Origin of the sequence: Cryobacterium sp. Y82 (assembly GCF_002929495.1) — a bacterium.
Classification (GTDB): Bacteria; Actinomycetota; Actinomycetes; order Actinomycetales; family Microbacteriaceae; genus Cryobacterium; species Cryobacterium serini.
The window spans coordinates 170,140-227,810 of sequence record NZ_PJJJ01000034.1; the positions used below are offsets into that span (position 1 = coordinate 170,140).

Here is a 57,671-nt window from a genome sequence, read left to right on the forward strand (position 1 = left end):
ATCCCGGGTGGGTATACCGATGCGCTCGGGTTTCTGCGCGGCCGCAGCGCGGCATCCGTGTCGGTGGAGACCAAGCGGGGACTGGTTACGCTCGCGATGGCCGACGTTGTGGCCGCTAAGGCAGTGCCGCCGGCGCCACAGCCACGACCGCGACGGACCTAGCTCGGGTCTTGGGGAGCGGCATCCCAGTCACTGCCGAGGTTGACGACGCAGAGGTGCGGGCCGACGAAGGGGCGCAGTTCTACCGCGCTGTCGTCGTGGCCGAGCGTGCGCGCCACCCGCTGGATGAGCCCGAGGTGTACGGCGCAGACCACGCCCGGGTTTTCTCGGGCGGCCTCGCGAAACGGACAGGCCGTGAGCGCGATCGATTGCTGGGCCGCATCGAGTTCGGGGGCGAATTCGAGCTGGTCGAGGAGCTCGACCAGCGGGGCGGGGCCCGCTCCAGTCGAAGCTGCGAGGCCACCGGTGAAGGCCTCCGACCACTTCTCGCCGGCCCGGATAGCCCGGGCCCGGCCGCCGTCGTCGTCCTCGGCGAGCACTCCGGCGAGGGCATGGCCGAGCTGATCGCGGGTGTCACCGCGAGCAGCCGTGACGGCGGTGAAGCGGATGCGTGGCCGACCGCGCTGGCCGGACCGTACGGGTTCTCGTTCGATGAGCCGCGCGGCCAGGAGCTGGTCGAGGTGGAACCGGGCAGTGGTGACGTGCAGATTCATCCGGTCGGCAACGGCAGCCGCATCAAGCGGTTCACTGGAAGCGGCCAGAAACTCGAGCACGCTGCGCCGGACCGGCGATGCCAGCGCGGCATGCCAGGCGGGGGTGCGTTCTTCGGAGTTCACCCTATGAGACTAACCCGGATTTGTGAGCAGTCGCATACTTTTAATCCCGCAGGGCGGGCAGGCTAGATGACGATGCGCAGCGGCTCTTCGAGCAGGGTGGTGAGATCGCGAAGGAACGCTGCGGCGACGGCACCGTCGAGTACTCGATGGTCAACGGTCAGGGTGATCTTCACCGTCGGCACCGTCACGAGAACGCCGTCCCGCACTGCGGGTACGTCGCTCGCCGCGCCGATTGCCAGGATACCGGCTTCTGGCGGGTTCAACACGGCGGTGAAGGAGTCGATGCCGAACATGCCGAGGTTGCTGATGGTGAAGGTTCCCCCCGACATCTGCGCGAGGGACAGACTGCCGGTGCGGGCGAGACCGGCCAGGGCGCGGGTTTCGGTGGCGATGGCGCCGAGCGACTTCTGGTCGGCATCGGTGACGACGGGAACAAGCAGACCGTCATCGGTCGCGACGGCGACGCCGACGTTGACATGGTTGTGGCGCAGGATGACGCCGTCGCCCCAGGACGCGTTGACTTCCGGGTGCGCGCGCAGCGCGACCGCACTGGCGCGCACGAACAGGTCGTTCAGGCTGACCTTGGTGCCGAGCGCGGCGAGCGACTCGTTGACGTCGGCGCGGAAAGCGACGAGGCGTTCAACGTTGACGACGCTGGTGAGGAAGAAGTGCGGAACGGCCTGGCTCTCGGTGAGCCGGCGGGCCGTGACGGCGCGAATGCGGCTGACGGGCACGGAGACGGAGTCGGTCGAAACGGCGGCCGGTGCGGGCTGGGCCGGCGCTGCGGCCCGAGGCGCTGTCGAGGCAGCGGATGCTGTGGCCTCCTGGGCTACGATTGCCCGGTCGACGTCGGTGCGGGTGATGCGGCCCTGCGGCCCGGTGCCGACGATGGCGTGCAGGTCGATACCGTGCTCGCGGCCGATTTTGCGGGCCAGCGGCGAGGTGCGCAGTTCACCCGTCTGGGTTGCCGTGGGCGTGGGGGCATCCGTCGGGGGTGTTGCTGTGGGAGTCGCTGCGGGAGTCGCTGCGGGTGTTGTTGGGACAGCCACAGGGGCCGCTGCCGGAGCTGCGCCTTCAGCGACGATGTTGCTGCCGTCTCCGATGCGCGCGACCGGTGCACCGATCGGTACGAGTTCCCCGGCCACGACGAGCAACTGCTCAAGAATGCCGTTGTCGAAGGCTTCGAGGTCCATCGTGGCCTTGTCGGTTTCGATTTCGGCGAGTACGTCGCCCTTGTGAATCTCGTCGCCGACCTGCTTCATCCAGCGACTGAGTTCGCCCTCCTCCATGGTGTCGGAGAGACGGGGCATAATGACGTCGGGCATGGCCGGCTCCTAGTTGTCGTTCGGGGTAGATGAAATATTGAGTACCTCGCGCACGACCTTGGCGAGGTCGGCGGCGCTGGGCAGGGCGGCCTTCTCGAGGGATTTTGCGTAGGGGAGCGGCACCTCGGCGGCGGCGACGCGACGCACCGGGGCGTCGAGAAAGTCGAAGACTCCCTCGCCGATGGTCGCCGAGATCTCGGCGCCGATGCCGTAGCTGAGCCAGTCATCTTCGAAGACGACAGCGTGGCCGGTCTTCTTCACCGAGGCGCAGATGGTGTCGCGGTCGAGCGGCCGCAGGCTGCGGAGGTCGACAACCTCGATCGACAGGCCCTCGGCTTCGAGCTGGCGAGCCACCTCGAGGGCGGTCGTGGTGCCGCGCGAGTAGCTCACGATGGTGAGGTCGGTGCCGGTCTTGACGACAGCGGCCTTGCCGATCTCGGCGATCTGCTCGCCGTCGGGAACTTCACCCTTGGCGCTATAGAGCGAAAGGTTCTCTAAGAAGATCACCGGGTCGTCGTCGCGAATGGCAGCGGTGAGGAGCGCCTTGGCGTCGGCCGGGGTCGACGGGGCGACCACCTTGAGTCCCGGAATGTGCGCGTACCAGACCTCGAGGTTCTGCGAGTGGGTCGCGGCAAGCTGCTGCCCACCGCCACCGGGCATGCGGATGACCAGTGGAATGGAGACCTGGCCGGCAAACATCGACCGCATCTTGGCCGCGTGGTTCACGATCTGGTCGATCGCGATGAGGCTGAAGTTGATGGTCATGATCTCGACCACTGGGCGCATGCCGAGCATCGCGGCCCCGAGGGCTGCGCCCACGAAACCTTCTTCGGCGATCGGGGCGTCGAGCACGCGATCGGGTCCAAAATCTTCGAGCAGTCCGGCAGTGATCTTATACGACCCCTCGAAAATGCCGATCTCTTCACCGATGAGGAAGACCTTGTCGTCACGTTCAAGCTCGGCGCGCAAAGTTTCGTTGAGCGCCTGGCGGTAGGTGATCGTGCGGGTGGTGGCTACTTCGGTGTTCACGATTTCAGTCATCACAGTGCGTCCATAACGGGTTCTCCGGGCAAAGCGGCGGGCATATTTGCCACCGCCGTCGCGTATACATATTTGAACAGGTCATCAACGTCGGGCTCTGGGCTCTCGTCGGCGAAAACGACCGCCTCGGAGACCCGCACGTCGGCGGCCTCGTCGATGGCGGCGGCATCCGTTTCGCTGAACACGCCGGCGGCGATCAGCTTGGCGCGAAAGCTCGGTACCGGGTCGGACTGCTGGGCGATGGTCGTGTCTTCGCTCGAGCGGTAGCGGGCCGGGTCGACCACGGAGTGGCCGCGTAACCGGTAGCACATGACCTCGAGCAGCACCGGCTGGCGCGACTCGCGGGCCTGCCGGAGTGCATCGCGGGCGGCGTCGCGCACGGCAAGAACGTCGTCGCCGTCGACCCGCACGCCGGGCATGCGGTACGACGCGGCGCGCTTGTACAGTTCCGGTTCAGCGGATGCTTTCTCGACGGTTGTTCCCATGCCGAGGCCGTTGTTGACGATCACGTAGACAATCGGAAGTTTCCACAGCCCGGCCAGGTTGAGCGATTCGTGGAACGCGCCAATGTTGGTGGTGCCGTCACCGAGCAGGCACATCACGGCCGCAGCGTCGGGGCCAGCCACTTCCTGATTTTTCAAAGCGAGCGCGGCGCCGGTCGCCGGGGGAATTTGCCCGCCGACGATGCCATAGCCGCCGAGCAGGCGCGTTTCAGCGTCGAACAGGTGCATCGAGCCGCCGCGTCCGCCCGAGACGCCGGTGACTTTACCGAACAGTTCGGCCATGACCCGATCGGGCGACAACCCGCGCAGCAGCGCATAGCCGTGGTCGCGATAGCCGGTGAACAGATAATCACGGGCCTCGATAGCGGCCATCAGGCCGACCACCGTGGCTTCTTCGCCAAGGTTCAAGTGGCAGTAGCCGCCGACCTTGGCCCGGGCATACATCTCGCTGGAGCGCAACTCGAAGGCTCGTACCAACGACATCTTTTCGTAATAGTCACGCAGAGTGTCGGCGGGTTCTCCGCCCGTGGACTCGACTGCTGACTCCGGTCGCGTGCGGGCTTTTGCCGCCATGTGATCCCACTTCCTGCGTGCTTCGTTTGACAAGACTAATACCGTGTGCTGAATATTTTCTTTTCTGACCGTGCAGCGGAAGGATCTGCGGGGAGAGAGCGAGAAACTGACCGATTCTGCTGCCGCTCAGCATGAGAGCCCATAATAGAGTCATGGCCGCCCAACCCCCGAGTTACAAAACGCTCGCCAGTCTGAGCCGCATGAACCTGCTCTACCAGTTGCAAAGCCGCGGAACGATGACCGTGAACGACCTCGCCGAAGCCGCCGGCCTGCACCACAACACGGCCCGCGAACACCTCGACCGCCTGATCAACGAAGGTTTCGTAACCTGCGCGCCCGAGACGCGCGACAGCAAGGGTCGTCCCAAGATGCTGTACAGCGCAGCGGACGGAGCCAGCACCGAGCTGGGGTCGATTCGCAGCCGAAAGATCGAGGCGGCACAGGAGCGTGCCGACCAGCTGCGACGGATGCTGCCGCTGCTGCCCGCCGGGCAGAGGCTGGCTGGCTGCTCCGGTTCGGCTGCGCAACGGCAGCTCGATGCGCTCGACGACCACCTCGACCAGGCCGGCTTCGACGCCAGCATCGCCGCGAACCGCGAACAACTCAACCTGCATGACTGCCCATACTCCGAGATGGTCAAGGAACACCCCGAGGTCTGCGGCGTGCACTATCGCTTGATTCAGGGAGTGCTCGAGCAGGCCGACGGCCCGCTACGAGCCGTGGGCCTGAACCTTATCGACGCCCCGCACCTGTGCGTGATCGACGTGGTAGCCATGTCCGCTCCAGCCGACGACGTGCCTGCTGGGCGCGCTCAGGGCATAACTCCTGCAATTTCTGCGGCATCGCGCGCTCAACCCCGGAATCGCGCGACACACTAACTGGCGGCTCGCGATTTGCAGGAGTTATGCGCCCGGGCAAAACATTATTAACGGCATTTCGCGGTTGTAGCCCTTTTGCCCAGCGGCAAAGCTTATTTCGAGGGTGAGTGCCGCAGCGGCACTCCCCGGCAGGTAAGGGACAGCCGTGAAAAAGCGCACAAACACCAGCACCAGCGTTTCAACCAGCGCCGCGACCAAGCCAGGCACCGACGGTCCGGTCGCCGACTCACTGATCAAGCTCGGCCGTTTTCTGCGCCGCGGTGAAACCAGCGAAGACCTGCGCAGCGTGTTCAAGAACGGCGGTCGCGCCGCTGACTCGTTCTACCGTGACCGCTGGACCCACGACAAAGAGGTGCGCAGCACCCACGGCGTGAACTGCACCGGCAGCTGCTCGTGGAAGGTGTACGTCAAAGACGGCATCATCACCTGGGAGACCCAGCAGACCGACTATCCCAGTGTCGGCCCGGACAGCCCCGAATACGAACCCCGCGGCTGCCCCCGCGGTGCAGCGTTCAGCTGGTACACCTACTCGCCCACTAGGGTGCGCTACCCCTACGTGCGCGGCGTACTGCTAAACCTCTTCCGCGAAGCGAAGGCCCGCCTGGGCGACCCCGTGCTGGCCTGGGCGGAGATCACCGGTAACCCCGAGACCGCACGGCAGTACAAGAGCGCCCGCGGCCAGGGCGGACTGGTGCGGGCAAGCTGGGATGAGGCCGCCGAAATCGTCGCTGCCGCCCACGTGCACACCATCAAAAAGTACGGCCCGGACCGGGTCGTGGGCTTCAGCCCGATTCCGGCCATGTCGATCGTGTCGCAGGGTGTCGGTAACCGCTTCATCTCGCTGCTCGGCGGCACCATGCTCTCGTTCTATGACTGGTATGCCGACCTGCCGGTGGCCAGCCCGCAGGTGTTCGGCGACCAAACCGACGTACCCGAATCGGCCGACTGGTGGAACTCGAGCTACCTCATCATGTGGGGCTCCAACGTTCCCGTCACCCGCACCCCCGACGCACACTTCATGGTCGAAGCCCGCTACCGCGGCCAGAAGGTCGTCACCGTTTCGCCCGACTACGCCGACAATTCCAAGTTCGCCGACGAATGGCTCGCCGCGCATCCAGGCACCGACGGCGCCCTCGCCCTCGCCATGGGCCACGTCGTGCTCAAGGAATTCCTGGTCGACCGCCGCACCCCGCGTTTCGTCGAGTACATGAAGAAATTCAGCGACTCGTCCTACCTGATCGCTCTCACCCCGCGCCAGGACGCCTGGGTCCCCGGCAAGTTTCTGACGGCCGACGCGCTGCCCGGCACCGACGCATCCGTGTCGAGCGCCGCCTTCAAGACCGTCATGCTCGACGAGAACGCCGAACCGTTCGTGCCGAACGGTTCGATCGGTCACCGGTTCAGCGAGGCCGACAAGGGCAAGTGGAACCTCGACCTCGAGGGCCGCGACCCGCTGCTCTCCATAGCGGATGCCCCCGACTACGACGGGCGCGCAGTGGCGATCGACCTGCCCCGCTTCGACATCACGCCCGACGCCGAGCACGATACTGCGGGTCAACAGCACGCTGGAGCGGCCGGAATCGTGCGCCGCGGCGTGCCCGTTCGCGTCGTCGCCGGTGTGCTGGTGACGACGGTATTCGACCTGCTGCTCGCGCAGTACGGTGTCGGCCGCGACGGACTTCCGGGTGAGTGGCCCACCGGTTATGATGACGCGTCGACGCCGGGCACCCCGGCCTGGCAGGAAGAGATCACCTCGGTGCCGTGGCAGGCCGCCGCGCGTATCGGTCGTGAATTTGCGCAGAACGCCGAGGACTCGCAGGGCCGGTCGATGATTCTGATGGGCGCGGGCACCAACCACTGGTTCCACTCCGACACCATCTACCGTGCGTTTCTCGCGCTCACCACCATGACCGGCTGCCAGGGCGTGAACGGCGGCGGCTGGGCCCACTATGTCGGCCAGGAGAAGGTGCGCCCGCTCACCGGCTACGGCCAGTATGCGTTCGGCCTGGACTGGGTGCGCCCGCCGCGCCAGATGATCGGCACCGGGTTCTTCTACCTCGCCACCGACCAGTGGCGCTATGACGGCCTCAGCGCCGACACCCTGGCGAGCCCGCTCGGCACCGGGATATTCAAGGGACGCACCACCGCGGACACCATGGTCGAATCGGCCAAACGCGGCTGGATGCCCAGCTATCCCACCTTCAACCGCAACTCGCTCGACCTGGTCGACGATGCGACCGCTGCGGGCGTCGAACCGGCCGAATACGTCGTTGATTCGCTCAGGGACGGTTCGCTCGAGTTCTCCTGCGAAGACCCCGACGCCCCCGAGAACTTTCCGCGCGTGCTCGTGGTGTGGCGGGCCAACGTGCTCGGCTCCTCGGGCAAGGGCAACGAGTATTTCCTCAAGCACCTGCTCGGGGCGCCCTCCGCGGTGCGCGCCGTCGAATCGATGCCGGCTCGCCGCCCGAAAACCATGAAATGGCATGAGAGCGCGCCGGAGGGCAAGCTCGACCTCATGGTCACGAGCGATTTCCGCATGACGTCGACGACTATTTACAGCGACGTGGTCTTGCCGCCGGCCACCTGGTATGAGAAGAACGATCTCTCGACAACGGACATGCATCCGTTTATTCACTCGTTCAACCCGGCCATCGCGCCGCCGTGGCAGTCGAAGACCGACTTCGACATCTTTCACGTGCTCGCCGCGAAGATCTCAGAGATGTCGGTGACTCACCTCGGTAAGCGTAAGGACCTGGTCGCTGCTCCCCTGCAGCACGACACCCCAGACGGCATGGCCACCCCGCACGGCACCGTGCTGAACGACCAGCCGCTCATTCCCGGGGTCACCATGCCGAAGCTCGTCGTCGTCGAACGGGATTATCCGGCTTTCGCCGCGCAGCTCGGCGCGCTCGGACCGCTCACCGAAAAACTCGGCATGGTCACCAAGGGCGTGAAATTTAACCCCGACGTAGAGGTCGCCTACCTCGGTAAGAAGAACGGCCTGGTGCCCAGTGGGCCGGCCGCTGGCCGCCCGCGCCTGTCGACGGCGATTCACGCCTGCGAAATGGTCCTTGCCCTCTCGGGCACCACCAACGGCCGCCTCGGCACCCAGGGCTTTCGGCAGCTCGAGGAACGCACCGGCGTCAAGCTGGCCCAACTGGCCAGCGACAACGAGGGTCGCCGATTCAGCTACCCGGATGTTCAGGGCGCGCCGGTTCCGGTGCTCACCTCCCCGGAATGGTCCGGCTCCGAGCATGGTGGTCGCCGCTACAGCGCCTTCACCATCAACGTCGAGCACCTGAAGCCCTGGCACACCCTCACCGGCCGTCAGCACTTCTACCTCGACCACGACTGGATGATCGAACTGGGCGAGCAGCTGCCCATTTTTCGGCCGCCGCTGGACATGCACCGGTTGTTCGACGACTCGATCGTCGGCGCCACGACCGCGACCGGGGCGACGGGCTCTGCCGGGCATGCCGAGGTCGCCGTGCGCTACCTGACCCCGCACTCGAAGTGGTCGATCCACTCCGAATATCAGGACAACCTGCTCATGCTCTCGCTCTCGCGTGGCGGGCCGACCATCTGGATGAGCCCGCAGGACGCCGACAAGATCGGCGTGCGCGACAACGAGTGGATCGAGTCGTACAACCGCAACGGCGTCGTCGTGGCGCGAGCAATCGTCTCGCACCGCATGCCGGAAGGCACCGTGTACATGTACCACGCGAAGGACCGCACCATCAACGTGCCGGTCGCTGAAACCAGCGGTATGCGCGGTGGCACCAACAACTCGCTCACCCGCATCCTCTTGAAACCGTCTCACCTGATCGGCGGCTACGCCCAGCTGTCCTTCGCCTTCAACTACCTCGGCCCGACCGGGAACCAACGCGACGAGGTCACCGTGATTCGTCGTCGCAGCCAGAAAGTGGACTACTAATGCGTGTTATGGCCCAGATGTCGATGATTATGAACCTCGACAAGTGCATCGGGTGTCACACCTGCTCCGTCACCTGCAAGCAGGTGTGGACCAACCGCACCGGTGTCGAGTACGCCTGGTTCAACAATGTGGAGACGCGGCCCGGCATCGGCTACCCGCGCGAATACGAAAACCAGGAGAAGTGGAAGGGCGGCTGGGTGCGTAACAAGCGCGGCCGCCTGCAGCTAAAGGCCGGCGGGCGGCTGAAGAAGCTCTCGCAGATCTTCAACAACCCCAACCTGCCGCAAATCGACGACTATTACGAGCCGTGGACCTACGACTACGACATGCTCACCACCGCCCCGGCCGGCACCCAAAGCCCGGTCGCACGCCCGAAGTCGCTCCTGACCGGCCACGATATGGACATCAAGTGGTCAGGCAACTGGGACGACAACCTCGGCGGCTCGCAGGAAACTGCCGCGCAGGACCCGATTCTCGCCACGATGAGCGAGCACGTGAAGATGGAGTTCGAAGAGACCTTCATGTTCTACCTGCCGCGTATCTGCGAGCACTGCCTCAACCCCGCCTGCGTCGCGGCCTGCCCGTCCGGTGCCATGTATAAGCGTGAAGAAGACGGCATCGTGCTCGTGGACGAAGACGGATGCCGCGGCTGGCGCATGTGCGTCTCCGCCTGCCCCTATAAGAAGGTGTACTTCAACCACAAAACAGGCAAGGCCGAGAAGTGCACGCTCTGCTACCCGTTGATCGAGCAGGGTAAGCCCACCATCTGCTCCGAAACCTGTGTCGGACGCCTGCGCTACCTGGGTCTCATGCTCTACGACGCCGACGCGGTGCTCGCTGCGGCCTCGATCGAAAATGATCAGGACCTGCAGGGCGCCCAGCGCGCCTGCTTTCTCGACCCGTTCGACCCCGAGGTCATCGCCGCAGCCAAGGCGGAGGGCATGGCCGATGACTGGATCGAAGCCGCCCAGAACAGCCCCATCTACAAGCTCATCTCCGAGTACGAGATCGCCCTGCCGCTGCACCCGGAATACCGCACCATGCCGATGGTCTGGTACATCCCCCCACTCTCCCCGGTGGTCGACGTCGTGAGCAACTCGGGTAGCGACGGGGAAGACGCCCGCACCCTGTTCGCCGCGATCGACAAGCTGCGCATCCCGGTGGAATACCTCGCCGGACTGTTCTCGGCCGGCGACGTCGTTCCGGTCGAGCTGTCGCTGCGCAAGCTCGCCGCGATGCGCGCCTATATGCGTGACATCAACCTCGGCAACGAGCCCGACGAGCGCATCCCGAACGCGGTCGGCATGACCGGTGAGACCATCCAGGCCATGTACCGGCTGCTGGCCATCGCCAAGTACGAAGACCGCTACGTCATTCCCAAGGCCCACGTCGAGACCGCACGGGAGCTCGAAGAGCTCGGCTGCTCGCTCGACACCGACGGCGGCCCCGGCATGGGCGGGCCAGGCTCTGCCGGGCACAGTGGCCCATACGGCAATACCGTCGGCATGCCGCTCGGCGCCACGGTCGACAACTACAACACGATGACCGGGCGCCCAAGTGCGACCGCGCCGACCACCCCGGGCCGGGTCAACCTGCTCAACTGGAACGGTAATGGAGCGCCCCAGGGTATGTTCCCGCCGATAGCGGATGCAGGGAGCCCCGCATGAGTGTCGGCACCCTCAACGCACGGATGAACTTCGGCTTTCGGGCGCCTAAGACGGCTCCGCGAGCAATCGCGGCCGTTCCGCTGACGCCCGAGCAGGGGGTGATCGCGCACATGGCGGCATCGATTCTGCTCGACTACCCCACGCCCGAGCGGCGGGCGCAGTTTTCGCTGGTGGAGGCATCCGTTGCGGATCTGCCCGGCGAGCTGCGCCGCAGCTTTGCAGCGTTCTTCACGGCGGTCAACCCGCTCAGCGAGCAACAGCTTGAAACGCACTTCACCGCGACCTTCGACCTGAAACGCAAGTGCTGCCCGTACCTCACCTATTACGCGGCCGGCGATACCCGCCGCCGCGGTATGGCACTGGTGCGGTTTGTCGAAGCTTACCGGGCGGCCGGCTGGCAGGTGGATGCCGACGAACTGCCCGACTACCTGCCGATGGTGCTGGAATTCTCGGCGCTGTCGGACTCCCCGATCGCGCAGGAACTGCTCGCCGCGCACCGGGACGGCATCGAGGTCTTGCGCACGGCGCTCGCCAAGTTCGACAGTCCCTACGCCCGCGTCGTGGAGGCGGTGTCGCTGTCGTTGCCCGTGATCGACGACGAGACCCGCGAACGCTACCTCAACCTCGTGAACGAGGGACCGCCGACCGAGACGGTCGGCATGACCTACCTCGGCAATCTGAAACCGTTTTCCGCGCACGAAAATGAGGAAGTACGCCGATGACCGCCTGGGATTATCTGCTCTGGGTCGCCTTTCCCTATGCCGCTTCTGGCGTGTTCGTGGTCGGCCACCTGCTGCGCTACCGCTACGACCAGTTCGGCTGGACCTCGCGGTCGAGCCAGACTTACGAGAACCGGCTGCTGCGGTGGGGGTCGCCCATGTTTCACTACGGCATCCTCATGGTGATCGGCGGGCATATCGTCGGCCTGTTCATTCCCAAGCCCTGGCTGGAATTCTTCGGCGTGACCGAGCACATGTACCACCTCGGCGCCACCTGGCTGGGCAGTTTCGCGGCCGTGCTCACCGTTGCCGGGCTCGCCATTCTGATCTACCGGCGTCGCCTGACCAAACGGGTGTTACTGGTCACGACGGTGATGGACAAGGTCATGTACGTGTTCCTGGCCAGTACGATCACCTTTGGTACGACGGCCACCGTGCTGTACCAAATCTTCGGTGGCGGCTACGACTACCGAGGGTCAATCTCACCCTGGATCCGCTCACTGTACAGCCTGCAGCCCGACCCGTCGCTCATGAGCGATGTGCCGTTCTTCTTTCAACTGCACGTGCTCACGGCGACCGCTCTGTTTCTGCTGTGGCCCTTCACCCGACTGGTGCACGTGTTCTCGGCGCCGCTCGGCTACCTCGTGCGCCCCTACGTGGTGTACCGTTCCCGCGACAACCCTCGTGGTGCCGGATCGCGCTCGCCACGCCGCGGCTGGGAGAAAAGCGAGCGCCCGCTGGAGCGTTCGAGAAAGTAGTCTTTTTTTATGGTGCGGATCAAGAGGGCGTATGAGGCGGCATCCGCTGACGATGGATGCCGGGTGCTGGTTGATCGACTCTGGCCGCGCGGTGTCTCGAAGGAGAGCGCCGAGCTCGATGAGTGGCTGAAAGAGGTCGCGCCGTCACCCAGGCTGCGCAGCTGGTGGAAGCACGACCCGAAGCGTATGGACGAGTTCGCCGTGCGGTACCGCGCCGAACTCGACGGCAATCCGGAGACCCAGGCGGCCGTCGTGCAGCTTCGGGCGCTTGCCGCGGCCGGCGTGACGACCTTGATCTATGGAGCCAAGGACCCACAGGTGAACCATGCTCGGGTGCTCGCTAAATTCCTGCAGGAGAAGTAGACGCACGCGGTCACATTCCGCTCGAAGGAATACTGTGCCCCCGTTGCGCCTTGGGGCTAGAGGCGCCTGCACGCGGCGGTGGAATCTCAAGGGGCTCCCGCCGCGCGGGTCAGGGGGCGTCGGCATGACTCACGAATGACAATAGAAAGTGTCGAACCAGTGACTTCAGTAATTCCCGTCAGTTCCCGCGGCAGCAGATTTCCCAAATGGGTGCGCTCGTTTGGCGTTCAGATCATCGCCGCGCTCATCATCGGTCTCGGTCTCGGACTCGTGGCCAAATACACCGGCAGTACCGAAGCAAATCCCAACGGTCTCGGTGCGACCCTGAAAATTATCGGGTCGAGCTACGTTTCGCTGCTGCAAGCTGCCGTCGTACCGCTTATCTTCACCGCAGTGGTCAGCTCCATCGCGAACCTGCGCGAAGTGTCGAACGCGGCGAAGCTGGCCTGGAACACCCTTCTCTGGTTTGCCATCACCGCGTTGATTGCCGTTCTGATCGGCATCGGACTGGGCGTGCTGGTGCGACCGGGAGCGGGAACGGGCATTACTGAGAACGCCGAATACACCGGCAAGACCGGCGACTGGTGGGCATTTCTGACCGGGCTCTTCCCGAAGAACTTCCTCGGCCTCGGCGCCAACACCTCCGTCGTTGATGGCATCGCGAGCACCACCGTCAGCTTTAACGTGTTGCAGATTCTCGTCATCGCCATCGTGGTGGGCATTGCCGCGTTGAAGGTGGGCAAAGCGGCCGAGCCATTCCTAAACCTCAACGCCTCGGCTCTCGCGGTCATTCAAAAGGTGCTCTGGTGGATTATTCGCGTCGCGCCGCTCGGCACGATCGGCCTGATCGGAAACGCGGTCGCGGTTTACGGCTGGGACACCATGGGGTCGCTGGGCAAGTTCGCCGTCACCATCTACATTGGCCTCATCCTGGTACTGTTCGTGGTCTACCCGGTGCTGATCAAGTCTCACGGTCTCTCCGTCAAGCAGTACTACTCCGGTGTCTGGCCGGCCGTTCAGCTGGGCTTCGTGTCACGCTCATCCATCGGCACCCTTCCGCTGACGCAGCGCGTCACGGAGCGCAGCCTGGGCGTACCGCGCGGATACGCATCCTTCGCTGTTCCCCTGGGAGCGACGACCAAGATGGACGGTTGCGCGGCGATCTACCCCGCCGTCGCCGCCATCTTTGTGGCTGAGTTCTTTGGAATTCAGCTGGACCTCACCCAGTACCTTCTTATCGTTTTGGTATCCGTGCTGGGTTCTGCAGCCACGGCCGGCACCACGGGCGCCGTCGTCATGCTGACGCTGACCCTGTCAACGCTGGGTCTGCCGCTGGCCGGGGTTGGCCTGCTGCTGGCCATCGATCCGCTCATCGACATGGGCCGCACCGCCGTGAATGTAGCGGGTCAGGCCCTCGTGCCCACGATCGTGGCCAAGCGCCAGGGCATCCTTGACGAGACGCTGTACAACGCCCCGCGAACCTCGCAGCCCTTTACCGACGATGTGGCGGAGCCTGCGCCCACTGAGCTGGTCGACCAGAAGGTCTAGCCGGCGGCTTAGACCTGGCCCAGGGGGATCGACTCGTTGGCGAGCCGGACCGGATCGACCGGTTCGGCCCGCCGGATGAGCGCCTGCACGGCGTCGTTGACGTCCCAGACATTGACGTTCATGCCGGCGACCACCCGGCCGGCGTTCTGCCAGAAGACGATGAATGCGCCGCTGACGGGGTCGCCGCGGTAGACCAGATCGGCGCCGCGAGTGAGCGGGCCGAAGCCGGAATACTCCATGCCGAGGTCGAACTGGTCGGTGTAGAAGTACGGAATGGCGTCGAAGGACACGTTCTGGCCAAGCATCGCCCGGGCGGCAGCGGGGCCACCGTTCACGGCATTGGCCCAGTGTTCGCTGCGCAGGTGCTGCGAAATAAGCGGATGCTCGGCGTTAGCCACATCGCCGGCTGCAAACACGTGCGGATCGCTCGTTTGCAGGCTCGCGTCGACCAGGATTCCATTGTCGACCCCGAGTTGCGCCTTCTCGGCCAGTTCCACGTTCGGAACCGCGCCGATACCCACCAGCACGAGGTCGGCGGGCACAGTTTCACCGCCGACGAGTATCACGCCGGTGACCTGACCGCTGCTTCCGATCAGGCTTTCAACGCTCACGGAGCGGCGAATGACCACGCCATTGTGCTCGTGCAGGGTCGCGAACAGGTTGCCCAGTTCGTCGCCGAGGGCCGCCGCGAGCGGCACCGCACCGCGCTCGAGAACGGTCACCTCATTGCCGAAGGTTCGAGCCGTCGCGGCGACCTCCAGGCCGATCCAACCGGACCCCACGACGACGAGACGTCTGCCGCCGGCGGCCAGCAGGGAATGCAGAAGCTCGGTGTCGTCGAGGGTGCGCAGGTAGTGCACCCCGCCGAGGGTCGCGCCGGGCACGGCCAGGCGTCGGGGCCGCGACCCTGTGGTCAGCAGCAGCCGATCGTAGCGCCTGGATTCGCCATCATCGGTCCTGACTCGGTGTGCCGCGAGGTCGAGGTCGACCGCTCGCGTGCCGGGGTGAAATTGCACGTCGCGGTCGGTGTACCAGCTCTTGCTTTCGACGAAGACCGACGCCCGGTCGGCGGTGCCGGCGAGATACTCCTTCGACAGCGGCGGTCGAATATAGGGAAGGTGTTCCTCGGCCCCGATCAGGTGAATCTCACCATCGAAGCCCTCATCGCGCAGCGCACCGGCTGCGCTCGCGCCTGCGAGCGACGCCCCGACGATGACAAAAGTCTGCTGACCGGCCATATCGTGGTCCTCCCTCGAAGCGTGCTCTGACTGTACTGCGTTTGGCGGCTTGGGCGAGGGCGGGCGGTTTGCGGGCGGTGGGGCGGGGTCTGTGCGGGAGGCCGGTGACCCGGATCCGCGGTGGGGCGGCATCCGCTTCAAGGGGTGCCCGACGGATGCCCCGCGCGGGTCGCACAGGCGGCTCAGCTCGGCGAGACCACCGTGTCGCAACGCCAACAGGTGGCCGGCAACTCACCGGCGACGTAGGCGCCGCACTCCGGGCAGACCTGTTCGAGCCAGCAGACCGGGTCGCCACCTGGCGGTTCTTCATAGCTGGTCATCGTTGACCTCCTCAGTTGAGTATGACCTGCGTGCTGGCAGAAAAAAACCCGAAGCCCCCCGCTGGAGGAGAAGGGGACTTCGGGTCGCTGGGGGAGCGTCAGCTCGGGTTGGGTGCGCCGGGACGCGCGTAATAGAACCAGGCCAGGCCGGTGCAGAGCACGCAGAACGCGGAGCAGCCGATGAAGAAGGTGGTCGGGGTCATGGCGGTCAGGGCCATGCCAACGATGAACGGTCCAAAGGCGGCGATCGCTGCGGTCCAGCCGATTGCTCCGCCGGCCTGCCGCTTGGGAAAGATCATCGGCATCTGCTTGAACGTTCCGGCATTGGCCAGGCCGGAGAAGAAGAAGATGATGATCATGCCGGTGAGAAAACCGGAGAACTCCTCCACGCTGGTCGGGGTGAGAAAGAACACGGTGACCAGGGTTCCCACGGCCATGCCGGCGCCGCCGATGAAGGTGAAGATGGCGCCGCCGAACCGGTCGCAGAGCGGCCCGGACGCTGCGCGTACGAGGGCGCCGACGACGGGGCCGATGAAGGCGAAGGCGAGCGGGTTGGGAGCATCCGGAAAGTCGCCGTAAACGTTGAGGATGATCAGGCCCATCTGCGCGGCCAGGCCGCTGAACGCGCCGAAGCTCATAAGGTAGATGGCGGTCATGATCCAGGTGTGCTTGACCTGGAAGATGTCGAGCTGCTGTTTGAAGTTGGCCTTGATCGGCACACGCTTGAGAAAGAGGAGGGCGAGGACGATCGCGAGGATCACCCAGGGAATGAGCACGAGTCCGCCGTTGTGCAGCCAGACCAGTTCACCATTGGAGTCGCTCTCCGGCGTGAGGGCGGCGGTGCCGAGCAGGCCGAAACCGACCACCCACGGGGTGAGCAGCTGAATGAGGCCGATGCCGAAGTTGCCGAGCCCCGCCTGCAGGCCCAGGGCGGTTCCGGCCAGGCGCTTGGGAAAGAAATAGCTCGTCGAGGCCATGAAGCCCGAGAAGCTGCCGCCGCCGATACCCGCGGCGAACGAGAGTGCCAAAAGCACCCAGTAGGGGGTGGAGACGTCGCGGGCGACGAGGGTCCAGCCGATCATCGGCAGCAGCAGCAGGGCGCTCGACAGGGCGACGAGTACGCGGGTGCCGAGAATCGGCGGCAAAAACATGAAGATGAGTCGCAACAGGCCGGCGGCGAGGCCTGGCAGCGCGACCAGCCAGTACAGCTGGCTGGTGCTGAGGTCGAAGCCGATGTCGTTCAGGCGCGGGGCGATTGCGCTAACCAGGTACCAGGCCGCGAAGCCGAGGGTCATGCTGAAAGTGGTGATCCACAGGGTGCGCCACGCGAGGCGTGAATCCCACGTTTCGTCGTGTTCCGGATCCCAGTTGGAGAGGTCCGGCTTCAGCGTGGACGTAACGCGTGGTGGTGAGACGGTTGACATGGGCTTCCTCGGCTGGATGTCGGGCATACGGCCCGCTTCGTGACCAGCCTGTTCTTTTGCCGTTCGGCGTGCACCGCACAAACACCGTGACAAATGATTTCGGCTCACAGCGGATGCCGGTAGCCGACTCACGCTGGCTGCGTCGCGGTACTGTAGAACGGTGAAAACTCAGCTCAAGCTTGGTGCCGAACTCGGGGCCGTCGTGATCACCGTGTCTGATCGCTCGTCGCGCGGGGAGCGCGAAGACCGGTCGGGACCGGCCACCGTCGATGCGCTCGCGGAGGTCGGCATTCCGTGCGGGCCACCGCGGGTGGTGCCCGACGGGATCGAGAGTGTGGCGGGAGCGATCCTGGCCGCGCTCGGCGATGGCGCCCGCCTCATCGTGACGACCGGAGGTACCGGCGTGTCGGCGCGCGATCTCACACCCGAGGGCACGGCGACCGTGCTGCACACGACTCTGCCGGGAATTTCCGAGCGGATGCGCGCCTTGAGCGCCGCGACGATCCCCACCGCGGTGCTGTCCCGCGGCATCGCCGGCATCGCCGATTCGGTCGGCAACAACGGTGCTTTGGTCGTGAACCTGCCCGGTTCGACCGGCGCGGTGCGCGATGGTGTGGCCATTCTTGCGCCGCTCGTACGGCACATCATCGACCAGCTTGACGGGGGTGACCACTGATGGCTGCTGGCTTCGCTCTGGTCACCGAGTCGCCGCTCGACGTGGGTGAGCACCTGTCGGCGGTGTCCGATGCGACCCACGGCGCAGTGGTGACGTTCATCGGGCAGGTGCGCGATCACGATCCGGATGCTACCGGCCGCGTCACGGGCCTCGACTACAGTGCGCATCCCGACGCGGGGCGCATCATCGGAGAGATCGCTGACCGGGTGCGGGGGAAGCATCCGCTCGTGGTGCTGGCGGTCAGTCACCGCATCGGACACCTCGAGGTCGGCGACCTCGCCCTCGTCGCGGTCGTTGCGAGCGCGCACCGCGGTGACGCTTTTGCTGCCTGCGAGAGCCTCGTCGAGGCCGTGAAGGCAGAAGTTCCAATCTGGAAGAAGCAGTACGAGGTCGACGGAACGCATTCCTGGGTCGGTTTGTAGGGTCGGACAGAACTGCGGCGATCTGCGCGAAAGAGACCGCGTCACCGCAGGCGCTCGGGGCCTTCTAGCCGCCAATCTCCGTTGGTGTGAACGAGGTCCAGGCTATTCAGCCGCCGGCGAAGGGTGGGAGCACGTCGACCGCGTCGGTGGGCGCGAGCCTGACCGCGTCATCGCCGGCGCGGGCGCCGTTCACGAGCAGGGAACACAATCCCAGCACGCGCACGAACTCGGTGCCGTAGGCCTCGCCGAGTTGGGCCCGCAGCTCGCCGATCGTGCCAGCCGAGAGCGTGGCCGTTTCGGTCTGGGCGGCTTCGGCTGCGCCGGCAAAGAATCGCAGGGTCGCCATCAGAGCTTCTCGGGGGCCCAGTCGAGGGCGAGTTCGCTCGCGGCGGCGCAGGCAGCTTCAATATCGGCGCCCGTCCCACCGTTTTTCGCGGCGGCGAGGCCGATCAGAAAGGTGCTGAGCGGAGCGGCCGGCCGGGCCACATTGTGGGCAATATCGCGGGCCGCATCGAGCAGGTCTCCCACCGGCACGTCGGCCGGGTCGAGCTGGAGCCGGTCGGCGAGAGCGGTGAGCCACTCATCGAGCGCTTCGGGAGGCAACGGTGTAGAGCTCATTGGGGGTCACTCCTCGGGTCGGACAGAATTGTCGGAGCACCGGCCAGGCGAGCGGTGCTGCTCTCAACATCTTCCCACGTGTCCACGTCAGCACCGGCTTCGGATTCGTCCAGCAGCCCCATGAGGTGTAGTCCCGCGAGCAGCTCACGCATGCTGGCACCATTGACGCCATTGCCGAGTCGGGCCACAGCGGCGCGCAGGGCGGGGCCCCGGTAGATCCCGGCAAGCCATTGGGCATGGCCGGTGTCGTCGGTGAGGTGCACGCCTTCGGTCTGGTCACCGACGGTCTGTTCACCGACGGTCTCAAGAGCGGATGCTGCCGCGACGAGCAGGCGCGCGGCATCCGCTCCCCAGGGCAGATCGCAGGCGAGTACGAGCACCCAATCGGCGTTCGCCGCAAGCGCTGTGAGGCCGGCCGCTATGCCGGCCACCGGGCCGCCGAATGGTGGATCTTCGAGGGCCCAGATCAGGGCATCGCTCACTCGCTCGCCGGCGGCGGGCCGAGCGGCGGGCGGTCCGACGACGACAGCGTGCCGGGCGACCGGGCGAGCGTCGAGAACCCGGGAGAGCAGGGTGCGACCGGCAACCTCGACCGCGGGCTTCAGCGCGCCGCCGAGTCGGCTGCCGCGTCCGCCGGCGAGCACGATCAAATCGACCGTGGCGCCTGCAGCCGACTTCACGCCGCTGGCCGGGGAGATGGGCGCGCCTGATTTCGGTGGGTGCTACGGTAACCGGCAACGCGGTTGCCGAATGTAGGCGCGCCCGTGGCGGTGCATCCGTTGTGCGCGGCGGATGTGCCGGAAGCTGGCCGGGTCAAGCGCGCAGCCAGTCGCCGCTCTTGCCGCCGCTCTTGGCGAGCAGGCGCACGTTCTCGATCGTGACGGATTTATCGAGGCCCTTGACCATGTCGACGACGGCCAGGGCAGCGACCGAGACGGCGGTGAACGCCTCCATTTCGACGCCGGTGCGGTCGGCGGTGCGCACGGTGGCGGTGATGCTGACGCCGTCATCGTCGACGACGAGGTCGACGACAGCGCCGTGCACGCCGATTACGTGGGCCAGTGGGAGCAGGTCGGCGGTCTTCTTGGCGCCCTGGATTCCGGCGATGCGGGCCACGGCGAGCACGTCGCCCTTGGGCGCGGTGCCATCACGGAGGGCGGCGATCACTGTCGCGCCACAGCGCACGAAGCCGGCGGCGGTGGCGCTGCGCACGGTCGGAATCTTGTTGGTCACGTCGACCATGCGAGCCTGTCCGGCCGAGTCGAGGTGGGTGAATAGCTGTGCGGGCATGGCCGCTCCGGTCGTGTCGGTGGTGTGCGTCATGATGTCAGCATGACAGTGATGAGGTCGCCGCCGCGAATGTGAGTCGTGTCTTCGGCGATGATGGCGAGTCCGTTGGCCTGCGCGAGGCCGGCGACGAGGTGTGAGCCCGAGCCGCCGCGGGAGGCCGGGCGTGCCTCCATGCTGTCTTCGGTGCCATCGGTACGGTGCGTGACGACGACGGGCATGTACTGGGCGCGTCCGGACGGGGAACGCCAGCCATCGACGACGGTAGCTGTGATCGTGCGCCGCTGCAGGCTCCCGTGCCCGAGCAGACGCAGCAGGGCGGGTCGCACGAACACCTCGAATGAGACGTAGGCGCTGACCGGGTTGCCGGGCAGGGCGAAGATGAGCGGTCCGGGCACATTATCGGTGGCGGGCCAGCGGCCGAAACCCTGCGGCTTACCGGGTTGCATCTTGACCGGTCCGAAATCGACGGTACCGAGCGGTTTCAGCACGGCTTTGACCACGTCGTACGCTCCGACGCTCACCCCGCCGGAGAGCACGATCACGTCGACCTTGCCGACCAGCTCGGTGAGCACCGCGCGCAGCACGTCGTCGTTGTCGGGTACGGCGCCGATGCGAACGGCAATACCGCCGGCCTCGGCGACGGCCGCCGAGAGCAGAAAGGAGTTCGAGTCGGGAATCTGGCCGCGACGCGTCGGGCTGCCGGGAGTGACGAGTTCGCTGCCGGTCGAGATCACGGCCACCCGAGGTGCGGGGTGCACGAGTACCGTGCTGGTTCCGGCGCTCGCCGCTGCGGCGACCCGGGTGGGCCAGAGCACGCTGCCCGCGCGCAGCACCCGGTCGCCGGCGTGGGCGTCTTCACCGGCCCGGCGGATGTGCGCTGCGGGCTCGGGTGCTCGAACGACGGTGACCTGGTCGGTGCCCTGGTCGGTGTCTTCGATCGGCACGACGGCATCCGCCCCGTCGGGAATCGGCGCTCCCGTCATGATGCGCGCGACCTGCCCGGATGCCAGAGCCGGGTTCTGATCCGTTCCGGCGGCGAGGTCGGCCACGACGGGCAGGGTGATCGGGTTGTGAGCGGATGCTTCGAGCAAATCGGCGCGGATAACGGCGTAGCCGTCCATCGCGGAGTTGTCGAAGGGAGGCGTATCGGTCACCGTGAGTACGTCTTCGGCCAGCACGAGCCCGCGGGCCTCGTCGAGCTCGACCCGCACGGGCGGCAGGGGATCGACACTGCCGAGCACGATCGCGAGTTGCTCGGCAACGCTTCGTGCGGTTGCGGCGGGCGCGCAGGCATCCGCCCGATCGGTGTGCGAGTGCCCGTGTGTGCGTTCGGTGTCAGTCACGGGCTAGACCTGGCTGTCGGACTGGTCGGCGTTGCCAGCGTCGCTCGCCGAGGCGTGCCGCCCGGCCGGGACGGGCTCTGGTTCGGTCCAGCGGCTGCCGACACCCGGGGCGCCCCCGGCGGTGACGAGGTCATCCCAGGCGAGGATCCCGCCACTGAGCACCGAGACATCGGTGAATCCCGCCTCGCGCAGTGCGTTCGCGGCGCGGGCGGCCCGGCCGCCGGCGTGGCAGTGCACGATCAGTGGGGTGTTTTGGGGCAGCGCGGCGCGGCCACTGTCCGAGACCACCCCATTGGTGAGAAGCTCACCGATGGGCAGGAGCTGGGCCGTCGGAATCGAGCTTTCGGCGAATTCATTCGGCTCGCGCACGTCCACGACGAGAAATTTGTCGGTGCCGGCGCTCTGGGCGGCGAGGCGGTGAACAAGTTCCACGCTCGAGACCTCGGGGGTGCTCGTCATGGCCGCCTGGGCGAGCTCGGCTGAACGCTCGGCGGCGATCTCGGCGGCGGTCGGCTCGGCGGCAATGCCGGTTCCGAGCAACGGAATCTCGCTGAACCGACCCGACAGCGCGTCAATCACGAGCACCCGACCGATCAGCGGCGTGCCGATCCCGGTGATGAGCTTGATGGTTTCGGTCGCCATGAGCGACCCGACCTGGCCGCACAGCGCGCCGAGCACACCGGCGTCGGCGCAGTTGGGCACTTCGCCCTCGGCCGGTGGCGTCGGAAACAGGTCGCGCAGGTGCACTCCGGTGACGCCGCTACCGACCGGCGGAGTGGCCCAGAACACCGAGAGCTGGGCGTCGAATCGCAAAACGGATGCCCACACCAGCGGCAGCCCGAGCCGCGCGCAGGTGTCGTTCACGAGGAACCGGGTCGGAAAGTTGTCGGTGCCGTCGATGACGATGTCGTAGCCGCCGATGATCTCGGCCGCGTTGCTCGCCACGAGACGCTCGGAGTGCCGGACGACCGTGGTTTCCGGAGCGATCTCGGCGATGCGCTCGGCCGCACTGTCGACCTTGGGGCGGCCGACATCCGCTTGCCCGTGAACGATCTGGCGCTGCAGGTTGCTCGGTTCCACGTCGTCACCGTCGACAATGCCGATGGTGCCAACGCCGGCCGCTGCGAGGTAGAGCAGGGCGGGGGAGCCGAGCCCACCGGCGCCGAGCACGAGCACTCGGGCGTTGGCGAGGCGGCGCTGACCGAGTTCATTGAGCTGCGGGAGGCGGCGTTGGCGGGCGGTGCGCACGGATTCTAAGGCGCTGAGCCGATCAACGGGCTCGACAAGGGGAGGAATAGCCATGGCTTAACGCTAGGCGCTGCGCGGCCCCTCGGCCACCAGCTGGGCGGGAGGCTGCCGCCCAACCGCCCTGCAGAGCGCATAACTCCTGCAATCTGTCGCCGCCGCCGTCACTCTGCCCCTATCTGAGCGGAACCTACCAGTCGAACTCAGCAATTTGCAGGAGTTATGCGCATGGCGCGGGTGAGACCGATGTACTTTCTGGAACAACACAGAGTGGTTCGCGGGCCAGCCCGACCTGGTTTCTAGGACGGCAAGGAGTGGTATCCGCGACAGCCGAGAGTGGTTTCCTAAACAACCGGACGGGTCAAAACCGCAGATGCGGTGCTATCGTGCCATTCATGACGCAATATCGGATCAGTGAGGCCGCCGAGCTGCTCGGCGTCAGCGACGACACCGTACGACGCTGGGTCGACGGTGGCCGTCTTGCAGCGGATGCCGACGCCTCCGGTCGCCTCGCCGTCGACGGAACCGCGCTTGCGGCCTTCGCGGTCGATCAGGCGAGCACCCCGACCGACCCGTCGAGCGTGGGCCGCAGCGCCCGCAATCGGTTCGTCGGCATCGTCACCGCCATCACCATGGACACGGTTATGGCCCAGGTCGAACTGCAGTGTGGCCCACACCGCGTGGTCTCGCTCATGTCGAGCGAGGCCGTGCGCGAACTCGGCCTCGAGATCGGTTCGCTCAGTGTTGCCGTGATCAAGGCCACCAACGTGATCGTCGAAACTCCAGGACGGATGCCGTGACCCGCCCGGCCCTCGCAGCCCTTGCCGTGCTCGCCTTGGCCCTCACCGGCTGTGCACCATCGAACGCCTCGGACACCGGTCGACCGAGCGCGAGTGGCCTTGCGCCCCAGACCCTCAGCGTCTACGCTGCAGCGTCCCTCACCGGTGCCTTCGACGAGCTCGCCACCCTGCTCGAAGATCAGAATCCGGCCGTCGACGTGCAGGTCACCTATGACGGATCCTCCACCCTCGCCACCCAGATCGCGGCCGGCGCCCCCGCCGATGTGTTTGCCAGTGCCGACCAGAAGAACCTGCAGCCGCTCGCCGACGACGCACTGGTCGGCCCCGCCACCGTGTTCGCCGGTAACACCCTCCGTATCGCGGTCGCCCCCGGCAACCCGCTCCAGATCGAGACCCTGCAAGATCTCGCCCGCCCCGGCGTGATCACCGTGCTGTGCGCGGCGCAGGTGCCGTGCGGCGCGGCATCCGCCAGCCTGCTCGCCAACGCGGGCGTCAGCCTCACACCCGCCAGCGAGGAACAGAATGTGACGGCCGTCGTCACTAAGATCGCCGGGGGTGAAGCGGACGCCGGCCTCGTCTACGCGACGGACGTCGCCGCCAACCCCGACCGTATCCAGGGCGTAACCCCGGCCGGAGCGGATGCGGTCGTCGGGCACTATCCGATCGCGGTCGTAGCCGACAGCGCGCACGCCGAGGCCGCCCAGGCTTTCGTCGACCTGGTACTCTCGCCGGCCGGTCAGGCCGTGCTCGCCGCCCACGGGTTTCTCGCCCCGTGACGGTTCTTTGCCGCCCGGGCCCGGGCCCGGAAACCGGGCCCACGATAGATCATGGGCCCACCGACCGGGCCCGGGCCCGGAACGAGACGCACAGTGCGCGGCACATCGCTATCGGCACAGGCGGGCCCGGAACGGCGAACGTCCCCGGATGCGGCATCGCGCGCCCGGGCCCACCTTATGCAACAGGGCCCACGATAGATCATGGGCCCACCGACCGGGCCCGGGCCCGGGAAGTCACGGCCAGAGGCGGCATCCACCGGTGTGCACGCCCGGCGCACCGGAAGCGGCGCGCATGATCCCCCGCCTGCTCTATCTGCCTGCGAGCATCGGCCTGGCCCTGCTCGTTCTGCCGCTCGCCGGTCTGCTGCTCCAGGTCGACTGGCCCGGCCTGCCCGCTTTGCTCCTCTCGCAAGAAGCCCTGCAGCCGCTGGGGTTATCGCTGGCGACAGCATCCGTTTCGACGGTGCTCTGCCTGCTGCTCGGCGTGCCGCTGGCCGTCGTCATCGCCCGGTCGCAGCCGCGCGTGGCCGGCCTGTTACGCGCGCTCGTGACCGTGCCGCTCGTGTTGCCGCCCCTCGTCGGAGGCATCGCGCTGCTCTCCCTGCTGGGACGCGGCGGCGTGCTCGGCAGCACCCTCGAACTTGCTGGGCTGCGCATTCCGTTCACGACGGCCGCGGTCGTTATCGCGCAAACCTTCGTTGCCCTGCCCTTCCTGGTGATCGCGGTCGAGGGCGCCCTGCGCACCGCCGGGGTGCGCTATGAACGCGTTGCTGCGACCCTCGGCGCCGGTCGCGGAACGGTCTTCGCCCGCATCACGCTGCCGCTGGTGGCCCCCGGCCTGCTCGCCGGAACCGTTTTGAGCTTTGCCCGCGCCCTCGGAGAGTTTGGCGCGACCGCCCTGTTCGCCGGCAATCAGGCCGGCGTCACCCGCACCATGCCCCTCGCCATCTACACCGCCTTCAACGGTTCTGGCGTGACGACCGACCAGGCCGTTGCCCTGTCGTTGCTGCTCATAGCGGTCGCCGTGATCATCCTCGTGCTGGTCGGAACCCGCCGAGCGAGCGTGCTCTCGTGAACCAGGTTCGAGCGGATATTTCGTGACCCCCGCCCTCTGGAAATCCGCCGCCAATGCCCTGCTCGAGGCGAACCTGCAGCTCACTCGCGGCTCGTTCACCCTCGACGTGCAGCTCACCCTCGCGCCCGGCGAGGTGCTCGCGCTCCTCGGCCCGAACGGCTCGGGCAAGTCAACCGTGCTCGACCTGCTCGCCGGCCTCGCCACCCCCGACGCTGGAACCGTCACGATCGACGGCGCCGTCCTGACCGCGCCGGGGCGTTTCGTGCCACCCGAACGACGGGCGATCGGCCTGCTTGGTCAAGACTCACTGCTTTTCCCGCACCTGAGTGCTCGCGCCAACGTGGCCTTTGCGCTCCGCGTCGGGGACGCTCAATTGAACGCCTCCGAGGCCCGAAAAGAGGCGGACCGCTGGCTCGACCGGGTCGGTCTGAAGGACTTCGGCGGCAGCTTGCCCCGGGCGCTCTCCGGCGGACAACAGCAACGCGTCGCGCTCGCCCGAGCGTTGGCGGCCGGTCCGCGCGTGCTTCTGCTCGACGAGCCGATGGCCGCCCTCGACGCGGAGACCGCCCCGTTCATGCGCCAGCTCATCCGCGAGCAGCTCGCCGAAACCGGAACGAGCGCCATCATCGTCACCCACGACATCGTCGACGCGGTCGTACTCGCAAATCGCGTTGCCGTGCTGCACGACGGCGCACTCATCGACGAAGGCACGACTGCCGAGGTGCTGGCCGCCCCGCGCAATCCGTTCGTCGCGGCGCTCGCCGGCGTCAACCTCATCGTCGGCACCGTGCAAAGCGGCGGCGTCGTCGCCCCCGATGGCCGCATGTTCTGGGTGCGTCCAGCGGATGCCGACGACCTCGATGCTACTGGACCCGGCGCGGCCGTCTTTCGCCCGGCATCCGTCGTCGTGCAAACGGAACAGCCCCGTCATGCGAGCCCCCGAAACGTCTGGTCGGCCCGGGTAACCGCTATCGAGCCGGGCAGTGGCGGGGTGCGTCTCCGCACGAGCGGTGACCCCGAGGTCATCGCGGAACTCACCCCCGCCGCGGTCGCCGACCTCGGCTTGCAGCTCGGCTCGACGGTCTGGCTCTCGGTCAAGGCCACCGAGGTCAGTGCCTACCGTCGGTAGCGTCGCCCATGCCAGCGCATAACAGCGCTGTTGCGGGCCAGCCCCGCCGGCAGGGCTGCTTGAGCGCCAACCGGGGTACGTTGAAAGAACGACCAAGGAGAGCCATGACCCCGACTGAACTGCTCATCGAAGAGTTTTCCCGTATCCAGGGCAGCGTTCGGGCGACCCTGAAAAATGCGACCGTCGCCACGCTCACGTACCGAGCGGGTGCCGACGACAATACGATTGCCTGGCTGATTTGGCACCTGTCCCGCCTGCAGGACGACCATATCGCCGACCTGGCGGGCACCGAGCAGGTATACACCGGGCAGGGGTGGGAGAAACGATTCGACCTGCCGTTTGGGCCGGAGAGGATCGGCTACGGCTTCACCTCCGCCGAGGTCGCCGCCGTTCGCTCCGATGCGCACCTGCTCGGCGGCTACTACGACGCCGTGCACACTGCGACCCTTGCCTACCTGACCGCCCTGATCGCGGCGGATTTGGACGGGGTCGTCGATGCGTCCTGGACCCCCGCCGTCACCGTCGGAGTGCGCCTCGCGAGTGTGCTCTCCGACGACCTGCAGCACGCTGGCCAGGCCGCCTTCGTGCGCGGCCAAGCCGACCGCGCCGACGTCTGACCCGTGCGTCACCCAACACGCTATGGGAGATTCGAACCCCGTAAGTGGGGCTGTGCGTCACCCAACACGCTGTACTGCTGGTTTGGCGGAGAATGGGGGATTCGAACCCCCGAGGGCTTTCACCCAACACGCTTTCCAAGCGTGCGCCATAGGCCACTAGGCGAATTCTCCTGGCCGCCGTTCCAGTAAAGCAACGGCACCAGAGAATCTTACCTGTTTCCAGCGGATGCTGCCGCCACCGGCCGAGAGCGCGCTCGGTCGGCCACGCCCCACGTCGTACCCTAAACTGAGGTTCGGCTCCTCGCGTGGCGCCACCTTGGCCAATTCCCCCAGGACGGAAACGTAGCAAGGGTAACCGGGCTCTGGCGGGTGCGCGGGGAGTCTTTTCTATACTGAGCACCGCGGGGGCAATCAGGACTGCGCCCGTGTGCCGAGGCGGCGGTGCCGGCTTTCTTGATTGAAAAGCAGCAGGTAGACAGCGGTGTCCGCGGTTGCTGTTTGACAGTTGCCCAGTGCGGGACCAGCCTAAAGCTATGGAATACACCCAACTGGGCCGGTCCGGGCTCAAGGTCTCTCGACTCCGCCTCCGCGCCACGAACTTCGGCCCGGAAACAGACCCGACTGAATCGTTCGCCATCATGGACGCCGCCCAAGCCGCGGGAATCAACGACGTCGACACCGCCAACGTCGCATGGTGACGCGCGGGCTCGACGTGTTGTTCATCGGCGGCACCGGCGTGATCAGCGCCGCCGCCGCCGCACGTGCGGTCGCGACCGGGCACCGCCTCACGGTGCTGAACCGGGCCACGACAACCCAGCGCCCGGTTCCGGTCGGTGTGGAGGTGCTCACCGCGGATGGGCGCAATCCGGCCTCGATCCGGGCTGCTGTGGGCAGGCGAACCTTCGATGTGGTCGTAGACTTCGTTGCCTTCACGGCCGAGCATGTGGCGGCCGATATCGAGCTGTTTACGGGGCGCACGGGCCAATTCGTGTTCATCAGTTCGGCGTCGGCCTACCAGAAGCCGCCGGCTCGACTCCCGATCCTGGAATCCACGCCGCTTCACAACCCGTACTCGCAGTATTCGAGAGACAAGATTGCCTCTGAAGACCTGTTGGTCGCGGCCTACCGCGAGCGGGGATTCCCGGTCACGATCGTGCGCCCGTCGCATACCTACGACCAGACTGCGATTCCGCTCACCGGCGGGTGGAGTGACATCGTCAGCATGCGGGCCGGCCGCCCCGTGCTGGTGCACGGCGACGGTACCTCGCTCTGGACCCTCACGCACAGCACGGACTTCGCCAAAGCCTTTGTTGGGCTGTTCGGCCTGCCGCAGGCCATCGGAGACACTTTCACCATCACCTCCGACGAATTTCTGCCGTGGAATATGATCTACGAGGTCTACGCGAAGGCGGCGGGCGCGCTCCTGCCCGAGCTGGTGCACGTGGCATCGGAGACCATCGCGGCCGCGGTGCCGCATCTGGGCCCGGCACTGCTCGGAGACAAGGCCCATTCCGTCATCTTCGACAACAGTAAGGTGAAGGCCCTCGTGCCCGATTTCGTCTGCACCACCCCGCTCGCGCTCGGCGCACGGGACAGCATCCGTTGGTTCGACGCACACCCCGACGCGCAGGTCAGAGATGAGCGCCTCGAGCTCAGCTTCGACGCGCTCATGGACGCGGCAAGGACGAGTACCACGATGAGTGTCTCGGCTCCGGCGGCAACGGCATAGACCTACGAAACCGTCGCCAACGGTTCGGCGGGACCTTTGGCACTTGAGGCACGACCAAGGCTGAATAGGATGGAAGAAGCGCGGCTGCGTGGCCGCGAGACGATGCGGAGGACCGATGATCCACGATTCCGGCACCATGACCTGGCCTGTGCGTGCACCCGCACCGCTTCGCCCAGAGGCCCTCGCGAGCATCGACGCCTGGTGGCGTGCCGCGAATTATCTCGCCGTCGGCCAGATTTACCTGCTCGGCAACGCCCTGCTGACAGAGCCCCTCACCCGCGACCACGTCAAGCCGCGCCTGCTCGGGCACTGGGGCACAACGCCCGGCCTCAACTTTCTCTACGCGCACCTCAACCGTGCTATTCAGGAACGCAGCCAGAGCACCATCTACATCACCGGCCCGGGCCACGGCGGCCCCGGAATGGTCGCGAACGCCTACCTCGACGGCACCTACACCGAGGTCTACGCCGACATCGAACAGAACGCTCACGGTGTGCAGAAACTGTTTCGCCAGTTCTCCTTTCCCGGCGGCATCCCCAGCCACGCTTCCCCCGAACTCCCCGGATCCATCCACGAGGGCGGCGAACTCGGCTACGCCCTCAGCCACGCCTACGGTGCCGCATTCGACAATCCCAACCTGCTCGTGGCCGCGGTGGTCGGTGACGGCGAGGCCGAAACCGGCCCGCTCGCCACCAGCTGGCACTCCAACAAGTTCATCGACCCGCTTCACGACGGCGTCGTGCTGCCCATTTTGCACCTCAACGGGTACAAGATCGCCAACCCCACCGTGCTCGCGCGCATTCCCGAAGACGAGCTGCTCGACCTCATGCGCGGCTATGGGCACACTCCGTATATCGTCTCCGGCGGTTTCGACGGTGAAGATCCGCTGCTCGTGCACGCCCGCATGGCCGAGACACTTGACCTGGTGCTCAACCAGATTGCCGAGATCAAGGCAGCCGCGGCTAAGGCCGAGAAAAACAACGAGGATTTTGCCCGCCCGCGCTGGCCGATGATCATCCTGCGCACCCCCAAAGGCTGGACCTGTCCCGCCATCATCGACGGCGTGCAGGTCGAGAACACCTGGCGGGCGCATCAGGTTCCGCTTGCCAACGCCCGGGACACCCCGGAGCACACGGCCCTGCTCGAAGAGTGGATGCTCTCCTACCGTCCCGCAGAGCTGTTCGACTCCAACGGTGCTCCCGTCGCACAAATCCGAGCTCTTGCCCCGGTCGGTCCCCTACGCATGAGCGCCAACCCGGTCGCCAACGGCGGACTCCTGCGCCGCGACCTGCACCTGCCAGACTTTCGCGATTTCGCCGTGGACGTGCCAGAGCCGGGTGCAACGCTGGACGAAGCGACGCGCGTGCTCGGCGGCTACCTGGCCGAGGTCATCCGCTTGAATCCCGATAACTTTCGCATCTTCGGGCCGGATGAAACCGCCTCAAACCGGCTGGCCCCGCCGGTCTACGAGGTGACCGATAAGCAGTGGAACGCCGAGCTCAAGCCCGGCGACACCAACCTCGCCCGCGCCGGCCGCGTCATGGAGGTGTTGAGTGAGCACCAGTGCCAGGGCTGGCTCGAAGGCTACCTGCTCACCGGGCGGCACGGGCTGTTCAACTGCTACGAAGCCTTCATCCACATCGTCGATTCCATGTTCAACCAGCACGCCAAGTGGCTCAAGGTGACCGCCGACATTCCGTGGCGGACGCCGATCGCGAGCCTGAACTACCTGCTCAGCTCGCACGTCTGGCGGCAGGATCACAACGGGTTCAGCCATCAGGACCCCGGATTCATCGACCACGTGGTCAATAAGAGCGCCGACGTGGTGCGGGTCTACCTGCCCTTCGACGCGAACACGCTGCTGAGCACCTACGACCACTGCCTGCGCAGCGTCAACTATGTCAACGTGGTCGTGGCCGGCAAGCAGCTCGCGCCTAACCTGCTCACCATGACCGAGGCCGTCGCCCACTGCACCAGGGGACTGGGCATCTTCGACTGGGCCGGCACCGAAATTGCCGGTCAGGAGCCCGATGTCGTGCTGGCCGCGGCCGGTGACGTTCCGACGCTCGAGGTACTCGCCGCCGCTGAGATTCTGCGTGAGAACCTGCCGGATCTCAAGCTGCGGGTCGTGAACGTCGTCGACCTGATGCGCCTGCAGTCCGAGGATGATCACCCGCACGGCCTGAGCGACAGCGCCTTCGATGCCGTCTTCACGCCGGACAAGCCCATCATTTTCGCCTATCACGGCTACCCGTGGCTCATTCATCGGCTCACCTACAAGCGTCACGGCCACGAGAACCTGCACGCCCGCGGCTACAAGGAGAACGGCACGACGACGACCCCGTTCGACATGGTCATGCTCAATGACCTTGACCGGTATCACCTCGTCATGGACGTCATCGATCGCACCCCCGGCCTCGCCGCCCGCGCCGGCCTGCTCCGGCAGCAGATGCAGGATGCCCGCCTGGCCGCGCGCCAATACACCCGGGACTTCGGCGAAGACCTGCCAGCCGTCACCGACTGGTCCTGGTCGAAAACGGATGCCGCGCCGCGCGCCGACCAAACCGGCAGCGACAACGTCTAGAACAAACTTCCACCTCACATACGCTTGAATGGACACCGTGGCTCGAAGCATCTATATCACCAGCGCCGAAGGTAATACCGGCAAATCTTCAATCGCTCTCGGCGTGCTCGACACGCTCACCCACCTTGTGGAGCGAGTCGGTGTGTTCCGACCCGTCGCCCGCACCGCGACCGAACCGGATTACGTCGTCGAGCTGCTGCTGCGACATCTCAAGGCCAACGCCGGCCCCGGCGCCTTGGCCGGGCAGACCTACGAGCAGAGCATCGGTGTCAGCTACGACGACGTCAACACCGACCCTGACGCAGCCCTCGCTCGCATCGTTGCGCGCTACAAAGCCATCGAAGCGATCTGCGACACGGTCGTCGTCATCGGCAGTGACTACACCGACGTCGGCAGCCCCACCGAACTCGCCTTCAATGCCCGCATCGCCGCGAACCTTGGCGCCCCTGTGCTGCTCGTGCTCGGCGGCCGTGTCGGCCCCGGTGAGGGCGAACGCCTCGGCCAGAGCGACGCCCGCTCGGCCGTGGATATCGGCCAGCAGACCGACGTAGCGCTGGCGGAATTGCGCGACGAACACGCATCCATTTTGGCGATTATCGTCAACCGCGCCGATGAAAACGCTCTGCCGCAGATTATCGACGTGGTGCGCGCCACGACCAACGCCCAGCCGGCGCGCTCGGGCGGAGCGTTCGGCGTGCCGATCTGGGCGATTCCCGAAGATCCCTACCTTGTGGCGCCGAGCATGCAGAGCATCATGGAGGCGACCGAAGGCACCCTGATCAAGGGCGATCCGGCCCTGCTGGCCCGCGAGGCGCTGGGGATCGTCGTGGCGGCGATGTCGATGGTCAACGTGCTGCCGCGCCTGATCGAGGGCGCTGTCGTCGTCGTTCCCGGTGACCGCGAGGATGTGCTGCTGGCTGTTCTGCTCGCCAACGCCTCCGCGACGTTCCCGTCGATCGCCGGCATCGTGCTCAACGGCGGTTTCGAACTGCCCGACGCGATCCAACGGCTGATGGAAGGCCTCGCGCCGTCGCTGCCGATCATTAGGTCGCCGCTCGGCTCCTACGACACGACCATGCGCATCACCCGCACCCGTGGGCGGCTCGCCGCTGACTCGCAGCGCAAGCACGACACCGCGCTGGCCCTGTTCGAAACGCACGTCGACGCATCCGCTTTGCTCGACCGGCTCGACGTCAGCCCGACCGAGGTCGTCACCCCGCTTATGTTCGAGTACGCGCTGCTCGAACGCGCGCGGCAAAACCGCCAGCACATCGTGCTCCCCGAGGGGGAGGACGACCGTGTGTTGCGCGCCGCCGCGACACTACTAGCCCGCGATGTGGTCGAACTGACCATCCTCGGCGAGGAATTCGAGGTTCGCTCGCGCGCCATCGGACTCGGGCTCGACATCTCCAAGGCCCACGTCGTGAGCCCCTACGACGACCTACTGCGCCTGAAATTTGCGCAGGAATATATGCAGTTGCGAGCACATAAGGGAATCACGCTCGACCAAGCCAACGAGACCGTCACCGACGTGAGCTACTTCGGAACCATGATGGTGCAGCTGGGGCTCGCCGACGGCATGGTTTCCGGCGCCACCCACACCACCGCGCACACCATCCGGCCGAGCTTCGAAATCATCAAGACCCAGGCCGGCGTCGGCGTCGTGTCGAGTGTGTTCCTCATGGCGCTCGCCGACCGCGTGCTCGTCTACGGCGACTGCGCCGTAATCCCGGTGCCGACTGCCGAGCAGCTCGCCGACATCGCCATTTCAGCGGCGGCGACGGCCGTGCAGTTCGGCATCGAGCCGCGCATCGCGATGCTGTCGTACTCCACCGGAACTTCCGGCGAGGGCGCCGACGTCGAGAAGGTGCGCGCCGCCACCGCCCTCCTGCGCGAGCGCCGGCCCGACCTGCTGGTCGAAGGCCCGATTCAGTACGATGCAGCAGCGGATGCCGCGGTCGCCGCCACGAAGATGCCCGGTTCCAGCGTGGCTGGCCGCGCCACCGTATTCATCTTTCCCGACCTGAACACCGGCAACAACACCTACAAGGCCGTGCAGCGCAGCGCTGGCGCTGTCGCGATCGGCCCCGTGCTGCAGGGCCTGCGCAAGGCGATCAACGACCTCTCCCGCGGCGCCCTCGTGCAGGACATCGTCAACACCGTCGCGATCACGGCCATCCAGGCCGCCGGGCTGACGGATGCCGCGGTACCGGCCCGGGACGCCACTCCGGCCGGAGCCACTCGATGACGGCTGTTCTGGTCGTCAATTCCGGGTCGAGCTCGTTCAAGTACCAGCTCATCGAAATGGACACCGAAACCACCCTCGCGAGTGGGCTGGTGGAGCGTATCGGAGAGCTAATCGGGCAGTCCTCGCATTCCGTCGCCGCGACCGATTCGGCAAGCGACGTTCCGGCATCCGCTGATCAGAAATCGAAGCGAGAGCTGCCCATTCCCGACCACACAGCCGGATTCGCGGTCATGCTGGAGGCGTTCGCGGCGCACGGGCCGTCGCTGGCCGAGCACGCGCCGGTTGCCGTCGGGCACCGGGTGGTGCACGGCGGGGCACGTTTTCACGAGCCGACCCTGGTGACGCCGCAGGTCGAGCGCGACATCGACGAGCTGTCCGGGCTCGCACCGTTGCACAACCCGGGCGCGCTGCAGGGCATCGTCGCGGCCGGGGAGGCCTTCGCGGATGTGCCGCACGTTGCCATTTTCGACACTGCGTTTCACCAGACCTTGCCGTCAGAAGCTTTCACCTATGCGATAAACGCCGATTTGGCCGATCGGTTTCGCATCCGCCGCTACGGTTTTCACGGCACCAGCCACGGCTTTGTCGCGCGCGCGGCGGCGATCTTTCTGAAACGACCGGTCGAAAATCTAAACCAGATCGTACTGCACCTCGGCAACGGCGCATCGGTCTGTGCGGTTGCGGGCGGCCGTTCGGTCGAGACCAGCATGGGCATGACGCCGCTGGAGGGACTCGTCATGGGCACCCGCACCGGCGACATCGATGCGGGTGTGCTGTTCCACCTGAACCGTCGGGCCGGACTCGACTTCGACGAGCTCGACACCCTGCTGAACCGGGGCAGCGGACTGCTTGGCCTGACCGGCCGCGGTGACATGCGCGACGTGATGGAAGCCGCCGCCGCTGGTGACGGGCCATCGGAGCTCGCGATCGACGTGTATGTGCACCGGATCAAAGGTTATGTCGGGGCGTACTACGCGCAGCTCGGCCGGGTCGATGTGATTTCGTTCACGGCCGGTGTCGGTGAGAACGCGCCGCTCGTGCGTGAACGGTCGCTCGCCGGGCTGGAGGCGCTGGGCATCCGCATTGATCCGGAGCGCAACGCCGCCCCCTCTCGCGGCGTCCGGGTGATCAGCGCCGACGACTCCGCCGTCACCGTGCTGGTGGTTCCCACCAACGAAGAGCTCGAGATCGCCCGCCAGACCCTCGCAACGGTGCGCTAGGCGGCAGCCGACCCACACCCGTTGTACGTAATGCCGGTAAATCTGGGACACTCCGTCGTAATTCAGGATGCAGCCCGGCGTGTCGCGAAATTTACCGGCGTTAGCTACGCGGGTCACCACCACGGCTCGTTCCGGCCGTGGACTCGGCGACCGTGGCGGCGATCTCGGAGCCGACGCGCATCCGCAACCGTGCGTTCGATCGCCGCGAGAGTCGTTGCCCACTCGAACATGACGTGCCGGTACGACAACCGCAGAGTCCGTCGGCCCAGCCCTTCGACCATCAGATCCCTGTCGTAATCGGAGCCGAGCCTTGCTGCTCCATGCCACTGCCGTCCATCAATCTCGAGCGCGACGCAATCGTCAACGACGAGGTCTTCGCGAATCGACCCGCGCCAGGTACCAATTTGGCCCTGCGCCACGACGGTGAAGCCGTGATGACGCAGTCGTCGGCGCGTCAGGGTTTCCAGCCCCGAGTCCGCGGTGTCCTCCATTTCCCGAAGACCCGGCTGCAGCCGTGCCGGTGCAAGCACGCACAGACGACGAAGCTCGGTGGGCGTGATGAATTTGAGGTGTTGAGCCGATTCCAGACAGGCGATCGCGTTCTCCTCGTCGAGACAATGGATGGCCTGCCACACCGCTTCCAGAGGGTCGACCATCCACGACTGTCCGGCTCGGGCGAACCGCGGCGCTGCTCCGTGAAAGTGCAGTTCGCGTCCGCTCTGGTCGGTACTCGGGCGGGTGATCGCGCCGCCGCCCCGGGCATTCGCTGGGCGCATGATGTGCAACGCGGAATGCATGCCAGACCAGACACCGAACCGATGTACGGCACTGACACACGCGATCTGCGCGTGCAGCGCTGCGGCCTGGCGCTGCTCGGCATCGGCGTGCGCGCAGACATAGATGCCGCGGGCTGCCCGAGCAATGTATCCTGCTTGCAGCGCGGCTCGAATTTCGCGTGCGCTGATCCCGCGGCGAAATAGTTCGTCGGTTGTGGCGACGTGACCGATAGAGCACACAATCAGAAGCGCACGCATGCCGCGAGAATGCCGGATCCAGCCTCTAGACGGGGGTAAACAAGCCAATCTGGGCACAAGCGGATGCTGCGCCCGCCTGGGGAGGAGGCTCCCGCCGCACGCAATGCCGGTAAAAATCTCAACACGCCGCAAATCGCGCCGTATTTGAACGGTGTGTCTCAAATCTGCCGGTTTTACGTACCAGTCAGACCGACGGGTTAGGCGCGGTCTCGGTGGCAGGCGGGCGAGTGTCGGTGCGGGCAAGTACCATTGAGAACGTGGTTACCGCCCTGTATCGCCGCTACCGGCCAGAGACCTTTGCCGAGATGATCGGTCAGTCCCAAGTGACCGATCCACTGATGACGGCCCTTCGCACCAACCGGGTGAATCACGCCTATCTGTTCAGCGGTCCGCGCGGCTGCGGCAAGACCACGAGCGCGCGCATCCTGGCCCGCTGCCTGAACTGTGCTGAGGGTCCCACCGACACCCCGTGCGGTGTCTGCCCCAGCTGTGTTGAACTTGCCCGTGACGGCGGTGGCTCCCTCGATGTCGTCGAGATCGACGCAGCGAGCCACAACGGTGTCGATGACGCCCGCGATATTCGCGAGCGGGCCATCTTCGCGCCGGCCCGCGACCGCTACAAAATCTTCATCCTCGATGAGGCTCACATGGTTACGCCGCAAGGCTTCAACGCGCTGCTCAAGATCGTCGAAGAGCCTCCGGAACACGTGAAATTCATCTTCGCGACTACCGAGCCCGAAAAGGTGATCGGCACCATCCGCTCGCGTACCCATCACTATCCGTTTCGGCTAGTGCCGCCTGGACCGATGCTCGAATACGTGCAGCAGATGTGCGAGACCGAGAAGATGGTCGTTGCCCCCGGGGTGTTGCCGCTCGTCGTGCGCGCCGGCGGTGGCTCACCGCGCGACACTCTTTCGCTCCTTGACCAGCTCATGGCCGGGTCTGACGGGCAGTCGATTGAGTATGAGCGCGCCGTGGCGCTGCTGGGGTACACGAGTGCGTCCCTGCTCGATGAGGCCGTTGAGGCCATTGGCGCCCGCGATCCAGCCGCCGCGTTCGACGCGGTCGACCGGGTCATCCAGACCGGGCAAGATCCACGGCGGTTCGTCGAAGACCTTCTGGAACGCATGCGCGACCTCATCATCGTCGCGGCCACGAGCGTTGCGGGGGTGGCGGCCGTGCTGCGCGGGGTACCGCAAGACGAACTCGAGCGCATGAACGTGCAGGCCGCCGCCTTTGGTGCGGCCGAACTCTCCCGCACCGCCGACATTCTGAACGCCGCGCTCACCGAGATGAGCGGGGCCACCTCGCCGCGTCTGCACCTCGAGCTCATGATCGCGCGCGCCCTGATTCCCGCGACCGATGACACGACCCGCGGTGCCTTGGCCCGGGTCGAGCGCCTCGAGCGTCGCATCGGCGTCGACGGTGTTGCGGCGGCGCCCTTCGGTGGTGCTTCGGCGAATTCCGTGCCGCAAGTGGCACAAGTGGCACAAGTATCACCCGCACCCGCACCGATGGTGGAGCCTGCCGAGACTCCCACTCCGGGAATGCGGCCTTTCTCCGCAGTGTCGCCATCTTCCACGCCAGAACCCTCGACGCGAGCACCCTCGCCGCTGACCGAGTCTGCACAACCGGTAGCTGAGTTTGCCATTTCGAGATCGCAGGCTGACCGCCCCGCCGTCGTCCCCGGCGCCCCGGTCACTCTGCAGCAGCTCAAGGACGCCTGGCCGGAGATTCTCGAAGCCGTCAAGACCGAGAAGACCACGGCGTGGCTCGTCGTCTACACCGCTCAGGTACTCGGCCTCAACGGCGACGTGCTCGCCCTCTCGTTCCCGAGCCAGGCTGACGTCGAGAGCTTCAAGCAGCAAAAGGTTCCCGGAATGGGAACCAGCGATTTTCTACGCACCGCGATCGTCGCCGTGCTTGGCCTGCGTGTTAAATTCATCGCGCGCGTCGAAGCGAGCCGTGAGACCTCCTCGCCCAGCGCGTCATCCGGTGCCTCGCCGACCGTCGCCGCGGAGCCTGCGCCGGCAGCCCCCGCACTTGAATCAATCGAAGTCGCGGTACCCGCTGCTGATTCGACCCCGCGCACTGCGCCGGCCGCCGCCGCTGCTGTGCGCGAGGGCGCATCATCGGCCGCAGGCGCGTCACCGGTCGCCGCATCAACCAGTGGGTGGGCCACCGTGGCCATCCCCGGTTCGCCCAACGGTCCGGCACTGCCCGTCATCGCCGACGCGACAACGGATGCGGCCGACGCCCCTGCGCTGGTTTCGACGACTGCCCCGATCTCGATCTCGACCTCGACGTCCGAGTCCGTGCCCTCGGTTCCGACTTCCGATGCGGTGAAGTCTGCGTCGACCGAGGCCGCCGCGTCGTTCTCCCAGCCGCAGCCCAATGACGAGCCGCAGCCTGATGACGAGCCGCAGTTCGACGACGTACCTCCGCCGTTCGATGACGACGTTCCCCCAGAGATCGATGCACCCGCCGACGAACGTGTGCCGAACTACGCGGCGCAGCCCGAGGCATCAGCTGTCCAGACCAACGCTGTGCAGGTTAACGCTGTGCAGACCAACGCTGTGCAGACCAACGCTGTGCAGACCAACGCTGTGCAGACCAACGCTGTGCAAACCAACGCTGTGCAGACCAACGCTGTGCAGACCAACGCTGTGCAGACCAGCGCGCAGCGTGGGCGGCAGCACCCGAACGCCGGCCAGCGAGGCGCCCCAAAGGATTCGTCGCGGGCGCCGTCGTTCCAAGAGAAGCAGCGCTACGGCGAGGCCGTCGTGCGCGAGATACTCGGCGCCACCTTCATCGAAGAGCAGCCGTACACCGCGGCGCCCCGAACCAGAAACGACTATTAGACCATGTATGAAGGCATCGTTCAGGAACTGATCGACGAGCTCGGCCAACTTCCCGGCATCGGCCCCAAATCAGCCCAGCGCATCGCATTCCACATTCTGCAGACCGAGAAATTCGACGTGACCCGGTTGGCGAATGTGTTGCTCGAGGTGCGCGACAAGGTGCGGTTCTGTGAAATTTGCGGCAATGTTTCCGAGCAGCCAACCTGTCTGATCTGCCGTGACCCACGCCGAGACCCCACGTCAATCTGCGTGGTTGAAGAGGCCAAGGACGTCGTAGCAATCGAGCGCACCCGCGAATTCAAGGGGCTCTACCACGTGCTCGGCGGAGCCATCAGCCCGATCGACGGCGTCGGCCCCGACGACCTGCGCATCCGTCAGCTGATGCAGCGTCTCGCCGATAACACCGTGCAGGAGGTTATCATCGCGACCGACCCGAACCTCGAGGGAGAGGCCACCGCGACCTACCTGTCGCGCCTGCTCACAACGCTTGAGATTAAGGTGACCCGCCTCGCCTCCGGATTGCCGGTGGGGGGTGACCTCGAGTACGCCGACGAGGTCACCCTCGGCCGCGCCTTCGAGGGCCGCCGCGAGGTCGCGCACTAGTCACTTTCGCCCCGCCGCCCGGGTCAATCCCACCACCCCCGGCGCATCCGCCCTCTTTTGGGACGGGGACGGGCCCCGTCCCTGGGCCAGTTTATAGACTGGGCCCAGGGTCATAGGGTGGGCCCAGCCAGCGGATGCCCTGACCGTGACACCCGACACCCCACCCCGCCGCGCAGCGTCACATGGCACCGACTCCGAGCGCCAGCATTTAGAATGGGACCTTGGACGCGGCGCGCATGATCTGCCCGCAAACCCCCATCTCAGGAGTCATATGAGCTTGATCGTGCAGAAGTTCGGCGGGTCATCTGTCGCCGATGCCGAAAGTATCAAGAGGGTCGCCAAGCGCATCGTCGATACCCGCAAAGCTGGCAACGAGGTGGTCGTCGCCGTCTCGGCGATGGGCGACAGCACTGACGAACTGCTCGACCTCGCCCATCAGGTCACGCCGTTGCCCGCCCCGCGCGAACTCGACATGCTGCTCACGGCTGGCGAACGCATCTCGATGGCGCTGCTCGCGATGGCTATCAAAAGCCTCGGCTACGACGCACGCTCCTTCACCGGAAGCCAGGCCGGCATGATCACGGATGCCCGCCACGGCTCCGCGCGCATCGTCGACGTCACACCGGGGCGCATCCGTTCGGCGCTCGACGAGGGTGCCGTCGCTATCGTCGCCGGTTTCCAGGGGTTCAATCGCGACACCAAAGACATCACCACCCTCGGCCGGGGCGGCTCCGATACCACCGCCGTCGCCCTCGCTGCTGCCCTCGATGCCGATATTTGCGAGATCTACACCGATGTCGATGGCGTCTTCACAGCGGATCCGCGCGTCGTTCCCCGCGCCCGTAAGCTCGAGCGCGTCACGAGCGAAGAGATGCTGGAACTGGCCGCTGCGGGGGCCAAGGTTCTGTATATTCGCGCGGTGGAATACGCGCGGCGGCACGGCGTCACGCTGCACGTGCGCTCCTCGTTCAACAACAACACCGGCACCATCGTGTACAACGCCGTGACCGCGCGAGAAAAAGGAGAAATCGTGGAAGAGCCAATCATCGCCGGAATCGCCGCTGACCTGAGTGAGGCGAAGGTCACCGTGGTCGGTGTGCCCGATATCCCCGGTAAGGCCGCGCTTATCTTCAAGATCGTCGCGCGCACCAATGCCAACGTCGACATGATCGTGCAGAACGTGTCGGCTGCCGCCACCGGGCTCACCGACATCTCGTTCACGCTGCCTAAGTCGGAAGGTGAGCGGGTGCTCACCGCGCTGACCAACGAGAAGGAGCTCATCGGTTTCACGAGCCTGCAGTACGACGACCAGATCGCCAAGCTCGCTCTGGTCGGCGGCGGCATGCGCACCAATACCGGCGTCTCGGCGAAACTATTCGAGGCCCTCTACGAGGCAGGAATCAACATCGAAATGATCTCGACGAGTGAGATCCGCATCTCGGTGGTCACCCGGGCCGACACCATCAATGAGGCCCTGCGCGTGGTGCACACCGCGTTCGAGCTCGACGGCGAGATCGAGGCCGTCGTGCACGGCGGCTCCGGCCGCTAGCCCGCACGTCTCGGGCCAAACGGATGCCCCCGCTTCCCCAAAACCCACCCCACCGCCTTCTTCACGTTCATAACTCCTGCAATTTGCCACCATCGTCTTTGACTTCCCTGTAATTACGCGGGAGTGTACCCACGGGCGAGGAAATTGCAGGAGTTACGCTCCAGAACGGCGGGAAGCCTTGCAGCATGAAGTGCCCGTGAGGGCGAACGACGTTAGGAAACACACGTGACCACCTCAGCCAATACAGTCGGTATCAACATCGGCGTCGTCGGAGCCACCGGGCAGGTCGGCGCCGTGGTGCGCCGCCTGCTTGAGGAGCGCGATTTTCCGGTCAAGAGCATCCGCTTCTTCGCCTCGGCCCGCTCGGCCGGCAGCACCCTCACCTTCAAGGGCGAGCCGATCACGGTCGAAGACGCCTCGATCGCCGACCCCACCGGGCTCGACGTGGCCATCTTCTCGGCCGGCGCGACGCTCTCCAAGGCGCAGGCCCCGCGCTTCGCCGCGGCCGGCGTGCTGGTCGTCGACAACTCGAGTGGCTGGCGCATGGACCCGGACGTTCCCCTCGTCGTCAGCGAGGTCAACCCCGAAGCCATCAAACGGGCCGTCAAGGGCATCATCGCGAACCCCAACTGCACGACCATGGCCGCCATGCCCGTGCTCAAGGTGTTACACGATGAGGCCGGCCTCAAGCGGCTCATCGTCAGCACCTATCAGGCAGTCTCCGGCAGCGGACTGGCCGGCGCGTTCGAACTAGCCAGCCAGGTGCGCGTCGCCGCGCAAGACGAGAACCTGCTGCAGCTCGTGCACGATGGAGCTTCGGTCACGCTGCCCGAGCCCACCATCTACGCCCGTCCGATCGCGTTCGACGTGATTCCGCTCGCCGGCTCCATCGTCGATGACGGCCAGTTCGAGACCGATGAAGAGAAGAAGCTGCGCAATGAGAGCCGCAAGATTCTCGAATTGCCCGAGCTGCTGGTTTCGGGAACCTGCGTGCGCGTACCCGTGTTCACCGGCCACTCCCTCTCGATCAACGTCGAGTTCGCCAAGCCGATCAGCGTTGCCCGCGCCCAAGAATTGCTGAAAACCGCCCCCGGCGTCGAGCTGACCGACATCCCCACGCCGCTGCAGGCAGCCGGGCAAGACGCCAGCTTCGTCGGTCGCATCCGCCAGGATGAAGGCGTAGCGGATGGCCGTGGCCTCGCCCTCTTCATCAGTAACGACAACCTCCGCAAGGGCGCAGCACTAAACGCCGTGCAAATCGCCGAGCTTATCGCCACCGCGCGAGTCATCGCCTGAACTGAGCCCTGAGGCCGATCACCGTCCGCTCTGGCTGTCCTCGCCCGCTGTGGTGGACGGGGCCCGGGCCCGCCTGCGCCAGGTGATCGACAACCTGTTCTCCAACGCCATCAAATACAACATCACGGGCGGTCGCATTGAGGCGACCTCCGAGCTCGTCCACCCGCCGGTAGGCGTCGGCCGCGGCGGGGCTGGGTGGTGCGGTCCGGCGCATCCGCTCGCAGCGATACACTCAAAAGTGTGAATTCTCAGGGAACTGTTGACGTAGTCCTCATTGGTGGCGGCATCATGAGCGCCACCCTCGGTACGCTCCTGAAGGAGTTGCAGCCCGACTGGCGCATTGAGGTCTACGAGCGTCTCGGTGAACTTGCCCAGGAGAGCTCGAACCCGTGGAACAACGCCGGCACCGGCCACGCGGGACTGTGCGAGCTCAACTATATGCCGCAGGCACCCGATGGGTCCGTCACCGCCGACAAGGCCGTCGTCATCAACGAGCAGTTTCAGATCAGCCGCCAGCTGTGGGCTCACCTCGTTTCCATCGGCGCCCTGCCAGAGCCGAACAAATTCATCAACTCCACCCCGCACATGACCTTCGTGCACGGCAAAGCCAACGTGGAGTACCTGCGCAAGCGCCATGCGGTGCTCGCCACCGAGCCGTTGTTCGCCGGTATGGAGTTCAGCGATGACGCCGAAAAGATCGGCACCTGGACTCCGCTGCTCACCCGCAAGCGCCCGGCGGACCAGAAGATCGCCGCCACCCGCATCGTGAGCGGCACCGACGTGGACTTCGGCGCCCTCACCCGGCTGCTGTTCGAAAACCTCGAAGAGCAGGGGGTCACGATGCACATGAACGAGCAGGTCGTCGGTCTGGGGCACAAAGCGGATGGCACGTGGAACCTCAAGCTGCTGCGCCAAGTCGGCCAGACCCGCAGCACCATCAACGCCCGTTTCGTCTTCGTCGGTGCTGGCGGTGGCGCCCTGGCTCTGCTGCAGCAGAGCGGAATCCCCGAAATCAAGGGCTTCGGGGGGTTCCCGATCAGCGGTCAGTTTCTGCGCACCACAAATCCGAAGCTTGTCGCCCAGCATCAGGCCAAGGTCTACGGCAAGGCAGCCAAGGGTGCGCCGCCCATGTCGGTGCCGCACCTCGACACCCGCGTGGTCGACGGCGAAATGTCGCTGTTGTTCGGCCCGTATGCCGGTTTCAGCCCCAAGTTCTTGAAGTCGAGCACGTGGTTTGATCTGCCGTTCTCCATTCGCGCGCACAACCTCGGCCCCATGCTCGCCGTCGCGCGTCACAACTTCGATCTCATGAAATACCTGATCGGTGAGGTATTCGCGTCGCGAGGTGACAAGCTCAAGGCTTTGCGCGAGTTCATTCCAACCGCGGTAGCTGAAGACTGGGAGCTCATCACGGCCGGCCAGCGCGTGCAGGTCATGAAGAAGGATGCCAAGCTCGGCGGAGTGCTGCAGTTCGGCACGGAGGTCATCACCTCGTCCGACGGCTCGATTGCCGGCTTGCTCGGAGCCTCGCCGGGAGCCTCGACGGCCGCACCGATCATGGTGGACCTGCTGGCCCGCTGCTTCCCCGACCGCATCGAAGGCTGGAAGCCGCGCATCCGCCAGATGATCCCGAGCTACGGCACCAAGCTCTCCGACGACCCGGCCGCTGCTGCCGCCTCGCTCGCCGCCACCGCCGAGGTGCTGCAACTCAGCAACTAGCGCACGTCGCGGGCCGCATCGGCTTCTGCTGGCTTTTACCTGGCCTTTTGCCTGCTCGGCTTCTGTTGGGCGGCCGGTGAGGTGCATAACTCCTGCAATTTGCGTGCCGCTACGGGGGCTCCTGCGCAATGACGCGGGAGTCTGGGCGTGCCCGGAACGATTTGCAGGAGTTATGCGCGCCGAGAGAGGTTGGCCGGACGGTTTTGCAGAACTTATGCGCGGCCGACGCCTTGGAATGCCGTGGGAGTTTCGTAGAAGTGGCCTGTCAACCCCTTGATTGAGGCAGTCAGCCGATGTCTACTTAAGGTTCAAAGCGGCCCGGAGGCGGCAAGTGAACCCGAACAATGGTGTTTCGGATGCGGAAATTCTGCGCGTATCGCAGCTCGGCATCCTCCAGCTCACACCGACCGAATGGTTGGTACGAGATCCGCAAATTCTTGACGGCGACCCAGCCGCCCTGCTCGGAGTCATCCAACAGAGCGGGGACGCCTTCGAGGTGACGAAGCTCGGAGTGCTCACGACGAGGTGGTTTTATTCCTCGTTTGACCGGGCACAGGCCAGCTTTCTGGTGCGGGGTGTACCGGCGCCGCAGCCGGCTTCGCGGCTAGTCCAGCCGGTCGGTTCTCGCAGAACGGAGTAGCCGTCAGGATGCGTCCGCCGGGACGCGCCGGTCACGATGCAGCGGTCAGGATGCGCCGCCACGACGCGCCGGCCACGACGCGCTGGCCAAGATGCGCCCGCCAAGATGCGCCCGCCAAGATGCGCCCGCCAAGACGCGCCGGCCAAGACGCGCCCGCCAAGATGCGCCCGCCACGACGCGCCCGCCAAGATGCGCCCGCCAGGACGCACCCGCCCAAATGCGCCGGTGCTCGTGGCTGCCCAGAGGTTGCGCGCCGCGCGGCCGCCGACGCCCCGGGCGGCTTAGCTGCCGGGTGCCGACACCCTGGGTGGTCTATATTACGTGGTTCCCGTCATCCTCTTTCGGGGTGGTCTTGGTCTCCTCTTTCTTGACGGATGCCTCGGTGCGATCCAGCAGATCGCTCGCCTTGGTCTGCGCGACAGATGCCGCGTCGCGCGCAATCGTCTCGGCCTGCGAGATAACCTTCTGCGTGGCGGGGTCGCCCCAGAGCTGGTGCGCTTTGGCGCTGAGGCGGTCGTAGGCCTGGCGGCCGGCCTTGGATCCGAGCACAAAGCCCGTCGCTGTGCCGGCGATGAACAGGAATTTGCCTTTCATGGGGACTCCTTCAGATTGCGGGGTTTAGGCCGTGGGTTCGGCGCGCGTGGGATCTTCATCGTCCACATCATGGCCGACCAGATCAGGGTTCGAGGGGTTGTCGACCGGATCGACGTCGTCGAGGTTCGCCTCGTTGTCGCGGTTGTCCTGGTCGTCTTCGCTGTCACTGTCTCGTTCGGTGTCGCTGCTCGGCTCGACCGGGGCGGCGGCGGAGGCTTCTCCGGCAGTCGACCCATCGATGCTTGGGGCCGGGCCGTCCGGGCCGGTGCTCGCGCTCGCGACCGGCATGGTCGGCTTGGTCGGCTTGGGGCGTTCCCTCGCTGGAACGTTTGGTTTTCCGCTGGCCCCGGCGTGTTCCGCGTCGGCGCCGTCAGGGCCGTCCGGACCCACGAGCTGGTCGGGATTGGTCGGTGTGCTCGGCGGCTCCGGAATATTGAGCGGCGGCTCTTCAATCGGATCAGAATCGTGGTTCACGGGCATACCTTTCTCGATGACCATAGCTGCGCCGCGGCGGGCGTCATTCAAGTTATACCCCGAACGGGGGACATGCACTTAAAGTCGCGCGCTGCCGGGGCGGCAATGTGCCGGGTGACTTCATTTGCTCTCTGTCGTGGGGCCGAGCAGAAGCGCGCGCAGGGCTGTTTCGGCCGACACCCGGCTTGCCGGGTCGATAGTTTCACCCGCGCGAAACAGATCGACGACGCGCGGGTCAACGTAACTCGTGCGGGCGATCGCCGGGGTGTTGCCGAGCGCATCGGCGGCCTGCCGCATCGCTTCGGCAATGGCGCGGTCATCGGAACGTCGGCTGCGCGTCGCCGCGCGTGGTGGCCGCCCAGCGGATGCCGGGGGAGCCGCAAACGAGGCGGGCACACGATGGGGGCCCGCCGCACCGGCCGAGCCCCTGGCAGCGGGCCCCGCAGCTCGCGCGGTGGCCGCCAGATTCACCGCCAAGCTCTGAGCCAGGCTCTCCGCGGCAGCAATCGTGCCTCGCAGGGTACGAAAGTCTTTCGCGGTGAACTCACCGCCGGTGCGTTCCTTGATGAAATCGTTGATGTCGGAGGCCGAGACGGCGTTCTCGATGTCGTCCAGCACCCAGGACAGCAGTGGTGCGGCCGGCCGTTCGCGCAGCCGGGCTCGCAGGTAGGTGGCGAGGTCGGCATCCGTTATTACGCCCTCGAACTGCTGCCCGCTCTTGGCTGGGAAATTGAGCCTGACCTCGTTGCCGCGCACCGTGACGTGCGAGCAGAGCAGGGTCGAGAGTCCGTGGCTGCCGTAGGTGTCGGCGTAGCGCTCGCTGCCGATGCGCAGTGAGGCCAGGTCGAGCATGCGAAATGCCGCGGCGAGCGCCCGAGTGCGCGGCGGGCCGTCGCCGCGCAGCTCACGGGTGACCTGGCCGCGCACCCGCGGCAGGGACGAGGCAAGCTGCAGCGCGCGCTCGAATTTAAGGCGGTCCTTCTGTTCACGCCAGACCGGGTGGTAGATGTACTGGCGGCGCTCGGCGGCATCGATGCCGATCGCCTGGATATGACCGTTCGGGTGCGGCGAGATCCACACGTCGTTCCACGCTGGAGGGATAGCGAGGGCCCCGAACCGCTGCCGCAACTCGGGGTCGGTGACGTGTTGGCCCGCGGGGTCGCGATAGCTGAACCCTCTGCCCGCCCGCCGCCGTGTATACCCCGGCCGGGTCGGGTCGCTGCGTCGAAGCCGGGTCATACCGGTGCTGTCTGTGCACGCATACCGGCACAATACTGCGAATCGCCCACAAGCGGATGCCGCCACCTTGCCCCGTTCCTGCTCGCGCCTCGCGCCGCACGTATTCGGCCTCGTGGCACTCGTTACCACCCGCGGCACTCGTTGCAACTCGTGGCACCCTGAGGAACGGGTGCCCACTTCCCGAACGAGTGCCGCGAGTGCAAATCTCCTCGCGGCACCTGCTGGGGAATCACTCAGGTGATTGAAACCAGTGCCGGCCGCCTAAGCGCGTGCCACGAGTCGCCGCGCGCCGCAGCATCCGTTTGAGCGCAGGACGTGAAACCAAGCGGACGACCCCTTTTGGGTGCCCTCCATAGTGGGGCTGACGCGCGGGTCGGTCGCTGCACCAAAGTAAATTCTTGGAAACATCTATGACTTGTAGGTGCATATCGGGGGACATTCGTGGCTAAACATCGGTCAATTCGTGACGCGCGCTCAAGGGCAGTCGCCCTCAGCACGGCGATCGCACTGCTTTTCGGACTCGGATTTTCGGCGGTAGGTGCCGCCGCCGCCACCGAGGCACCGACCGACACTGTTGCTACGGCCGAGCCGACCGATGGGACGACTGCAACAACGGATGCCCCGGCTCCTACGGATGCCCCCTCCGAAGAGCCGACGGATAGTGCCGCGCCGACGACCGAGCCCAGAACCGAGCCGACAGCCGCGGCGACGACCGAACCCAGAACCGAGCCGACAGCCGAGCCGAGTACCGACCCGAGCGTCGAGCCGAGTGCCGAGCCGACTGCGACGACAACCCCTGCTCCTGAGCCGTTGGCTACGGAAGCCCCCAGCCCAGATGCTCGAACAGTCGAGACTCTCGCAGCTCCGGCCGCGGGCACCGCGACGATCTCCGGTCGCCTCGTCGACTCCGTTACCAAGGAGCCGCTCGCGGGCCTGTCAGTCAGGCTCCTGCCAGCTTCTGGCGAGGGCAACTATGGTCAGCCCGATCCGTTCGCGACGGCCACGACCGATGCGGCGGGAGCGTTCAAGTTCAGTGTGACTGAGGCAAACGGCTACCTCGTGGAGGTCGCCAACGATGCTCTCGGCTACGTTCGCGTCGACTCCAATATTGTCAGCGTCGCGCTCGGGCAAAACTACTACTTTGATGACACCCCCGTGGTGCGCGGTGCAATCCTTTCTGGTGCCCTGAACCCGCCCGCCGGACTGCGCGGGGTGCTGACCGGCTATGTTACGGCTCAGCCCGTCAGTGGATCCTCGTACGGTTCTGGTACCAGCTCCGTTCCCGTTGAAATGACCGCAGGATCGACCACGGACTGGACCTTGGCCGTCCTTCCCGGAACCTACGATGTTCAGCTGTCAGCCTCCCAGAGCAACACGCGCGAACTTTGGTGGAACAGCGCTGGCAACGTGGGGAGTCGAAGCGCGGCCGAAGCCATCGTCGCCGCAGTCGGCGACACGATCAAGGATATCGATGGCACGCTGAGTTTTGGCGATCACACCATCAGCGGCACAGTGCGCGACGACCAGGGCAACCCCCTTGCCGATGTGAACGTATCCGCACGTCCAGAGTCGCCTTTTGGCACCTCTCCCTCGGCCGTGACGGGCGCGGACGGAACTTACACCCTCGGCAATCTGAACGCCGGTGAATTCGTCGTGCAGTTCAGCCCAGGGTGGGGCACGGGCATCGCCGAATTTTACGACAACGCTGCGACCATTGCAGACGCCACCACGCTGGCCTTCACTACCGGTGTTACCCATGCCCACGAAAACATCAACGCCACTATCGATCGCGGAAACAGCATCAGTGGCACGGTCGACGTGTCATCAAACTTCACCGGCCTCATCTCGGTCAAGGCCGAGTCCCTCGACGGCAGTGTGACCCAATACACATCCACCAGTAACGGCAGATACACGATTCACGACCTACCGGCCGGCAGTTACACCGTGGAGTTCACCGCGGGCAGTGTCACGGAGTATTTCGATAACGTCGACACCAAGGCGGAGGCGACTGTTCTCCACCTGCCAACGAATGATGGTCGCGACCTTGCCGGGATCGATGCAACGATCACCGTGGCTATGATCTCCGGTACCGTGGCATCCGCGCCAGGCACCTATCTCCAGGTCGAAATTCTGTCCCTCGACGGCAAAGAACGCATAGCAACCGCATTTGTGAACAACGGAACGTATTCTGTCACCCTCAAACCCGGCACGTACACGGCTCGTGTTCTTGAGAACTACACGATCACACAGTATTACGACGGCGTCTTCAGCCTCGCCGATGCCACGCCCATTGTTGTCGCTGATGGCGAGACCACTATTGCTGACTTCGGTCTCGTCGGTGGCACGATCTCGGGAACAGTGACGTCCGCTGCATCGGTGGCTGGCACCGTGGCCATGCTGTTTCGAGCCCACGACACCTTAAACTCGATCAGAACGGTCACCCTCGATGAAACCGGGGCGTATTCCTTCGTGGGGCTCACCCCGAACAATTACATGATCAAAATTGCCTCGGGCGATACGCTCTTCGCTGAGCGCTGGTTCGGCCCGTCGGGCAAGCAAACGGATGCCACGGCCATCGATCTCAAGGCGAACGCAGAGTACAACACCGCCGATGTCGTCATCGCCGAGGGCGGCGGAATTCGTGGCACGATCACCCTGCCGACGAATTCGAACTCTGTCTATCTGTACGTTTACAGCGCAGAGGACAAGGCCCTCCTCACGATCTATCCCTCGTCGATCGCTGGGTCTTCGCAGCGCACGTGGAGCACTGCCGGGCTTCCGGCCGGTGACTACCGGATTCAGTTGCAGGCGTCCGGCTCCTCAACCTGGTGGCAGAGCGGTACCTCATTTGACACCGCAACCCCCATAAAGGTGAGCGCTGGCAGCTGGACCGAGAACGTCGACTTCGCGCCGGGGGTCTCGATCAGCGGCACCGTGACATCCGCTCTTAACGGCAGCGCAATCACCATCGGTACGGTGCAGGCATCTCGTGTCGGCGAAACCTATGGCTGGTACTACGCGTACCTCGGAATCGACGGCAGTTATGCATTCATCGACCTGCCTGATGGTGACTACAACCTGAAGTTCGATGGCTACAGCTATGCCAACAACTATCGTCAGATCGCGTTGCACACGCAGTGGTACTCCGGCGCAACTGACCTCGCATCGGCCACATCTGTCACCGTGATCGACGGTGTCCCCAAGAGCGACATCGACGCCGCCATGCAACCCGGTATCGCCATTTCCGGCACAATAACGGATGCCGCTACCGGCGCTCCGGTGGCCAACGCCTCCGTCTCAGGCTGGTCGGGTTCCGGTGCGAACACCGATGCGAATGGACACTATGAGGCAACGATGAGCGCTCCCGGGGCTACTCAACTTGTTGTGTCAACCAGCGCCTATGTTCGGTCCGAGACTGTCATCGACGTGCCCGCCGAGGGTCTGACCAACGCAGACGTGCAGCTCGTGGCGGGAACTGTCATCTCGGGAACCGTCACAGCCGCCAATAACGGCGTGCCTCTCTCAAACGTCACCGTCTACATTTCGACCGACCAGCAAAATGGGTGGTCCAGCAACCAAACGTCCACGGACTTCAACGGCAATTTCACCTCGCAGCCGCTGCTTCCGGGCAGCTACTACGTTCGTTACCAGAATGGCCAGGGCCAGTACGTCACACAGTGGTTCGCTAACGCGGCTACCGGCGCTCAGTCCGCGGCCGTCGCAGTCGGCGTCGACCCTGTCACCGACATCGACGCCCAGCTCACTCTCGGCGGCGCCATCGTCGGCACCATCACCGGCTCCGACGGCAAGCCGATCGCCGGAGCAAAGATTGGTCTCGCGACAGCACCGACCGAGGCATTTGCCCGGTTTTCAGCGCGCCTATTCGGTGCTGCGACCACGACCGGTGGCGAGCTGCTCGGCATTGAAACCTTCACGCGAGCAGACGGAACCTACACAATGCCTCCCGTCGAACCGGGCCGCTACGTGCTCTATGTCTACGACCAGAATCACAAAACTACCTGGTACAACGGCAAATCCACCCTCGCCGACGCCGACGTGATTACCGTTGAGGCTGGCCAAACGCGCACAGTCAGTGAAACGGTCGCCCCGCTCGCCGAAAACGAAACCGCTCTCGAGCCCGAACAGACTATAAGCAACAACTTCGCGGTCACGCAGCAGCCGACCGATCAGTCGATCGAGAGTGGATACAACGCCACTTTCACTGCCTTCGCCTCCGGCGATCCACTGCCAACCATTCAATGGCAGACCGACGCAACCGGTGAATGGGCCGATCTTTTCTGGCAAACCTCGACGAGCCTCAACGTCACAGCACCCGCTTACGGCGACCCCGCAGTGAACTACCGAGCGGTCTTCACTCAGAACGATCAAACCCACACCTCCGACCAGGCCGCCCTGACCGTTCTGGCCCCGATCACGGCTCCGGACGCACCGGCCGCTCCGACGCTTTCGAAGCAGACCTACACTGGCGGCACCATCTCTTGGACCGCTCCGGCAATCAACGGAGCAGCCATAACCGGCTACACCGTCAAGGTTTATGACGGCAGCACCCTGGTGCGCACCGTTCCGACCGGCGTGGTTCTCACCTCCGTGATCAGCGGTCTCACCGAAGCCACGGACTACAAGGTCACGCTCACCGCACATAACAGCCAAGGTGCGAGCACGGAATCTGAATCCGGCACGCTCAGCACGATCGCGTTCACAGCGCCGAACGCTCCCTCCACGCCCAACCTCGCCGCCATCGACAGTACACAGGTCACAGCAACGTGGGTTGCGTCGACCGACGACGGCGGAACTCCGGTGACCGGCTACACGGTGAACCTCTACCAGGGTTCAACGCTGGTCGAGACCAAGACAACGGATGCCCGCTCCCTCACCTTCACCGGCCTCACTCGGGCCACGGCCTACACGGTCGAGGTCAGCGCGACCAACGCGGTCGGTAGCAGCTCTGCCTCTGACCGTTCAGCGGCAGCAACGACGAAGGCTACCGTGCCCGACGCGACGACCGCGCCGACCCTGAAGGCGGCATCCGTTTCGAAGGTCACCGCCTCCTGGACAGCCCCGAACAACGGTGGCGCCGACCTAACCGGCTACACCGTGCGGCTGTTCAACGGCAGCACGCTGGTCGAGACGAAGACCACAACCGCCGCCACGGTCACCTTCGCCGGTCTTCTACGAGGGATCGCCTACACGGCCGATGTCTCGGCGTCGAACAGCATCGGTGCGGGCGCTGCCTCCGCTGTCTCCGCGGGCCTCACCATCCCGGTGACCATCCCCGGCGTCCCCGCCGCACCGACCGCCACTGCTCCCTCGTCCACCGAGATCGCCGTGGCCTGGACGGCTCCCGACGACGGCGGAACACCGATCACACGCTACCGGGTGAACGTCTACCAGGGCACTGACCTCGTCAAAACCGACACGACGGACGCCCTGGCCCTCACCTTCACCGGTCTCACCCGGGGCACGGCTTACACCGCCGAAGTCAGCGCCGAGAACGCGATCGGCAGCGCTTCGGTGTCGGAACGTTCAGCGGTGGTCTCCACACCGACAACGGCCCCCGGCGCTCCTGGCACGCTGAACATCGGTGCCACGTCGGCCACCCGGATCGCCGTGACGTGGGCCGCTCCCGCAGACGACGGCGGAACGCCGATCACCGGTTACACGGTCAAGCTGTTCCAGGGCACTGAATTAGTCGACACCGAGCAGGCGGGGGCCCGCGACGGCGCCCTGACGTTCACGGGCTTGACTCGGGCGACCGCGTACACGTTCGAGGTCTTCGCCGCGAACTCGGTCGGCGACGGCCGTGTTTCCGAGCGCTCGGTGGAAGCGGCGACGCTGGCGACCGTGCCGGACAAGGCGGATGCGCCGACGCTGGTGCAGGCATCCGTTTCGGAGATCACGGCCAGCTGGACTGCGCCGAGCAACGGCGGAGCAGCGATCACCGGCTACGACGTGCAACTTTTCAGCGGCAGCACCCTGGTCGAGACGAAGACCATTGAGACGACTACGGTCACTTTCGCCGGCCTCACCCGCGGCATCGCGTACACGGCTAACGTTTCGGCTGCCAGCACCATCGGTTCCGGAGCAGCGTCCGCTCATTCGGAGGCGCTCACTATCCCGCTGGCAGTCCCGGGCGTTCCCGACGCGCCGACACTCACAGCGCCTTCGGCCACCGAGATTGCCGTGGCGTGGTCGACCCCGGTCGACGACGGCGGGTCCGCGATCACCGGATACCGGGTGAACCTGTACGCGGGAGCTGACTTGGTCAAAACCGCCACGACGGATGCCCGCACCCTCACGTTCACCTTCGCCAAACTCACGCGGGCCACGGCCTACACCGCCGAGGTCATGGCCGTGAACGCAATCGGGGGCGATTCGGTCTCGGGTCGCTCGGCCGTCGTCTCGACTCCGACGACGATTCCTGGAATTCCCACCTCGGTGACGCTCACGGCCCCCTCGGCCACCGAGATCGCCGTGGCTTGGAGGGCTCCCACTGACAACGGTGGAACCGCGGTTACGAGCTACACCGTGAAGTTGTTCCAGAGCTCGACGCTGGTCAGCACTAAGGAAACGGGCGACCTGTCCTTCACTTTCTCGGGTCTCACTCGGGCTACGGCGTACACGGTCGAGGTCTTCGCTGCGAACTCCGTCGGCGCGGGGCTCGCCTCCGATCGCTCGGCGGCGGCTACGACGAAGGCGACCGTGCCGGACGTTGCGACTGCGCCGTCGCTGGCGCAGGCATCCGTTTCGAAGATCAGCGCCTCGTGGACAGCCCCCGATAACGGCGGCGCTGACCTAACCGGTTACACCGTGCGTCTGTTCAACGGTGCCGCGTTGATCGAGACGAAGTCCGTGAAAACCACCACGGTCACCTTCGCCGGCCTCGCACGTGGCATCGCCTACACGGCCGACGTCGCAGCGATCAACAGCGTCGGAACCGGCATTGCGTCCGCTCTTTCTGCGGCCGTCACCATTCCGGCGACGACTCCCGACGTTCCGGCGGCACCGACCGTCGCCGCTCTCTCGGCGACCGAAGCCAGCGTCACGTGGTCGGTTCCGTCCGGCACCGGCGGCTCTGCACTTATCGGCTACACCGTGCGCGCTTTTCACGGCAGCGAACTAATCGCCGAGCAGACGACGGATGCCGCCACGACAACCGCCAGGTTCGCCGGCTTGCTGGCAGCCACCGAGTACACGGCAACCGTGCAGGCAACGAACGCCATCGGTAGCAGCGCGTACTCGGCGGATTCCGCTGCGGTACGCACGCTGCCGGCGACCCCCACTGAGGACGACCTCAGTGAGGACATAGAGAATGCGATCGTTCCGGACACGCTCGAACTCACTCAGAGTGAATCGGTCACAATCAGCGGACTCGACGCCGGCGAGCAGTACTACGCCTGGTTCCTGTCGACGCCGATCGGCACGTCGTGGCAGACCGCCTCGGCCACGGGAACCATAACGGTGACGGTTCCCGCGTCGCTGGTCGGAGCGCACCGCATCGCGATCAGCGACGCGGCCGGCGACATTGTCGGGTGGTCGACTGTGACTATTGCTGCCGCCACAGTGCCGGCCGTCACACCCCCCGCCACGAAACCGGCGCTGACGGCCGCGATCGTCCCGGCGGCGAAGGCCCTATCCGACACTGGTATCGACCCGCTGCCGTTCACGCTGCTCGCCGGTCTGTTCATCGCCCTCGGCGCTGCCGCTATGACCCTCGGGCGTCGTCGCGGGCGAGCTGGTCTGGTGCGCTAAGGAACAGCATCCGTCGGTCAGCACCGCGTTGGCCGACGGATGCCGCATGGCGGGTCGTCTCGTGGAACCCCGTACCGCTCGTGGCACCCCTAGGAACGGGTGCCCGCATCCGGAGCGAGTGCCGCGAGGCGGCACCGCGCGCGGTGCGGCCGTCGGCATCCGCTTCACTCCGGATAAATTGTGCAGCACTTGCATTTCACTAGTACTTGTGTTCGACTAGATGCATGCGGTGGAGCTCACAAGAATTACAAACTGAACAGGTCGGCGCGCTGCCGGGGCTCGCCCGCCTGAATAACCTCGTGCGCAGTGTACAGACGCCCGAGTTCGCGGGAATCACGTTCCATGAGATCCTCTGCAAGTCGGCGCTCAACCATGTTCCCGGTCAGAGCGCCATGCCGTTTGGCTACACGATCAACCCCTACCGTGGCTGTTCGCACGCCTGCACCTACTGCTTTGCGCGCACCACGCACCAGTACCTCGACCTCGACGCCGGCAAAGATTTTGACAGCGAGATCATCGTGAAGGTCAACGTGGCCGAGGTCTTGAGAAAAGAACTCGCCAAGCCGACCTGGGGCCGGCATCCAGTGGCCCTTGGCACCAACACCGACCCCTACCAACGCGCGGAGGGGCGCTATCGCCTCATGCCCGGCATTATTGCGGCCCTCGCCGACAGCAAGACGCCCATCTCCATTCTCACCAAGGGCACGCTGCTGCGCCGCGACCTCGACCTGCTCGTGGAGGCGAGCGAACACGTTCCGGTGGACCTGGCCATGTCGATCGCAATTTACGATGACGAGTTGCAGCAGTCGGTCGAGCCCGGAACCCCCACCACCAAGGCGCGCCTCGCCACGGTCACGGCGGTGCGCGAACGCGGTCTCGACTGCGGCGTCTTTCTCATGCCGATTTTGCCCTTTCTCACCGACACCCGCGCTCACCTCGACGAGGCCCTGCGGCGGGCCAAGGCTGCCGGCGCCACGAGCGTGCTCTACTCGGGACTCAATCTCAAGCCCGCCGTCAAGGACTGGTACCTGCTGTGGCTGGCGCGCGAGCATCCGGAGCTGGTCGGTCGCTACCTTGAGCTCTACGCGGGCGGCCAATACGCGCCCAAGGAGTACCGCACCTGGCTCGCCGCCCGCATCAAACCGCTCATTCGTGCGCACGGGCTGGAGCGGGGGATCGTCGACCCAGCCACCGGTGGCTTGCGGTCGAGCGCCCTTCCGGCCTCTCCCGAGAGGGTGCCGACGTCCGTCTCCCGCACGCCCGCGCCGCGCCCGGACTCGTCCCGTCTGCCGGCCGCGTCAAGTGGAAGGGGCTCGGCAGGTGGAGGGCGCCCGGCAGGTGGACGGGGCCCGGGCCCGGGCCGTGGGCCCAGTTTAGAAGCTGGGCCCGGGGCCATAAGGTGGGCCCAGAGTGCGGAGGCGCCCCGATCGCTGATTGCGGCGGAGCTTCCGCCCGATCTGGCGCCGACCCTGTTCTGACTCCGTTCTAGACGGGGCCCGGGCCCGGACCGTGGGCCCAGCTTAGAAACTGGGCCCGGTGCCATAAGGTGGGCCCGGCGAGCGGATGCCCTCAACGCCAACCGCCCCCACCGCTCAACCACCCCTCGAACTACCCCGACCGCCCCCGCCCAACCGCCGTCGACCGCCAACCCCCCAACCCCACCCACCCCCGGTGGCATACTTAGCCCGGGGGAAATATGTCTCTAGGGTTACCGGGCCACTTGGTCCAGCTGACGCTCACGCGCGCCCTCGCGCGGGCCGCGCACTGGTTTGCGCTGACCTGCCTCATGGCGGCAGCCGTGTCGGTTGCGATCCTCAGCCTGAACAGTCCTGAACTCTGGGTGACAGTCGCGGTCGTCGTTGCGATGGGCGCCCTGCTCGTGCTCTTCACCCGGCGTCGCCGCATTGCATTCGCGATCGCTTATCTTGTCGTGGGAACCTTCGGCGTCTACATCTTCACCACGACAGTGCTCAGCGTTCCGAACGTATTTCCCGCGTCGAATATGTTTCTCGTTGCTATGCCCAAGATGGCGCTCATCATGGTCGGCGGCGCCGGAATAACCGCCGTCGGCGGCGTGCTCTGGAGCACTGCCGCCTTCATCCTCGCCGAGGCCGCCGCCTTCCTCGCTATCCTGATCACCACCGTGCCGTACCGGCCCGACCTGTTCACCCTGTGCACCTACCTTGTGCTCGTCGGTGCAATGGTGCTCGCCGGAATCGACCGTCGCGCGAGCAACGCCGCCCAGCCCGCAATCCACCGCGCAGTGCAAGACGGCGCCAACCGGCAGCTGCGCGACGCCCTCGATACCCGTGCCATCGCCCTGCTCAACGACACGACTGTGGCTCAGCTCGTGGCGCTGTCGCTCGCCGAGCCCGGGCCGCTCTCACCGGGCCTCACCGCGAGCCTCAACTACACCCTGACCACCCTGCACGACACCAACTGGCTCACCGACATCGATGCCCGCACCAACACGGCTGCGCAACCAACCAACACCGAGAAGTTGTACAGCGATGTCTGGCTCTCCAGCGCCGTGTACACCGCCATCGAACGCTGCCGTGACCGCGGACTCGTCGTCGAGGTCACCGGCGACCGCGACGCCCTCGCTCGTCTCGACGCCGGCAGCGACCGCGACGTCGGCCTCGCCGTACAGCACTGCCTCGTCAACGTCATCCTGCACGCCGGAGTCGCCTCCGCCGAGGTCGCCGTCGAATCCGACCTGAGCACTATCTCACTGCTCATAACGGATGCGGGCCGCGGCTTCACCGAATCGGAATCTGCGTCCGACCGCCTGGGTCTCCGCCAGTCCGTGCGGCGACGCATTGAACAACTTGGCGGATCCGTGCTGATCTGGAGCCGCCCGGGCGCCGGCACGAACGTGCGTCTGACGGTGCCGGCGGCACAGATACACCCCCAGGACCGCATCAAACGGCCCACCGTATGACCCGCGCGACTCCCACTCCGCGTCGGCCGCGCGCGCCGGCATCCGCGTCGCA

Annotated in this window: 46 protein-coding genes, 1 tRNA gene, 1 other RNA gene and 1 pseudogene (2 of these 49 only partly in view); 31 read left to right on the forward strand and 18 right to left on the reverse strand. The window is 65.8% G+C overall.

Going from position 1 to position 57,671, the window contains the following annotated elements:
• Positions 1-162, forward strand: the 3' portion of a protein-coding gene (locus tag CXY70_RS11765; RefSeq protein ID WP_104192547.1) for a ferrous iron transport protein A. The gene continues 66 nt to the left of window position 1, outside the view; only the last 162 of its 228 coding nucleotides appear in the window; its start codon lies beyond the left edge, outside the window; it ends in the stop codon at positions 160-162.
• On the opposite strand, the gene CXY70_RS11770 is transcribed toward CXY70_RS11765, so the two are convergent.
• The 4 genes from CXY70_RS11770 to pdhA form a co-directional block, all read right to left on the reverse strand.
• Entirely contained in the window at positions 159-836 is a 678-nt protein-coding gene (locus CXY70_RS11770; protein ID WP_104192548.1) for a metalloregulator ArsR/SmtB family transcription factor, read from the reverse strand. The two genes, CXY70_RS11765 and CXY70_RS11770, sit on opposite strands and share 4 nt — an antisense overlap.
• 62 nt (positions 837-898) lie before the next feature.
• Positions 899-2,161: a dihydrolipoamide acetyltransferase family protein gene (locus tag CXY70_RS11775; protein WP_199183424.1), complete on the reverse strand. Its 1,263-nt coding sequence runs from the start codon at positions 2,159-2,161 to the stop codon at positions 899-901.
• A 9-nt stretch (positions 2,162-2,170) separates the two neighbouring features.
• Entirely contained in the window at positions 2,171-3,202 is a 1,032-nt protein-coding gene (locus CXY70_RS11780; protein WP_104192549.1) for an alpha-ketoacid dehydrogenase subunit beta, read from the reverse strand.
• The gene (gene pdhA / locus CXY70_RS11785) at positions 3,202-4,278 is read right to left on the reverse strand and encodes a pyruvate dehydrogenase (acetyl-transferring) E1 component subunit alpha (RefSeq protein WP_104192550.1); all 1,077 of its coding nucleotides are present in this window, start codon (positions 4,276-4,278) and stop codon (positions 3,202-3,204) included. Before pdhA ends, CXY70_RS11780 begins: the two co-directional genes overlap by 1 nt.
• Positions 4,279-4,430: 152 nt before the next feature.
• On the opposite strand from pdhA, the gene CXY70_RS11790 reads away from it, so the two are divergent.
• The 7 genes from CXY70_RS11790 to CXY70_RS11820 all read left to right on the forward strand — a co-directional run bounded on the left by CXY70_RS11790 (position 4,431) and on the right by CXY70_RS11820 (position 14,145).
• The gene (locus CXY70_RS11790; RefSeq protein ID WP_158250972.1) at positions 4,431-5,156 is read left to right on the forward strand and encodes a metalloregulator ArsR/SmtB family transcription factor; all 726 of its coding nucleotides are present in this window, start codon (positions 4,431-4,433) and stop codon (positions 5,154-5,156) included.
• A gap of 145 nt (positions 5,157-5,301) precedes the next feature.
• Entirely contained in the window at positions 5,302-9,090 is a 3,789-nt protein-coding gene (locus CXY70_RS11795) for a nitrate reductase subunit alpha (RefSeq protein WP_104192552.1), read from the forward strand.
• A complete protein-coding gene (gene narH / locus CXY70_RS11800; RefSeq protein WP_104192553.1) occupies positions 9,090-10,757 on the forward strand; it encodes a nitrate reductase subunit beta in 1,668 nt (555 codons plus the stop codon). The genes CXY70_RS11795 and narH overlap by 1 nt, the downstream gene beginning before the upstream one ends.
• Positions 10,754-11,479, forward strand: coding sequence for a nitrate reductase molybdenum cofactor assembly chaperone (gene narJ / locus CXY70_RS11805; RefSeq protein WP_233205910.1), 726 nt, complete (start codon positions 10,754-10,756; stop codon positions 11,477-11,479). The genes narH and narJ overlap by 4 nt, the downstream gene beginning before the upstream one ends.
• The gene (gene narI / locus CXY70_RS11810; RefSeq protein WP_104192554.1) at positions 11,476-12,234 is read left to right on the forward strand and encodes a respiratory nitrate reductase subunit gamma; all 759 of its coding nucleotides are present in this window, start codon (positions 11,476-11,478) and stop codon (positions 12,232-12,234) included. Before narJ ends, narI begins: the two co-directional genes overlap by 4 nt.
• A 9-nt stretch (positions 12,235-12,243) precedes the next feature.
• Positions 12,244-12,597 (forward strand): DUF488 domain-containing protein, encoded by a 354-nt coding sequence (locus CXY70_RS11815; protein ID WP_104192555.1) that lies wholly within the window; start codon positions 12,244-12,246, stop codon positions 12,595-12,597.
• A 159-nt stretch (positions 12,598-12,756) separates the two neighbouring features.
• Positions 12,757-14,145, forward strand: coding sequence for a dicarboxylate/amino acid:cation symporter (locus CXY70_RS11820; protein WP_369852494.1), 1,389 nt, complete (start codon positions 12,757-12,759; stop codon positions 14,143-14,145).
• A gap of 8 nt (positions 14,146-14,153) precedes the next feature.
• Here the strand turns inward: CXY70_RS11820 and CXY70_RS11825 are convergent, their stop codons facing one another.
• From CXY70_RS11825 to CXY70_RS11830, 3 genes are all read right to left on the reverse strand, one after another.
• The gene (locus CXY70_RS11825) at positions 14,154-15,383 is read right to left on the reverse strand and encodes an NAD(P)/FAD-dependent oxidoreductase (RefSeq protein WP_104192557.1); all 1,230 of its coding nucleotides are present in this window, start codon (positions 15,381-15,383) and stop codon (positions 14,154-14,156) included.
• 182 nt (positions 15,384-15,565) lie between these two features.
• Entirely contained in the window at positions 15,566-15,703 is a 138-nt protein-coding gene (locus tag CXY70_RS17835; RefSeq protein ID WP_158250973.1) for a hypothetical protein, read from the reverse strand.
• 98 nt (positions 15,704-15,801) lie between these two features.
• Positions 15,802-17,127, reverse strand: coding sequence for an MFS transporter (locus CXY70_RS11830; protein ID WP_104192558.1), 1,326 nt, complete (start codon positions 17,125-17,127; stop codon positions 15,802-15,804).
• Positions 17,128-17,287: 160 nt separating this feature from the next.
• Between CXY70_RS11830 and CXY70_RS11835 the strand changes: the two genes are divergently transcribed.
• A complete protein-coding gene (locus CXY70_RS11835) occupies positions 17,288-17,803 on the forward strand; it encodes a molybdenum cofactor biosynthesis protein B (protein ID WP_104192559.1) in 516 nt (171 codons plus the stop codon).
• The gene (locus CXY70_RS11840; RefSeq protein WP_104192560.1) at positions 17,803-18,225 is read left to right on the forward strand and encodes a molybdenum cofactor biosynthesis protein MoaE; all 423 of its coding nucleotides are present in this window, start codon (positions 17,803-17,805) and stop codon (positions 18,223-18,225) included. Before CXY70_RS11835 ends, CXY70_RS11840 begins: the two co-directional genes overlap by 1 nt.
• A 106-nt stretch (positions 18,226-18,331) precedes the next feature.
• On the opposite strand, the gene CXY70_RS11845 is transcribed toward CXY70_RS11840, so the two are convergent.
• The 6 genes from CXY70_RS11845 to CXY70_RS11870 all read right to left on the reverse strand — a co-directional run bounded on the left by CXY70_RS11845 (position 18,332) and on the right by CXY70_RS11870 (position 22,778).
• The gene (locus tag CXY70_RS11845) at positions 18,332-18,571 is read right to left on the reverse strand and encodes a MoaD/ThiS family protein (protein ID WP_104192561.1); all 240 of its coding nucleotides are present in this window, start codon (positions 18,569-18,571) and stop codon (positions 18,332-18,334) included.
• The gene (locus CXY70_RS11850; RefSeq protein WP_104192562.1) at positions 18,571-18,843 is read right to left on the reverse strand and encodes a DUF6457 domain-containing protein; all 273 of its coding nucleotides are present in this window, start codon (positions 18,841-18,843) and stop codon (positions 18,571-18,573) included. Before CXY70_RS11850 ends, CXY70_RS11845 begins: the two co-directional genes overlap by 1 nt.
• Positions 18,840-19,523, reverse strand: a complete 684-nt coding sequence (locus tag CXY70_RS11855; RefSeq protein ID WP_199183425.1) for a molybdenum cofactor guanylyltransferase — start codon at positions 19,521-19,523, stop codon at positions 18,840-18,842. The genes CXY70_RS11850 and CXY70_RS11855 overlap by 4 nt, the downstream gene beginning before the upstream one ends.
• Positions 19,524-19,656: 133 nt before the next feature.
• Positions 19,657-20,166 carry a cyclic pyranopterin monophosphate synthase MoaC gene (moaC, locus tag CXY70_RS11860; protein WP_233205911.1) on the reverse strand — a complete coding sequence of 170 codons (510 nt, stop codon included), beginning with the start codon at positions 20,164-20,166 and terminating at the stop codon, positions 19,657-19,659.
• Positions 20,163-21,476: a gephyrin-like molybdotransferase Glp gene (gene glp / locus CXY70_RS11865; RefSeq protein ID WP_104192563.1), complete on the reverse strand. Its 1,314-nt coding sequence runs from the start codon at positions 21,474-21,476 to the stop codon at positions 20,163-20,165. The genes moaC and glp overlap by 4 nt, the downstream gene beginning before the upstream one ends.
• A gap of 3 nt (positions 21,477-21,479) precedes the next feature.
• Positions 21,480-22,778, reverse strand: a complete 1,299-nt coding sequence (locus tag CXY70_RS11870; protein ID WP_104192564.1) for a ThiF family adenylyltransferase — start codon at positions 22,776-22,778, stop codon at positions 21,480-21,482.
• A gap of 338 nt (positions 22,779-23,116) precedes the next feature.
• Here CXY70_RS11870 and CXY70_RS11875 point away from each other — a divergent pair, with 338 nt between their 5' ends.
• From CXY70_RS11875 to CXY70_RS11895, 5 genes are all read left to right on the forward strand, one after another.
• The gene (locus tag CXY70_RS11875; RefSeq protein ID WP_104192565.1) at positions 23,117-23,521 is read left to right on the forward strand and encodes a molybdopterin-binding protein; all 405 of its coding nucleotides are present in this window, start codon (positions 23,117-23,119) and stop codon (positions 23,519-23,521) included.
• Positions 23,518-24,297 carry a molybdate ABC transporter substrate-binding protein gene (gene modA / locus CXY70_RS11880; RefSeq protein ID WP_104192566.1) on the forward strand — a complete coding sequence of 260 codons (780 nt, stop codon included), beginning with the start codon at positions 23,518-23,520 and terminating at the stop codon, positions 24,295-24,297. The genes CXY70_RS11875 and modA overlap by 4 nt, the downstream gene beginning before the upstream one ends.
• Before the next feature lie 292 nt (positions 24,298-24,589).
• Entirely contained in the window at positions 24,590-25,372 is a 783-nt protein-coding gene (locus tag CXY70_RS11885) for an ABC transporter permease (protein ID WP_104192567.1), read from the forward strand.
• A gap of 22 nt (positions 25,373-25,394) precedes the next feature.
• On the forward strand, positions 25,395-26,501 hold the full coding sequence (locus CXY70_RS11890; RefSeq protein WP_104192568.1) for a sulfate/molybdate ABC transporter ATP-binding protein: 1,107 nt from the start codon (positions 25,395-25,397) through the stop codon (positions 26,499-26,501).
• A gap of 104 nt (positions 26,502-26,605) precedes the next feature.
• Entirely contained in the window at positions 26,606-27,118 is a 513-nt protein-coding gene (locus CXY70_RS11895) for a DUF664 domain-containing protein (RefSeq protein WP_104192569.1), read from the forward strand.
• An 83-nt stretch (positions 27,119-27,201) separates the two neighbouring features.
• Here the strand turns inward: CXY70_RS11895 and CXY70_RS11900 are convergent.
• A tRNA-Ser gene (locus CXY70_RS11900) sits at positions 27,202-27,289 on the reverse strand.
• A 121-nt stretch (positions 27,290-27,410) separates the two neighbouring features.
• Here CXY70_RS11900 and ffs point away from each other — a divergent pair.
• The 6 genes and pseudogenes from ffs to CXY70_RS11930 all read left to right on the forward strand — a co-directional run bounded on the left by ffs (position 27,411) and on the right by CXY70_RS11930 (position 34,899).
• Positions 27,411-27,507: signal recognition particle sRNA small type (gene ffs / locus CXY70_RS11905), an RNA gene on the forward strand.
• 144 nt (positions 27,508-27,651) lie between these two features.
• A pseudogene (locus CXY70_RS11910) lies at positions 27,652-27,807 on the forward strand (aldo/keto reductase); the annotation flags it as partial.
• Positions 27,808-27,809: 2 nt separating this feature from the next.
• Entirely contained in the window at positions 27,810-28,847 is a 1,038-nt protein-coding gene (locus tag CXY70_RS11915; protein WP_104192570.1) for an NAD-dependent epimerase/dehydratase family protein, read from the forward strand.
• A 136-nt stretch (positions 28,848-28,983) separates the two neighbouring features.
• On the forward strand, positions 28,984-31,431 hold the full coding sequence (locus CXY70_RS11920; RefSeq protein WP_233205917.1) for a phosphoketolase: 2,448 nt from the start codon (positions 28,984-28,986) through the stop codon (positions 31,429-31,431).
• 37 nt (positions 31,432-31,468) lie between these two features.
• Positions 31,469-33,679, forward strand: a complete 2,211-nt coding sequence (pta, locus tag CXY70_RS11925; RefSeq protein WP_104192630.1) for a phosphate acetyltransferase — start codon at positions 31,469-31,471, stop codon at positions 33,677-33,679.
• Complete coding sequence (locus tag CXY70_RS11930) at positions 33,676-34,899, forward strand: acetate/propionate family kinase (protein WP_104192572.1); 1,224 nt, start codon at positions 33,676-33,678, stop codon at positions 34,897-34,899. Before pta ends, CXY70_RS11930 begins: the two co-directional genes overlap by 4 nt.
• A 113-nt stretch (positions 34,900-35,012) precedes the next feature.
• Here the strand turns inward: CXY70_RS11930 and CXY70_RS11935 are convergent, their stop codons facing one another.
• Positions 35,013-35,933, reverse strand: a complete 921-nt coding sequence (locus tag CXY70_RS11935; RefSeq protein ID WP_104192573.1) for a type IV toxin-antitoxin system AbiEi family antitoxin domain-containing protein — start codon at positions 35,931-35,933, stop codon at positions 35,013-35,015.
• 257 nt (positions 35,934-36,190) lie between these two features.
• Here CXY70_RS11935 and CXY70_RS11940 point away from each other — a divergent pair, with 257 nt between their 5' ends.
• From CXY70_RS11940 to CXY70_RS11970, 6 genes are all read left to right on the forward strand, one after another.
• Positions 36,191-38,794, forward strand: coding sequence for a DNA polymerase III subunit gamma and tau (locus tag CXY70_RS11940; protein ID WP_104192631.1), 2,604 nt, complete (start codon positions 36,191-36,193; stop codon positions 38,792-38,794).
• 3 nt (positions 38,795-38,797) lie between these two features.
• Positions 38,798-39,397, forward strand: coding sequence for a recombination mediator RecR (recR, locus tag CXY70_RS11945; RefSeq protein ID WP_104192574.1), 600 nt, complete (start codon positions 38,798-38,800; stop codon positions 39,395-39,397).
• A 271-nt stretch (positions 39,398-39,668) separates the two neighbouring features.
• On the forward strand, positions 39,669-40,946 hold the full coding sequence (locus tag CXY70_RS11950; RefSeq protein WP_104192575.1) for an aspartate kinase: 1,278 nt from the start codon (positions 39,669-39,671) through the stop codon (positions 40,944-40,946).
• A 225-nt stretch (positions 40,947-41,171) separates the two neighbouring features.
• Positions 41,172-42,242, forward strand: a complete 1,071-nt coding sequence (locus CXY70_RS11955; RefSeq protein WP_104192576.1) for an aspartate-semialdehyde dehydrogenase — start codon at positions 41,172-41,174, stop codon at positions 42,240-42,242.
• A gap of 288 nt (positions 42,243-42,530) precedes the next feature.
• Positions 42,531-43,961, forward strand: a complete 1,431-nt coding sequence (locus tag CXY70_RS11965) for a malate:quinone oxidoreductase (RefSeq protein ID WP_233205918.1) — start codon at positions 42,531-42,533, stop codon at positions 43,959-43,961.
• Between the two features lie 331 nt (positions 43,962-44,292).
• A complete protein-coding gene (locus CXY70_RS11970) occupies positions 44,293-44,601 on the forward strand; it encodes a hypothetical protein (protein ID WP_104192579.1) in 309 nt (102 codons plus the stop codon).
• A 312-nt stretch (positions 44,602-44,913) separates the two neighbouring features.
• Here the strand turns inward: CXY70_RS11970 and CXY70_RS11975 are convergent, their stop codons facing one another.
• The 3 genes from CXY70_RS11975 to CXY70_RS11985 all read right to left on the reverse strand — a co-directional run bounded on the left by CXY70_RS11975 (position 44,914) and on the right by CXY70_RS11985 (position 46,908).
• Positions 44,914-45,195 carry a hypothetical protein gene (locus CXY70_RS11975; protein WP_104192580.1) on the reverse strand — a complete coding sequence of 94 codons (282 nt, stop codon included), beginning with the start codon at positions 45,193-45,195 and terminating at the stop codon, positions 44,914-44,916.
• Positions 45,196-45,219: 24 nt separating this feature from the next.
• On the reverse strand, positions 45,220-45,669 hold the full coding sequence (locus CXY70_RS11980) for a hypothetical protein (RefSeq protein WP_146066124.1): 450 nt from the start codon (positions 45,667-45,669) through the stop codon (positions 45,220-45,222).
• Positions 45,670-45,789: 120 nt separating this feature from the next.
• A complete protein-coding gene (locus CXY70_RS11985) occupies positions 45,790-46,908 on the reverse strand; it encodes a DNA topoisomerase IB (RefSeq protein WP_104192582.1) in 1,119 nt (372 codons plus the stop codon).
• 441 nt (positions 46,909-47,349) lie between these two features.
• Here CXY70_RS11985 and CXY70_RS11990 point away from each other — a divergent pair, with 441 nt between their 5' ends.
• From CXY70_RS11990 to CXY70_RS12005, 4 genes are all read left to right on the forward strand, one after another.
• Positions 47,350-54,678, forward strand: coding sequence for a fibronectin type III domain-containing protein (locus tag CXY70_RS11990; RefSeq protein ID WP_104192583.1), 7,329 nt, complete (start codon positions 47,350-47,352; stop codon positions 54,676-54,678).
• Positions 54,679-54,902: 224 nt separating this feature from the next.
• Positions 54,903-56,156, forward strand: coding sequence for an Rv2578c family radical SAM protein (locus tag CXY70_RS11995; protein ID WP_233205912.1), 1,254 nt, complete (start codon positions 54,903-54,905; stop codon positions 56,154-56,156).
• A gap of 242 nt (positions 56,157-56,398) precedes the next feature.
• A complete protein-coding gene (locus CXY70_RS12000; protein ID WP_104192584.1) occupies positions 56,399-57,619 on the forward strand; it encodes a sensor histidine kinase in 1,221 nt (406 codons plus the stop codon).
• A protein-coding gene (locus tag CXY70_RS12005; RefSeq protein WP_104192585.1) for a hypothetical protein crosses the window boundary here: on the forward strand, positions 57,616-57,671 show its 5' portion. Its footprint extends 1,351 nt past the window's final position; only the first 56 of its 1,407 coding nucleotides appear in the window; its start codon is at positions 57,616-57,618; the stop codon falls past the right edge of the window. The genes CXY70_RS12000 and CXY70_RS12005 overlap by 4 nt, the downstream gene beginning before the upstream one ends.

Coding starts and splice junctions, on each gene's coding strand:
- CXY70_RS11775 (WP_199183424.1), bottom strand. CDS start 2,161: ATGCCCGACGTCATTATGCCCCGTCTCTCCGACACCATGGAGGAGGGC.
- CXY70_RS11780 (WP_104192549.1), bottom strand. CDS start 3,202: ATGACTGAAATCGTGAACACCGAAGTAGCCACCACCCGCACGATCACC.
- pdhA (WP_104192550.1), bottom strand. CDS start 4,278: ATGGCGGCAAAAGCCCGCACGCGACCGGAGTCAGCAGTCGAGTCCACG.
- CXY70_RS11790 (WP_158250972.1), top strand. CDS start 4,431: ATGGCCGCCCAACCCCCGAGTTACAAAACGCTCGCCAGTCTGAGCCGC.
- narH (WP_104192553.1), top strand. CDS start 9,090: ATGCGTGTTATGGCCCAGATGTCGATGATTATGAACCTCGACAAGTGC.
- narJ (WP_233205910.1), top strand. CDS start 10,754: ATGAGTGTCGGCACCCTCAACGCACGGATGAACTTCGGCTTTCGGGCG.
- narI (WP_104192554.1), top strand. CDS start 11,476: ATGACCGCCTGGGATTATCTGCTCTGGGTCGCCTTTCCCTATGCCGCT.
- CXY70_RS11815 (WP_104192555.1), top strand. CDS start 12,244: ATGGTGCGGATCAAGAGGGCGTATGAGGCGGCATCCGCTGACGATGGA.
- CXY70_RS11825 (WP_104192557.1), bottom strand. CDS start 15,383: ATGGCCGGTCAGCAGACTTTTGTCATCGTCGGGGCGTCGCTCGCAGGC.
- CXY70_RS17835 (WP_158250973.1), bottom strand. CDS start 15,703: ATGACCAGCTATGAAGAACCGCCAGGTGGCGACCCGGTCTGCTGGCTC.
- CXY70_RS11830 (WP_104192558.1), bottom strand. CDS start 17,127: ATGTCAACCGTCTCACCACCACGCGTTACGTCCACGCTGAAGCCGGAC.
- CXY70_RS11840 (WP_104192560.1), top strand. CDS start 17,803: ATGGCTGCTGGCTTCGCTCTGGTCACCGAGTCGCCGCTCGACGTGGGT.
- CXY70_RS11845 (WP_104192561.1), bottom strand. CDS start 18,571: ATGGCGACCCTGCGATTCTTTGCCGGCGCAGCCGAAGCCGCCCAGACC.
- CXY70_RS11850 (WP_104192562.1), bottom strand. CDS start 18,843: ATGAGCTCTACACCGTTGCCTCCCGAAGCGCTCGATGAGTGGCTCACC.
- moaC (WP_233205911.1), bottom strand. CDS start 20,166: ATGACGCACACCACCGACACGACCGGAGCGGCCATGCCCGCACAGCTA.
- CXY70_RS11870 (WP_104192564.1), bottom strand. CDS start 22,778: ATGGCTATTCCTCCCCTTGTCGAGCCCGTTGATCGGCTCAGCGCCTTA.
- CXY70_RS11875 (WP_104192565.1), top strand. CDS start 23,117: ATGACGCAATATCGGATCAGTGAGGCCGCCGAGCTGCTCGGCGTCAGC.
- CXY70_RS11885 (WP_104192567.1), top strand. CDS start 24,590: ATGATCCCCCGCCTGCTCTATCTGCCTGCGAGCATCGGCCTGGCCCTG.
- CXY70_RS11895 (WP_104192569.1), top strand. CDS start 26,606: ATGACCCCGACTGAACTGCTCATCGAAGAGTTTTCCCGTATCCAGGGC.
- CXY70_RS11915 (WP_104192570.1), top strand. CDS start 27,810: ATGGTGACGCGCGGGCTCGACGTGTTGTTCATCGGCGGCACCGGCGTG.
- CXY70_RS11920 (WP_233205917.1), top strand. CDS start 28,984: ATGACCTGGCCTGTGCGTGCACCCGCACCGCTTCGCCCAGAGGCCCTC.
- CXY70_RS11930 (WP_104192572.1), top strand. CDS start 33,676: ATGACGGCTGTTCTGGTCGTCAATTCCGGGTCGAGCTCGTTCAAGTAC.
- CXY70_RS11935 (WP_104192573.1), bottom strand. CDS start 35,933: ATGCGTGCGCTTCTGATTGTGTGCTCTATCGGTCACGTCGCCACAACC.
- recR (WP_104192574.1), top strand. CDS start 38,798: ATGTATGAAGGCATCGTTCAGGAACTGATCGACGAGCTCGGCCAACTT.
- CXY70_RS11950 (WP_104192575.1), top strand. CDS start 39,669: ATGAGCTTGATCGTGCAGAAGTTCGGCGGGTCATCTGTCGCCGATGCC.
- CXY70_RS11965 (WP_233205918.1), top strand. CDS start 42,531: ATGAGCGCCACCCTCGGTACGCTCCTGAAGGAGTTGCAGCCCGACTGG.
- CXY70_RS11975 (WP_104192580.1), bottom strand. CDS start 45,195: ATGAAAGGCAAATTCCTGTTCATCGCCGGCACAGCGACGGGCTTTGTG.
- CXY70_RS11985 (WP_104192582.1), bottom strand. CDS start 46,908: ATGACCCGGCTTCGACGCAGCGACCCGACCCGGCCGGGGTATACACGG.
- CXY70_RS11995 (WP_233205912.1), top strand. CDS start 54,903: ATGCGGTGGAGCTCACAAGAATTACAAACTGAACAGGTCGGCGCGCTG.